Source organism: uncultured Brevundimonas sp. (genome assembly GCF_937863155.1).
Lineage (GTDB): Bacteria > Pseudomonadota > Alphaproteobacteria > Caulobacterales > Caulobacteraceae > Brevundimonas.
In genome coordinates this window covers 1-47,068 of sequence record NZ_CALMFB010000067.1, presented here as the reverse complement: position 1 = coordinate 47,068, position 47,068 = coordinate 1, and the positions used below count along the sequence as shown (strand labels likewise).

At 69.5% G+C, this 47,068-nt stretch carries 49 protein-coding genes; 21 read left to right on the top strand and 28 right to left on the bottom strand.

Going from position 1 to position 47,068, the window contains the following annotated elements:
* The 10 genes from Q0581_RS10800 to folK all read right to left on the bottom strand — a co-directional run.
* Positions 1-326 (bottom strand): GTPase (locus tag Q0581_RS10800; RefSeq protein WP_298700157.1); only part of this gene is annotated, 326 nt, incomplete at its 3' end.
* The gene (gene rnc / locus Q0581_RS10795; RefSeq protein WP_298700154.1) at positions 323-1,033 is read right to left on the bottom strand and encodes a ribonuclease III; all 711 of its coding nucleotides are present in this window, start codon (positions 1,031-1,033) and stop codon (positions 323-325) included. The genes Q0581_RS10800 and rnc, both read right to left, overlap by 4 nt.
* Entirely contained in the window at positions 1,033-1,875 is an 843-nt protein-coding gene (lepB, locus tag Q0581_RS10790) for a signal peptidase I (RefSeq protein WP_298700160.1), read from the bottom strand. The genes rnc and lepB overlap by 1 nt, the downstream gene beginning before the upstream one ends.
* Positions 1,876-2,376: 501 nt before the next feature.
* Positions 2,377-2,778, bottom strand: a complete 402-nt coding sequence (acpS, locus tag Q0581_RS10785) for a holo-ACP synthase (RefSeq protein ID WP_298700151.1) — start codon at positions 2,776-2,778, stop codon at positions 2,377-2,379.
* Entirely contained in the window at positions 2,775-3,515 is a 741-nt protein-coding gene (locus Q0581_RS10780) for a pyridoxine 5'-phosphate synthase (RefSeq protein ID WP_298700148.1), read from the bottom strand. The genes acpS and Q0581_RS10780 overlap by 4 nt, the downstream gene beginning before the upstream one ends.
* Positions 3,512-4,099 carry an orotate phosphoribosyltransferase gene (pyrE, locus tag Q0581_RS10775; RefSeq protein WP_298700145.1) on the bottom strand — a complete coding sequence of 196 codons (588 nt, stop codon included), beginning with the start codon at positions 4,097-4,099 and terminating at the stop codon, positions 3,512-3,514. The genes Q0581_RS10780 and pyrE overlap by 4 nt, the downstream gene beginning before the upstream one ends.
* A 40-nt stretch (positions 4,100-4,139) precedes the next feature.
* On the bottom strand, positions 4,140-4,913 hold the full coding sequence (locus tag Q0581_RS10770; protein WP_298700143.1) for a TIGR00730 family Rossman fold protein: 774 nt from the start codon (positions 4,911-4,913) through the stop codon (positions 4,140-4,142).
* Positions 4,910-7,036 carry a bifunctional (p)ppGpp synthetase/guanosine-3',5'-bis(diphosphate) 3'-pyrophosphohydrolase gene (locus tag Q0581_RS10765; protein WP_298700140.1) on the bottom strand — a complete coding sequence of 709 codons (2,127 nt, stop codon included), beginning with the start codon at positions 7,034-7,036 and terminating at the stop codon, positions 4,910-4,912. Before Q0581_RS10765 ends, Q0581_RS10770 begins: the two co-directional genes overlap by 4 nt.
* A 173-nt stretch (positions 7,037-7,209) precedes the next feature.
* A complete protein-coding gene (gene rpoZ, locus Q0581_RS10760; protein ID WP_292258677.1) occupies positions 7,210-7,569 on the bottom strand; it encodes a DNA-directed RNA polymerase subunit omega in 360 nt (119 codons plus the stop codon).
* Positions 7,570-7,657: 88 nt separating this feature from the next.
* Positions 7,658-8,191, bottom strand: coding sequence for a 2-amino-4-hydroxy-6-hydroxymethyldihydropteridine diphosphokinase (gene folK, locus Q0581_RS10755; RefSeq protein ID WP_298700135.1), 534 nt, complete (start codon positions 8,189-8,191; stop codon positions 7,658-7,660).
* Here folK and Q0581_RS10750 point away from each other — a divergent pair.
* Entirely contained in the window at positions 8,190-8,738 is a 549-nt protein-coding gene (locus Q0581_RS10750; RefSeq protein ID WP_298700132.1) for an NYN domain-containing protein, read from the top strand. The two genes, folK and Q0581_RS10750, sit on opposite strands and share 2 nt — an antisense overlap.
* Before the next feature lie 125 nt (positions 8,739-8,863).
* On the top strand, positions 8,864-9,058 hold the full coding sequence (locus tag Q0581_RS10745) for a hypothetical protein (protein WP_298700130.1): 195 nt from the start codon (positions 8,864-8,866) through the stop codon (positions 9,056-9,058).
* A gap of 207 nt (positions 9,059-9,265) precedes the next feature.
* Here the strand turns inward: Q0581_RS10745 and smpB are convergent, their stop codons facing one another.
* Positions 9,266-9,736 (bottom strand): SsrA-binding protein SmpB, encoded by a 471-nt coding sequence (smpB, locus tag Q0581_RS10740; protein WP_298700127.1) that lies wholly within the window; start codon positions 9,734-9,736, stop codon positions 9,266-9,268.
* Positions 9,736-10,620 (bottom strand): 4-hydroxy-tetrahydrodipicolinate synthase, encoded by an 885-nt coding sequence (gene dapA / locus Q0581_RS10735; RefSeq protein ID WP_298700125.1) that lies wholly within the window; start codon positions 10,618-10,620, stop codon positions 9,736-9,738. The genes smpB and dapA overlap by 1 nt, the downstream gene beginning before the upstream one ends.
* Before the next feature lie 103 nt (positions 10,621-10,723).
* Here dapA and Q0581_RS10730 point away from each other — a divergent pair, with 103 nt between their 5' ends.
* Positions 10,724-12,787, top strand: a complete 2,064-nt coding sequence (locus Q0581_RS10730) for a transglycosylase SLT domain-containing protein (RefSeq protein ID WP_298700123.1) — start codon at positions 10,724-10,726, stop codon at positions 12,785-12,787.
* Between the two features lie 10 nt (positions 12,788-12,797).
* Here Q0581_RS10730 and Q0581_RS10725 read toward each other — a convergent pair whose 3' ends face one another.
* The 4 genes from Q0581_RS10725 to Q0581_RS10710 are packed head-to-tail and all read right to left on the bottom strand — an operon-like array spanning position 12,798 to position 15,953.
* Positions 12,798-13,556, bottom strand: coding sequence for an ABC transporter ATP-binding protein (locus Q0581_RS10725; protein ID WP_298700121.1), 759 nt, complete (start codon positions 13,554-13,556; stop codon positions 12,798-12,800).
* Positions 13,553-14,539 carry an iron ABC transporter permease gene (locus tag Q0581_RS10720; protein ID WP_298700120.1) on the bottom strand — a complete coding sequence of 329 codons (987 nt, stop codon included), beginning with the start codon at positions 14,537-14,539 and terminating at the stop codon, positions 13,553-13,555. The genes Q0581_RS10725 and Q0581_RS10720 overlap by 4 nt, the downstream gene beginning before the upstream one ends.
* The gene (locus Q0581_RS10715; RefSeq protein WP_298700119.1) at positions 14,536-15,330 is read right to left on the bottom strand and encodes an ABC transporter substrate-binding protein; all 795 of its coding nucleotides are present in this window, start codon (positions 15,328-15,330) and stop codon (positions 14,536-14,538) included. The genes Q0581_RS10720 and Q0581_RS10715 overlap by 4 nt, the downstream gene beginning before the upstream one ends.
* Complete coding sequence (locus tag Q0581_RS10710) at positions 15,327-15,953, bottom strand: TetR/AcrR family transcriptional regulator (RefSeq protein ID WP_298700118.1); 627 nt, start codon at positions 15,951-15,953, stop codon at positions 15,327-15,329. The genes Q0581_RS10715 and Q0581_RS10710 overlap by 4 nt, the downstream gene beginning before the upstream one ends.
* A gap of 96 nt (positions 15,954-16,049) precedes the next feature.
* Between Q0581_RS10710 and Q0581_RS10705 the strand changes: the two genes are divergently transcribed.
* Genes Q0581_RS10705 through Q0581_RS10695 form a run of 3 tightly spaced genes read left to right on the top strand, consistent with a single transcriptional unit; the run spans position 16,050 to position 19,171 of the window.
* Positions 16,050-17,474, top strand: a complete 1,425-nt coding sequence (locus tag Q0581_RS10705) for a glycosyltransferase family 2 protein (RefSeq protein WP_298700116.1) — start codon at positions 16,050-16,052, stop codon at positions 17,472-17,474.
* A gap of 18 nt (positions 17,475-17,492) precedes the next feature.
* The gene (locus Q0581_RS10700) at positions 17,493-18,383 is read left to right on the top strand and encodes a class I SAM-dependent methyltransferase (RefSeq protein ID WP_298700114.1); all 891 of its coding nucleotides are present in this window, start codon (positions 17,493-17,495) and stop codon (positions 18,381-18,383) included.
* Complete coding sequence (locus Q0581_RS10695) at positions 18,383-19,171, top strand: RNA methyltransferase (RefSeq protein WP_298700113.1); 789 nt, start codon at positions 18,383-18,385, stop codon at positions 19,169-19,171. The genes Q0581_RS10700 and Q0581_RS10695 overlap by 1 nt, the downstream gene beginning before the upstream one ends.
* A gap of 4 nt (positions 19,172-19,175) precedes the next feature.
* On the opposite strand, the gene Q0581_RS10690 is transcribed toward Q0581_RS10695, so the two are convergent.
* The gene (locus Q0581_RS10690) at positions 19,176-19,823 is read right to left on the bottom strand and encodes a hypothetical protein (RefSeq protein WP_298700112.1); all 648 of its coding nucleotides are present in this window, start codon (positions 19,821-19,823) and stop codon (positions 19,176-19,178) included.
* 60 nt (positions 19,824-19,883) lie between these two features.
* Here Q0581_RS10690 and Q0581_RS10685 point away from each other — a divergent pair, with 60 nt between their 5' ends.
* Positions 19,884-20,432: a cytochrome b/b6 domain-containing protein gene (locus tag Q0581_RS10685; protein ID WP_298700110.1), complete on the top strand. Its 549-nt coding sequence runs from the start codon at positions 19,884-19,886 to the stop codon at positions 20,430-20,432.
* A 10-nt stretch (positions 20,433-20,442) separates the two neighbouring features.
* Here the strand turns inward: Q0581_RS10685 and hrpB are convergent, their stop codons facing one another.
* Positions 20,443-22,893 (bottom strand): ATP-dependent helicase HrpB, encoded by a 2,451-nt coding sequence (gene hrpB, locus Q0581_RS10680; protein WP_298700107.1) that lies wholly within the window; start codon positions 22,891-22,893, stop codon positions 20,443-20,445.
* Between the two features lie 149 nt (positions 22,894-23,042).
* Here hrpB and Q0581_RS10675 point away from each other — a divergent pair, with 149 nt between their 5' ends.
* The gene (locus Q0581_RS10675; protein ID WP_298700104.1) at positions 23,043-24,650 is read left to right on the top strand and encodes an amino acid permease; all 1,608 of its coding nucleotides are present in this window, start codon (positions 23,043-23,045) and stop codon (positions 24,648-24,650) included.
* A 60-nt stretch (positions 24,651-24,710) separates the two neighbouring features.
* On the opposite strand, the gene Q0581_RS10670 is transcribed toward Q0581_RS10675, so the two are convergent.
* Complete coding sequence (locus tag Q0581_RS10670; protein ID WP_298700102.1) at positions 24,711-25,001, bottom strand: hypothetical protein; 291 nt, start codon at positions 24,999-25,001, stop codon at positions 24,711-24,713.
* A gap of 126 nt (positions 25,002-25,127) precedes the next feature.
* On the opposite strand from Q0581_RS10670, the gene Q0581_RS10665 reads away from it, so the two are divergent.
* Positions 25,128-25,292, top strand: a complete 165-nt coding sequence (locus Q0581_RS10665) for a hypothetical protein (RefSeq protein WP_298700101.1) — start codon at positions 25,128-25,130, stop codon at positions 25,290-25,292.
* Between the two features lie 115 nt (positions 25,293-25,407).
* Positions 25,408-25,656, top strand: coding sequence for a general stress protein (locus Q0581_RS10660; RefSeq protein ID WP_298700098.1), 249 nt, complete (start codon positions 25,408-25,410; stop codon positions 25,654-25,656).
* Positions 25,657-25,713: 57 nt separating this feature from the next.
* On the opposite strand, the gene Q0581_RS10655 is transcribed toward Q0581_RS10660, so the two are convergent.
* The 3 genes from Q0581_RS10655 to Q0581_RS10645 form a co-directional block, all read right to left on the bottom strand.
* Positions 25,714-26,925, bottom strand: a complete 1,212-nt coding sequence (locus Q0581_RS10655) for an acyl-CoA dehydrogenase family protein (protein WP_298700096.1) — start codon at positions 26,923-26,925, stop codon at positions 25,714-25,716.
* Positions 26,926-27,016: 91 nt separating this feature from the next.
* Positions 27,017-27,322, bottom strand: a complete 306-nt coding sequence (locus Q0581_RS10650; protein WP_298700094.1) for an SCP2 sterol-binding domain-containing protein — start codon at positions 27,320-27,322, stop codon at positions 27,017-27,019.
* Positions 27,323-27,403: 81 nt separating this feature from the next.
* A complete protein-coding gene (locus Q0581_RS10645; RefSeq protein ID WP_298700092.1) occupies positions 27,404-28,036 on the bottom strand; it encodes a hypothetical protein in 633 nt (210 codons plus the stop codon).
* 93 nt (positions 28,037-28,129) lie between these two features.
* On the opposite strand from Q0581_RS10645, the gene Q0581_RS10640 reads away from it, so the two are divergent.
* The gene (locus Q0581_RS10640) at positions 28,130-29,734 is read left to right on the top strand and encodes a M20/M25/M40 family metallo-hydrolase (RefSeq protein WP_298700091.1); all 1,605 of its coding nucleotides are present in this window, start codon (positions 28,130-28,132) and stop codon (positions 29,732-29,734) included.
* A gap of 33 nt (positions 29,735-29,767) precedes the next feature.
* On the opposite strand, the gene Q0581_RS10635 is transcribed toward Q0581_RS10640, so the two are convergent.
* A complete protein-coding gene (locus Q0581_RS10635; RefSeq protein WP_298700090.1) occupies positions 29,768-30,334 on the bottom strand; it encodes a TetR/AcrR family transcriptional regulator in 567 nt (188 codons plus the stop codon).
* A gap of 154 nt (positions 30,335-30,488) precedes the next feature.
* On the opposite strand from Q0581_RS10635, the gene Q0581_RS10630 reads away from it, so the two are divergent.
* The 3 genes from Q0581_RS10630 to Q0581_RS10620 are packed head-to-tail and all read left to right on the top strand — an operon-like array spanning position 30,489 to position 36,383.
* Positions 30,489-31,688 carry an efflux RND transporter periplasmic adaptor subunit gene (locus Q0581_RS10630; RefSeq protein ID WP_298700088.1) on the top strand — a complete coding sequence of 400 codons (1,200 nt, stop codon included), beginning with the start codon at positions 30,489-30,491 and terminating at the stop codon, positions 31,686-31,688.
* Between the two features lie 7 nt (positions 31,689-31,695).
* Complete coding sequence (locus tag Q0581_RS10625; protein WP_298700086.1) at positions 31,696-34,953, top strand: multidrug efflux RND transporter permease subunit; 3,258 nt, start codon at positions 31,696-31,698, stop codon at positions 34,951-34,953.
* Entirely contained in the window at positions 34,953-36,383 is a 1,431-nt protein-coding gene (locus tag Q0581_RS10620; RefSeq protein ID WP_298700083.1) for an efflux transporter outer membrane subunit, read from the top strand. Before Q0581_RS10625 ends, Q0581_RS10620 begins: the two co-directional genes overlap by 1 nt.
* A 38-nt stretch (positions 36,384-36,421) precedes the next feature.
* On the opposite strand, the gene rnd is transcribed toward Q0581_RS10620, so the two are convergent.
* On the bottom strand, positions 36,422-37,573 hold the full coding sequence (rnd, locus tag Q0581_RS10615) for a ribonuclease D (RefSeq protein ID WP_298700082.1): 1,152 nt from the start codon (positions 37,571-37,573) through the stop codon (positions 36,422-36,424).
* Between the two features lie 80 nt (positions 37,574-37,653).
* Complete coding sequence (locus Q0581_RS10610) at positions 37,654-38,337, bottom strand: IPTL-CTERM sorting domain-containing protein (RefSeq protein WP_298700081.1); 684 nt, start codon at positions 38,335-38,337, stop codon at positions 37,654-37,656.
* Positions 38,338-38,524: 187 nt separating this feature from the next.
* On the opposite strand from Q0581_RS10610, the gene purM reads away from it, so the two are divergent.
* Together purM and purN are read left to right on the top strand one after the other, a co-directional pair.
* Entirely contained in the window at positions 38,525-39,565 is a 1,041-nt protein-coding gene (gene purM / locus Q0581_RS10605) for a phosphoribosylformylglycinamidine cyclo-ligase (protein WP_298700079.1), read from the top strand.
* Between the two features lie 3 nt (positions 39,566-39,568).
* Entirely contained in the window at positions 39,569-40,147 is a 579-nt protein-coding gene (gene purN, locus Q0581_RS10600; RefSeq protein ID WP_298700078.1) for a phosphoribosylglycinamide formyltransferase, read from the top strand.
* Positions 40,148-40,391: 244 nt separating this feature from the next.
* On the opposite strand, the gene Q0581_RS10595 is transcribed toward purN, so the two are convergent.
* The 3 genes from Q0581_RS10595 to ndk form a co-directional block, all read right to left on the bottom strand.
* Positions 40,392-40,601, bottom strand: a complete 210-nt coding sequence (locus tag Q0581_RS10595) for a hypothetical protein (protein ID WP_298700076.1) — start codon at positions 40,599-40,601, stop codon at positions 40,392-40,394.
* 2 nt (positions 40,602-40,603) lie between these two features.
* On the bottom strand, positions 40,604-41,290 hold the full coding sequence (locus Q0581_RS10590) for a YoaK family protein (RefSeq protein ID WP_298700075.1): 687 nt from the start codon (positions 41,288-41,290) through the stop codon (positions 40,604-40,606).
* A gap of 94 nt (positions 41,291-41,384) precedes the next feature.
* A complete protein-coding gene (ndk, locus tag Q0581_RS10585; protein WP_298700073.1) occupies positions 41,385-41,804 on the bottom strand; it encodes a nucleoside-diphosphate kinase in 420 nt (139 codons plus the stop codon).
* A gap of 137 nt (positions 41,805-41,941) precedes the next feature.
* Here ndk and Q0581_RS10580 point away from each other — a divergent pair, with 137 nt between their 5' ends.
* The 5 genes from Q0581_RS10580 to Q0581_RS10560 all read left to right on the top strand — a co-directional run.
* On the top strand, positions 41,942-43,867 hold the full coding sequence (locus Q0581_RS10580) for an ATP-binding cassette domain-containing protein (RefSeq protein ID WP_298700071.1): 1,926 nt from the start codon (positions 41,942-41,944) through the stop codon (positions 43,865-43,867).
* On the top strand, positions 43,864-44,109 hold the full coding sequence (locus Q0581_RS10575) for a DUF2164 domain-containing protein (protein ID WP_298700070.1): 246 nt from the start codon (positions 43,864-43,866) through the stop codon (positions 44,107-44,109). The genes Q0581_RS10580 and Q0581_RS10575 overlap by 4 nt, the downstream gene beginning before the upstream one ends.
* 55 nt (positions 44,110-44,164) lie before the next feature.
* A complete protein-coding gene (locus Q0581_RS10570) occupies positions 44,165-45,538 on the top strand; it encodes a class II 3-deoxy-7-phosphoheptulonate synthase (protein ID WP_298700069.1) in 1,374 nt (457 codons plus the stop codon).
* Positions 45,535-46,128 (top strand): prephenate dehydratase domain-containing protein, encoded by a 594-nt coding sequence (locus tag Q0581_RS10565; protein ID WP_298700068.1) that lies wholly within the window; start codon positions 45,535-45,537, stop codon positions 46,126-46,128. Before Q0581_RS10570 ends, Q0581_RS10565 begins: the two co-directional genes overlap by 4 nt.
* Before the next feature lie 261 nt (positions 46,129-46,389).
* The coding region (locus Q0581_RS10560) for a chorismate mutase (RefSeq protein WP_298700066.1) at positions 46,390-47,068 on the top strand (679 nt) is incomplete at its 3' end.

Sequence of the window (47,068 nt, the reverse complement as noted above, 5' to 3'; positions counted from 1 at the left end):
TCGCGGCCCTCGGCGCCCAGTTCGGCCTGGGCGTCGATCAGATGGACCACGGCGTCCGCGTCCTGCGCCCCGGCCCAGGCCGAGGCGACCATGGCCCGGTCCAGACGCCGACGCGGGGTGAAGACGCCGGGCGTATCGACCAGCACCAGCTGCGCCTCGCCCGCCATGGCGATGCCGCGCACGGGGAAGCGGGTTGTCTGGACCTTCTGGGTCACGATCGAGACCTTGGACCCCGTCAGCCGGTTCACCAGGGTGGACTTGCCGGCGTTGGGCGCGCCGATCACGGCGACGAAGCCGGCGCGGGTGCTGGGGTTGGTCTCGGTCAAATGACGCCTTCTCGTTTCAACAGGGCCGTGGCGGCCGCCTTCTCCGCCTCCTGACGCGAACGCCCCTGAGCGGTCAAGGGTTCGACGCCATCGACGCGGACCTCGACCGTGAAGGTCGGGGCATGGTCCGAGCCGGTGCGATGGGTGACGGCATAGGTCGGCAGAGGGCGGCCGCGCCCTTGCGCCCACTCCTGCAAGGCCGATTTCGGGTTGTTGACGGCCGCCGGGGCCGGAGTAGCCAGCTCGTACGCCCAGGCGCGGTCGAACACGGCGCGCGCCGCCTCGATGCCGCCGTCCAGCCAGACCGCCGCCAGCAGCGCCTCGACCGCATCGGCGATCAGACCCGCCTTGCGCCGCCCGCCCGACTTGGTTTCGCCCGGCGACAGGCGCAGCGCCTCGCCTACGCCCAGCCGTTCGCCCACGCGCGCGCAGGCGGCCTTGTCCACCAGTCCATGCAGGGCCGACGACAGCCGGCCTTCGTCCGCCAGCGGATAATCGCGACACAGCCGGTCGGCGACCAGCAGGCCCAGCACCCGGTCGCCCAGGAACTCAAGCCGCTCGTTGTCCATCGGCCCGTGCGGTCCGGGCGGCGCGCCCTCGGCCACGCTGGCGTGGGTCAGGGCGCGCTCCAGCAGCTTGCGGTCGCGGAACGCGTGGCCCATCGCCTGGGCCAGGGCGGTGACCGCCTCGGCCCGACGGTCAGCCATCAATCCAGAACGGTGAAGAAGCGGCTGGGCCGGATGTTGGCGAACCAGGTCACCGGGTTCAGCAACGACGCGCCCGGCGTCCACGAGAACAGGATGATCTCGGCCTTGCCCACCAGATTCTCGGCCGGCACCAGGCCGACGCCGCTGTTGATGTCGTACCGGCTGTCGACCGAGTTGTCGCGGTTGTCGCCCATCATGAAATACATGCCGGCCGGGACCGAATAGACCTGGGTGTCGTCCACCGCCTGGCCGGGACCGAAGTCCTGGATGGTGAAGCTGCGGCCGCCCGGCAGGGTTTCGCGCAGGCGCGTCACCGGCTGGGGCCCGAACATGGTTTCGATCTGGGCCTGGCTGACGACCACGTCATCGACCGGCTGGTTGTTGATGTACAGGCGGTTGGCCCGCATCTGCACCGTGTCGCCCGGCATGCCGATCACACGCTTGATGTAGTCGGTCTTGTTGTCGCGCGGCAGCTTGAACACCGCGATGTCGCCGCGCTGGGGCGCGCGGTCCAGGATGCGGCCCTGGAACAGGTTCGGGCTGAACGGGATCGAGTGTTTGGAGTAGCCGTAGCTCCATTTGGACACGACGATATAGTCGCCCTCATAGAGGTTCGGCTCCATCGAGGCCGACGGAATGGTGAAGGGCTGGAACAGGAAGACGCGCAGCACCAGCGCGATCAGCAAGGCGAAGACGATGGTCTTGAAGATCTCGACCGTCTCATTGGCCGAACCGCCCGACGATTTGCCCTTCTTGCCCTTCTTGCGGGCCTTGCGGTCATAGATGGGCGCGGCGGCGGCGGGCGTGTCATCGAACGGCGCATCGCCGCTGTCGCTCCAGATCGGGCGACGATCCGAGGCCGCGGCCCCGACGGCGGCGGCGGTCGCTACCGCTGCGGCGGCCGCTGCGGCGCCGGCATGGCCGTCATCGTGGCCGTCGCTCACGGCTTCGACCGGCGAAGAGTCCTGGTGATCCGCGGCCGGTTCGGCGTCGTGGCCGTGATCGTCATGACCGGCGTGGTCCGAAGACGCATGGCCGTCGCTGACCGCCTCTACGGCCGACGGGACGTGGGCCGTGACGTCGGAGTGATCGTCATGCGCCGTTTCGGCATGGCCGTGATCGGCGTCGTGCGCGGGCTCATGCGCATGATCGTCATGCGGCGCGGCCTCGTGGCCGTCGCTGACGGCCTGGACCGCCTCGGGCGCGTGGGCAGGTTCGGGCGCCTGGTCGTCATGGCCGGCGTGATCGTGGCCGTGATCGTCGTGCGGCTTGTGCTCGTCGCTCATGTCTTGGTCCCCCGGCCGCTGCGCGCGGTCTTTCGGCGCGAAATCGGTATAGCGTGATTATGTCGCGGGCAAGACTTCGATCACCACGAAGGCGAGCGCATAGGGGTGTTCGTCGCTCAGCGTCAGATGGATTTCCGCCCGATGGTCCGGCGGGGTCAGCCGCGCCAGATGCTCGGCCGCAGGACCGGTCAGGGCCAGGGTCGGCTGGCCCGAGGGCCGGTTCACCACCCCGATGTCCCGCCAATAGACGTCGCGCCGCATGCCGGTGCCCAGGGCCTTGGCGCAGGCCTCCTTGGCCGCGAACCGTTTGGCGTAACTCCAGGCCGCATCAGGCTTTCTTTCCGAACGCGCTATCTCCAGCGGCGTGAAGCAGCGGTTGCGGAACCGGTCGCCGAACCGGTCCAGAGAACCCTGGATACGGCGGATGTCGCACAGGTCGGCCCCGACCCCGACGATCACGCCGTCGCCTCGTCCATCGTGTCGCGCATGGCCCAGATGACGGCGCCCAGACCGATGAACAGGGCCTCTCCGATCAGGAAATGGCCGATGTTCAGCTCCACGATCTCCGGGATGGCCAGAATCTCGCGCGCGGTGTCGTAGTTCAGCCCATGGCCCGCATGGACCTCCAGCCCCAGCGCCTGGGCCTGTTTGGCGGCCGCCGCGATGCGGGCGAACTCGGCGTCGCGCCCGCCGAACGGCAGGTGGCAATAGCGGCCGGTGTGAAACTCGACCACCTGGGCTCCCACGGCGGCGGCGGCGGCGACCTGTTCCGGCGACGGTTCGATGAACAGGCTGACGCGGCTTCCACCCTGGACCAGGGCCTGCACCACCGGGCCGATCCGCGCCTCGTGGCCCGCGACGGCCAGGCCGCCCTCGGTCGTCACCTCCTCGCGCCGCTCGGGCACCAGACAGGCGGCGTGGGGCCGGTGACGCAGGGCGATGGCCAGCATCTCGTCCGTGACCGCCATCTCCAGGTTCAGCGGCCGGTCGAACCGGCGGCACAGGTCCGTCAGGGCGGTGATGTCGGCGTCGGTGATGTGGCGGCGGTCTTCGCGCAGATGGGCGGTGATGCCGTCGGCCCCTGCCCCGATCGCCTCTTCGGCCGCCCGCACCGGATCGGGATGCCCCCCGCCGCGCGCATTCCGCACCGTGGCGACATGGTCGATATTGACCCCCAGGCGGACGCGGCGGGTCATCCCTTGGCCAACCTGCGGCTGCCCGGATCCTCGACCGGCAGGGCCGCCAGTTCGGGCGGCAGGGCGTCGGCCGTATAGGCGGGCACGTCCAGCGTCGCCAGCGCCACCAGCGGTACGCCCACATCGGCCCGGCCGCCCGAGCGGTCGACGATGCAGGCGGCGGCGACCACATCACCCCCCGCCTGGCGGATGGCGCCGATGCATTCGCGCGACGACAGGCCGGTGGTCACGATGTCCTCGACCATCACCACCTTCTGGCCCGGCTCGACATGAAAGCCGCGACGCAGTTTGAATTCTCCGCCCTCGCGCTCGACGTACATCGACGGAACGCCCAGGTGGCGCGCGGTCTCATAGCCGGGGATGATGCCGCCCACGGCGGGCGAAATCGCCACGTCCACCGGCCCGACCGCCGCGGTGATCTTGTCGGCCAGCGCCTGGCACAGCCGCGCGCACCGCGCCGCGTCCATGAACACCAGGTTCTTCTGCAGGAAGACCGGACTGTGCAGGCCCGAAGACAGCACGAAATGGCCTTCGCGCAGAGCGCCGGCGGCGCGGAACTCGTTCAGAACGTCATCGCTGGTCATGGCTTCCCATAGCCCCAGGGACCGGCGGAAGGAAAGCCGCCTATTCGATCGACTGGTGCGGCTTCAGCCCGCCGTCCAGCAGGCAGGACCAGACCTCCTCGGCGTCCTCGGCGAAGCGGAACAGGTCCAGGTCGCCCGGCGCGATCATGCCGTGCGCGATCAGTTCGTCGAAGCTGACCACCGAACGCCAGTACGCCTGGTCGAACAGGACGATGGGGATCGGCGGCGCCTTGTCCGTCTGGCGCAGGGTCAGGATCTCGAACAGTTCGTCAAAGGTGCCAAACCCGCCCGGAAACACCACCAGGGCGTTGGCCCGCATGGCCAGGTGCATCTTGCGCATGGCGAAATAGTGGAACCGGAACGTCAGCGCCGGCGTGGACCAGGGGTTCGGCTCCTGCTCGTGCGGCAGGGTGATGTTGAAGCCGATGGACGGCGCCCCGGCTTCGTGCGCGCCGCGATTGGCCGCGCCCATGATCCCCGGCCCGCCGCCGGTGGCGATGACATTGTCGCGCGGCTGGCCCGGCTGGCCGACCCGGGCGCCGCCGCGTTCCGAGGCGATGCGGCCGAACGCGCGGGCTTCTTCATACCAGCGGGCGTGGCGTTCGCCGCCCTCGGGCCCGATGCGGGCGCTGCCGAACACCACGATGGTGGACCGAACGCCCCAGGCGCGCAGGGCCTCTTCGGCCTTGGCGTATTCCATCAGGAAGCGCACGCCGCGCATGGAATCGCCCAGCAGGAAATCCTGATCCAGCGCCGCCAGTCGGTAGGACGGCGAGGCCATGTTGTCGGCGTTGGTCGGCGTGTCGCCGCTCATCCCTTCACCCGCTCGACCGTATCGACCGCAGGATTGGCGCGCAGGGCGGCGATGATGCTGGTGGCGTGTTTGGCGTCTTCCACCTCGACATCAATGTCCATGTCGAAGAAGTCCTGCTGACGGCGCGTCATGCCCAGGTTCAGGATGTTGCCGCCCGCCTCGCCGATCACGGTCGCCACCTGACCCAGCACGCCAGGCGCGTTTTGCATGGTGGCGCGGATGCGGACCGAACCCACCGCCGACTGTTCGGCCTGGGGCGTCCATTGCAGATCCTGCCAGACGCTGTCGTCGTCGGCGAATTCCGCCAGGCGGCCACAGTCGATGGTGTGGACCGTCAGCCCGATCTCGGGTTCCAGAATGCCGACGATGCGGTCGCCGGGCACCGGGGTGCAGCATTGGCCGAAATGCATGCTGACGCCGGGGGTCAGGCCGCCGCCGCGCACGAACAGCCGGGCCTTGTCCTCGCCGATGCGGCGCCGCTCCGGCCCTGCCTTCAACCGCCCTTTCAGCGCCGGGAACAGGGTCTCGGCCGCCCTGGACGGCGCCAGTTGCCCGCGCCCGATGGCCTCGAACAGATCGTCTTCCGACGCCGCCGCCAGGGTTTCCAGCACCGGCTTCAGCGACACCTCGGCCAGCGATTTCTCGGCCCGCGTCAGCGTCTGTTCCAGCGCCGCGCGGCCCAGTTTGATCAGCTCCTCGCGCTCCGACACGCGGATATGGCGCCGGATGGCCGAGCGCGCCCGGCCGGTGACGGTCAGATTGCGCCAGTCGGCGGGGATGTCGCGTTTCGGCCCGCGCACGATCTCGACCACGTCGCCGTTCTGAAGCTGGGTGCGCAGGGGCTTCAGTTCGCCGTTGATCTTGGCGCCCACGGCGGTGTCGCCGACCTCGGTGTGGACCGCATAGGCGAAGTCCAGCGGCATGCCGCCGCGCGGCAGGGTGATCAGGGCGCCCTTGGGCGTGAAGACAAAGACCTGATCCAGGTACATCTCCAGCTTGGCGTGTTCGACCCAGTCCTCGCCGCCCTCGCCGTGCTCGATCACCTGAACCAGATGGCGCAGGTTCTGCAACGGATCGCGCCCGCCGTCCTGCTCCATGGCCTCCTTGTCGAAGCCATAGGATTTGTTCTTGTAACGCCAGTGGGCCGCCACGCCGTCCTCGGCCACCCGGTCCATGACCTCGGTGCGGATCTGCATCTCGATGCGCAGACCCGACGGCCCGACCACGGTGGTGTGCAGGCTGCGATAGTTGTTCGACTTCGGCGTCGAGATGAAGTCCTTGAACCGCTCCGGCACCATCGGCCAGGCACGGTGGATGACGCCCAGGGCGCGATAGCAGTCATCCTCGGCCTCCACGATCACTCGGAAACCGTAGATGTCGGACAGGCTGGAGAAGCCCACCGACTTGCGTTGCAGCTTTCTCCAGATCGAATAGGGCGTCTTCTCGCGGCCGAAGACCTCGGCCTTCATGCCCGCCTCGACCAGGACACGCTGGACCTCGGCGGACACCCCGTCGATGGCGCGGCCATGCTCCAGCTTCAGCGCCTCCAGCCGCCGCTCGATGGCGGTCTTGGCCGTGGGGTTCAGATAGGTGAAGGCCAGTTCTTCCAGCTCGGACGCGATCGAATGGATGCCGATCGACCGGCCCAGCGGCGCATAGACTTCCAGCGTCTCGCGGCTGATGCGTTCGCGCTTTTCGGGCTTCACATATTGAAGCGTGCGCATGTTGTGCAGGCGGTCGGCCAGCTTGACCAGCAGCACCCGCACATCCTTGGAGATGGCCAGGATGAATTTGCGCAGGTTCTCGGCCTGGCGCGTGTGCTCGGCCTGAAGCTCCAGCCGCGACAGCTTGGTCACGCCTTCCACCAGCACGGCGATCTCTTCGCCGAACATCGAGGCGATGTCGTCGCGCGTGGCCGAGGTGTCCTCGACCACGTCATGCAGCAGGGCGGTGACGATGGCGGCGGTGTCCAGCCGATAGTCGGTCAGGATGCCCGCCACCTGGATCGGATGGGCGAAATAGGGATCGCCCGAGGCCCGCAACTGCGAGCCGTGCATCTTCATCGCATAGACATAGGCCCGGTTCAGCAGGTCCTCGTCGGCGGTGGGATCATAGGCGCGCACCGCCTCGACCAGCTCGAACTGACGCAGGACCTGGGTGCGCTTGGCGCCGGATACGACATCGCCGCCGACGGCGGGCGTCGACGGCGGATCGTTGCGGTTCGCAGCGGTCGGTTTCGGCGAAGCCTCTTCGGGCCGCGCCGGCAGAATGGTGACGCCTGTGCCGGCTTCGGCCGTCAGTAGCGCTCCTCCTGGCCGCCGTCGCGGTCGCTCTGCAGGGCGCGGATCAGCTCCTGCTCGGCCATGTTCATATGCTGGGGCTCGGCCAGCAGGGCCACGGTCTCGGCCTCGTCCTCGGCCTCGGTGCGCTCATCGACCCGTTGCAGGGTGGTGATGATGTTCTCGCGCAGTTCGTCGGGGACCACGGCGTCCTCGGCCAGTTCGCGCAGGGCCACGACCGGGTTCTTGTCGTTGTCGCGATCCAGGTTCAGCGGCGCGCCATTGGCGATATTGCGGGCGCGGTGACCGGCCAGCAGGACCAGGCCGAACCGGTTCGGCACCTTTTCGATGCAGTCTTCGACAGTGACGCGAGCCATGAAATCCTCGGGTGGCGCGGGGAGTGAACCCGGTAAAATATAGAGCGAAGACGCATTGTGCAATGCGGTGACGGCGGGATTTGGGCGATCAGATCGGCCGGGCGTCACGCCCCACGGTCGCCGCCTGCGCCAGAACCGTCGCCGTCCCACCCGTCGGATGCGGCCACTCCGGCGCGATCTGCGCCAGCGGCCCCATGACGAACAGCCGGTCCGCCGCGCGCGGATGCGGCAGGATCAGGCCGGCGAAATCGCCGTTCAGCCGGCCATAGGCGATCAGGTCCAGGTCCAGGGTGCGCGGGGCGTTGGGGCGGTCCCGCTGGCGGCCGAACGCCTGTTCGATCCGGCTCAGGGCGGCCATCAGGGCATGGGGATCATGCTGGGTCCGCACCTGCACCACGCCGTTCAGGAACGGCGGGTCGGCCGGATCGGGCCAGGCGGCTGAGCGCCACCACGACGACCGCGCAATTACATCGATCCCCTCGGCGCGGAAGCGGGCCAGGGCGGCCTCCAGCGCCTGTTCGCAATCGCGCCAGACCCCCTTGTCATTGCAGCCGAGGGCGACGAAGACGGCGTCATTCAATGCGCCGTCGCCTTCATATTCGCTGTCTACGGAACCGTTCATGACCTTCCATAACACCGACCGGCTGGCCCTGTTTATCGACGGGGCCAATCTTTACTCGTCCGCCAAGGCGCTGAACCTGGACATGGACTTCCGCAAGCTGCTGGACGCCTTCGCAGCCAAGGGGCAGCTGCTGCGGGCCTATTACTACACCGCCGTGATCGAGGGGGACGAGTTCAGCCCGGTCAAGCCGCTGGTCGACTGGCTGGACTACAACGGCTTCACCGTGGTGACCAAGCCGGTCAAACGTTACACCGACGCGCAGGGCCACAGCCGCACCAAGGGCAATATGGATGTCGAGATCGCCGTCGACATGATGGAGCTGGCGCCGCGGCTGGACCACGCGGTGCTGTTCTCGGGCGATGGGGATTTCCGCCGTCTGGTCCAGGCGCTTCAGGCCAGGGGCGTGCGGGTGACGGTGGTGTCCTCGACCAAGAGCCAGCCGCCCCAGATCGCCGACGAACTGCGCCGTCAGGCCGACGCCTTCATCGACCTGGCCGACCTGGCCGCCGACGTCGGCCGCCCGCGCGCGCCGCGCGACGACCGCTGATCGGAACGGCCACGCTGGCCCACTGTGGCTCGCCGGACACGCGAATCAGGTGGCGTATCGTCCCGCATGAATCTGGCGGAACAGTCCCTGCGACCCGACGTTTTTCGGCGGACAGGAGGTTGGGGATGTCCAGCAAGTCGAATTCGGTTTTCAGCCGCTCCGAGCGCCGCGCCGCGCTGTGGGCCGTGGTGCTGGCGGTGGCCATCGCCGTCTGCGGGATGATGGTCCAGAACAGCTGGGGCAGCCCGTCCCTGGGCGCCTATGCCGCCACGGCCCCGTCGGCCCTGCCCGGCGTCTTGGACGCGCGCCCGATCACTTAAGGCCTTATGCTGACTGAGTGCTGACCGTGCTCATCCCTCTCCCGCGAGCGGGAGAGGTGGCCCGTCGATCAGCGAAGCTGATCCAGGGTCGGAGAGGGGAGTCTTCGCAGGGGAGCAGACTTCCCCCATCGTCATGCGTCTCGCTGGCGCTCGACGACATGACACTTCCCCCGCAAGCGGGAGAAGGATTCATACTCAAGGCCGCTTTCAGCCCTTGTCGCGCATCAGCCGGGCCTTGTCGCGCTGCCAGTCGCGGGCGGCCTCGGTCTCGCGCTTGTCGTGGATCTTCTTGCCCTTGGCCAGGGCGATCTCGACCTTGGCCTTGCCGGCCTCGTTCAAATAGAGCTTCAGCGGAATGATGGTCTGGCCGTCGCGCTGGACCGCCCCGATCAGCTTGTCGATCTGACGCCGGTGCAACAGCAGCTTTCTCGGCCGGCGCGGCTCGTGGTTGAAGCGGTTGGCCTGTTTGTAGGGCGGGATGTCGGCGTTGATCAGCACGATCTCGCGCCCCTCGGGCGAGACATAGGATTCGGCGATATTGGCCCGTCCGTCGCGCAGGGCCTTGATCTCGGTGCCCAGCAGCTGAATCCCGGCCTCGAGATTGTCTTCCAGGAAATAGTCGAAGCGCGCGCGCCGGTTCTCGGCGATCAGCTTGGTCTTGGGCTTTTCGGCGGCCATCAGGCGACGCCGGCTTCGGCCATGGCGCGGTCGATGGCCGGGCGCACCTCGGCGCGGGCCGGAACCAGCGGCAGGCGAAGCTCCTCGGTGCACAGGCCCAGTCGAGACAGGGCGTATTTCGCCGGCGCCGGCGAAGCGTCCAGGAACAGCGCCTTGTGAAGGCCGATCAGTCGATCCTGCCACAGGCGCGCCGCCTCCAGATCGCCGGCCTGGACCGCGTCGTACAGGGCGACCATCCCCTCGGGCGCGACGTTCGAGGTGACCGAGATCACCCCGTGCCCGCCCGCCGCCTGATAGCCCAGCCAGCTGGGGTCGTCGCCCGAGATCAGGGCGAACCCCTCGGCGATATTGGCGCGCATCCAGCCGATCCGACCCAGGTCGCCCGTCGCATCCTTGATGCCCACGATGTTCGGGTGCGCCGCCAGGGCCGCGACCGTCTCGCTCGCCAGATCCACCCCGGTGCGGCCCGGCACATTGTACAGCAGCACCGGCAGTTGCACCGCCTCGGCGATGGCCTCGAAATGGGCCTGCAGCCCGGCCTGCGACGGGCGGTTGTAATAGGGGGTGACCACCAGGGCGCCGTCGGCCCCCACGGTCTTGGCGTGACGCACCAGTTCGATGGCCTTGTCCGTGGCCGACGCCCCCGCCCCGGCGATGACGCGGATGCGCCCGGCCGCGACCCGAACCGCCAGTTCGACGACGCGCTGATGCTCATCCGCATGCAGGCTGGCGCTCTCGCCCGTCGTTCCCATGGGCACGACGCCGTGCACGCCGGCGGCGATCTGACGCTCCAGCAGGGCGGTGAAAGCCGCCTCGTCCACGTTTCCGTCACGAAGAGGTGTGATCAGGGCGGTGATCACGCCCTTGAACAGGGGAGCGGTCATTGGAACAAATACAGCCTGTGTGGGTGGGCGCGACGCGCATTCGCCGGTACGCAGGAGGTTTAGGTCGGCGCCGCGCGCGCCGCAACCGATCAGAATGGGGATGATGCGCTTCATGATCGCGACGGCTCTGGCCACGGTTCTGGCGGCGACTGCGCCCCTGCCCCAATCGCTCAACAGCCAACCGACGGCCTATGTCGCCGCCCCGGCCTATCAGGGTCGCGTGCTGAGCGAGGCCGACACGGCCGCCTTCCGCCAGGGTCTGGCCGCCGCGCGCGCCCGCGATGTCGGCGGCGCCCGCATGGCCATGTCCCAGATCGGCGACCCCACGGCGCGCAAGCTGGTGGAGTGGGCGCTGCTGGACACCTCGGCCAACCAGCTGTCGCATTCCGAATTGGCCCAGGCGGCCCAGGCCATGGCCCGCTGGCCGCGCGGCGACGGGCGGCGCACGGCGCTGGAGGCCTCGCTGGACCTGGCCAATCCGGGGCCGGACGCCGTGCTGGCCCTGTTCGCCCAGACCCCGCCCAACAGCGTTCAGGGCGCCATCGCCCTGGCCGACGCCCTGGACCAGCGCGGCCGCCGGGCAGAGGCGCAGAGCCTTATCCGAGACTGGTGGCGCACCCGCTCGTTCGACGACGCCCAGCAGTCGCGCATCCTGAACCGCTGGTCCGGCGCCCTGACGACCGACGACCACGACGCCCGCCTGTCGATGCTGCTGCTGGGGCCGCACGGCCCGGCGACGCGCGCCATGGCGGCCATGGCCTCGCCCGAGATGCGGGGCGTCGCCCAAGCGGCCATGACCCTGCGCACCGCCTATTCGCCCGAAGGCGTGGTGGCGAATCTGAGCCCGGCCCAGGCGCGGCACCCGGCCGTGGTGCTGGAGCGGGTGCGCATCCTGCGCGCCGCCAACCGCCAGAGCGAGGCCTTCGCCCTGTTGTCGGCCCTGCCCGCCGCCCCCTCTCACAAGGAAGGGCAAGACACCCTGTGGCGCGAGCGGCGCAACTATTTCCTGGACGCCCTGCGCCTGGGCGATCCGCGCGCCGCCTATGACGCCATGGCCGGCCACGGCTTCCCGTCGGGCGACCGCAAGGTGGATGGCGAGTTCTTCGCCGGCTGGGCGGCCCTGACGCGACTGAACGATCCGGTCACGGCGGCGCGGCACTTCCAGGCCCTGCGCGAAATGTCATCGACGCCGATCACCCAAGGCCGGGCGCTGTACTGGCTGGGCCGGGCGGCCGAGGCGCGCGGCGACCGCGCCGCGGCCCAGGCCTATTACGCCGAGGGCGGGCGGCACATTCAGTCCTTCTATGGCCAGCTGGCGGCCGAAAAGGCCGGGGTCGCCACCCTGGTCCTGCCCGCCGATCCGCAACCCACGGCATCCGACGTCGCCCGCTTCGAGGCCGACGAAATGGTGCGCGCCCTGCGCATCCTGGGCGAGACGGGCGAGACCAGCCTGTATCGCGTCTTCGCCTATGCGCTGGACGACCAGCTGACCGAGCCGGCCGACTACGCCCAGCTGATGGACATGACGCGCGGCTATGGCGAGACCTTCGCCGCCATGATGATCGGCCGCGCCGCCAGCCAGCGCGGCGTTCTGATGCCCGAGCGCCAGTATCCGGTGCGAATGCCGCCGACCGTTGCCGGGGCCGCGCCCCTCCCCTTCTCACTGGCCATCACGCGCCAGGAATCCAGCTTCGACCCCCGCGCGACCTCGGGCGCCAATGCGCGCGGCATGATGCAGTTCCTGCCCGCCACGGCGGCGGCCGTGGCCCGGCGCCTGGGCATGCCCTATTCGGTCGAGCGTCTGTACGACCCCGACTACAATATGACGCTGGGGACCTATCACCTGGGCGAGACGCTCAGCGGCAGCGGCGGCTCCTATCTGCTGTCGGCGGTGGCGCACAATGCGGGCGCCGGGCGGATCAACATGTTCGTGTCGCGCTGCGGCGACCCGCGCGGCGGCCAGACCGCGCCCGAAGACTTCATCGAATGCGTGCCGTTCAGCGAGACGCGCGACTACATGATGCGGGTGCTGGAGAATATGGCCATCTACAAGGCGCGGCTGAACGGCGGTTCGGCGCCGCTGACGCCCTCGGCCGACCTGCGCGCGGGCGCGGCCGCCGGACCCCGCCCCTATGTGGCCGAAGCCGCCTCGGTCGAGGGGAACTAACCGCCCGCGATTAGTTTCGGCGCGCCGACAGCAGGGGTCCGTCCGGCCCCTGCACCCACTCGGCCGTCAGACCGAAGGCGCGGTCCAGATGCCAGGGCGAAAGGGCCTCCATCGGCGGCCCGTCGAACAGCACGTCGCCGTCCAGCATCAGCAGAACACGATCCGCATAGCGCGCGGCCAGGGTCAGGTCATGCAGGCTGACCATAACCCCGCGCCCGGCCTGCGCCTCCTGCCTCAGCCGGTCCATGACCAGCAGCTGGGCGTCCGGGTCCAGGCCGGCCACCGGCTCGTCGACCAGTAGCGCTCGGCCTGGCGCGACCAGGGCGCGCGCAAGCAGAACCCGCGCCCGTTCGCCGCCCGACATCTCGGCCACGCCCCGGTCGGCCAGGCCGCCGACGCCCAGATCGTCCAGCACCACGCGGGCGCGATCCACCGCCTGGGCCGGCGCCAGGAAGGGCGCGCCCAGGGCCGCCACCTCGACCGCCGGCATGTTCCAGGCCAGGCCGCGATCCTGGGGCAGATAGGCGGCGCGCTCGGCCCGCTGGCGAGGGTTCAGCGCGGCGACGTCATCGCCGCCCAACCGCGCGATCGCCCCCGGCCCGCCGATCGGCAACAGGCCCAGCATGGCGCGCAGCAGGCTGGTCTTGCCTGATCCGTTCGGTCCGCAGACGGCGACCACTTCTCCGGCCTGGATGCAGGCGTCGGCTTCGCGCAGAACGGTGCGGCCATTCAGAACCGCCGTCGCCTCCCACATCTCGGCCAGGATCACAGCCGCCACTCCCGCGCCGCGCGCCAGGCGATCAGGGCGAACAGCGGCGCCCCGACCAGGGCGGTGAACACCCCCAGCTTCAGCTCCTGATCCGTCGGCGTCATCCGCGCCAGCAGGTCGGCCGCCACCAGCATCAGCCCGCCCGCCAGGGCCGAGGGCAGCAGGATGCGCCCCGGATCACCCCTCACCAACGCCCGCACCAGATGCGGCGCCGCCAACCCGACAAAGCCGATCACTCCGGCCACCGCCACCGCCGCGCCCGTGGCCAAGGCCGCGCCGATCAGGGCCAGCAGCCGCAGCCGCGTCATCGACAGGCCGGACGTCGCGGCCGCCTCTTCGCCCAGGCTCAACATCCGCAGGCCCGGCGCCGCCAGGCTCGCGAGGATGGCCGACAGGGCCAGGGGCGGCGCGATCCACAGCACATCGTGCCAGCTGCGGTTCTGGACCGAGCCTAAGAGCCAGCTCATCACCTCGGCCGTGGCGATGGGTGATGGCGACAGGTTGAACACCAGGGCGGTCAGGGCGCCCGCGAAACTGGACAGGGCCACGCCGAACAGGATCAGGGCTTCGGGCTGGCGCACCCGCGCGGCGAACAGCACCAGCGCCCCGCCGCCGAGCGCCGACCCGCCCAGGGCCGCCATCTCGACCGCGCCGGGCGCCGCCGCCGCGCCCGCGACAATGGCCAGGGCCGCCCCCAGGGCCGCCGTCGCCGACACCCCCAGCACGCCCGGATCGGCCAGCGGGTTCCTCAGCAGCCCCTGCATCACCGCCCCGGCCAGACCCAGCGCCGCCCCGACCAGCAGGGCGCAGATCACGCGCGGCGCCCGCACGGCCCACAGCACCTCGCCCGGCCCAGACGCCGGATCGCGCATCGCCTCGGCCCACTGGGCGGGCGTCAGCAGGGTCTCGCCCATCAGCACGGCCAGCACGGCCGCAACGGCGATGCCCAGCCCCAGGCCGGCGATCAGCCCCGGCCGCCTCATGTCGCCTGGTCCGCCAGCATGGACGCCGCATCGGCCGCGAACCAGGCGGGGCAGGCCGTGACGGCGCCGGGCAGGCGCGCCGCCGTCCGCCCCTTGGCCGCGCGCATGACGACCGGATGGCGTCCCGCCCCGCGCCAGTCGGCCCGCGCCTGTTCGAAGAAGGCCAGGATGAAGCGCGTCGGCGGCTCCAGCGCGATCCGCTCCACGCTGACGGCGCCGAAACCGGGCGCGGGCGCCGCATTCTGATACCCCGCGGCCCTCAGTATGGCGTCGATCAGCACCCCCGGCCCGGCCGTGAAGCCGCCGGTGGTCAGATACAGCGCCCGGCCGCGCGGCCGTTCCGGTTTCGCGTCCTGCAGGCGGGCGTCCATCCGCGCGATCAGGGCCTCGCCCCGCGCCGTCTGGTCCAATGCGACGGCGACAGCGCGCACATTGGCCCGCACCCCATCGAAGTCCGTCGCGTCATTGATCGTGGTCACCCGCGCGCCGCGCCGATCCAGCGCGGCCAGCAGGCGCAGCTCCCCGCCCCAATAGCGGACCACCACATCGGGCCGGAACCCCACCGCCGCCTCCAGCGTCGGTCGCATCTGGCGCCGCCCGCGCGCCTGATCGCGCAGCCAGGAATCCGGGTCGTCGGCGCGGGGCGACAGGGCCAGTTCGGCGTCGGGCGCCAGGGCCATCACATATTGATCCGCGCACGGGTCCAGAGACAGCACCCGCAATGGTCGCGCCTGAACCGGCAGGGCGGCGGTCACCGCCACGGCCGCCAACGCCCAAACCCCTGTCCTCACGGCGTCAGCAGGCCGTCGAACAGGGCGTCCAGCAGGGTGCGCGTCAGCTGTTCGCGGTCCACCCAGTCGAAATAGGGTTTGGTGATCATCAGCGATACCACCCCATGACCGCCCGCCCACAGGGCCTGGGCCGCCGCCCGCGGCTCGGCCCGCAGGCGACCGGCGGCGGCGGTTTCGTCCACCACCTGCTGGAAGGCGGCGAACAGACTCAGGCCCACTTCCTGCGCCGCCGTCTGGGCGTCGCGCGCCTCCAGCGGGCGGGTCATATAGACCAGGCGATAGGCGTTGGGATTTTCGAAGCCGAACCGGACATAGCCTTCGATCATCGACCGCAGCCGCTGTTCCGGCGGAGCCTGGTCGGCCACGATGTGCCCCGTCGCCTCGGTCAGGGTCTCGAACGCCCCGCGACAGATCTCCTGCAGGATCTCGCCCTTGTCGGCGAAATGCATATACAGCGCCGTCGACGACAGGCCGACCTCGTCCGCGATCTTGCGGATCGTCGCGCCTTCATAGCCGTGCTCGACGAAGATGCGTTCGGCCGCGGCCAGGATCTCGGCGCGGCGCGAATGGCCTTCGCCCTTGGGCTTGCGTGTACGGACGGAACTGGCGGCGGTGTCGGTCAAATCAGGCTCCGGGCCTTGCGCGGCCTTCCATAGCGGCATTCGCCCCCCCGCGCCAACCGCTTGCCGGGCGCATCGCGGCGCCTTAGCCGTTGTCGGATGGGGGACGGGACGGATCAGGATGCGGGGGCGGCCCGGCTGGGACCGCCGTTCGAGGACAGCGCCGCGCGACTGGGCGCCACGACCGGTCAGGTGATGACATGGTCGGCGCTGGGCCTGCTTCTGATCACGGCCCTAGTCGCGGCGCCCGGCGGGACACTGGCCTGTCTGGTCGTGGGGATACAGGGGCTGTTCCTGCTGGCGGCCCTGTGGCGCGGCCTGCTGATCCTGGTCAGCCGGCGACCGCCGCCGCACCGCGAACGACCCGGCACCTGGCCGCGCTACACCATACTGGCGGCCCTGCACGACGAGGCCGAGGTTCTGCCGCAACTGGTCGAGCGCCTGTCCGAGATCGACTATCCGCCCGAGCGGCTGGAGTGTTTCCTGGTGCTGGAGGCCGACGACGACGCCACCATCGCCGCCGCCCGCGCCACGCCCCGGCCCCAGTGGATGCGGCTGCTGATCGCGCCGCCGGGCTATCCCCGCACCAAGCCCCGCGCCCTGAACCATGCGCTGGGCGTTTCGACCGGCGAGTTCCTGACCATCTATGACGCCGAGGACGACCCCGACCCCCTGCAAATGCGCGAGGCGGCGTCGCGGTTCGCCGACGATCCGGGGATCGGCTGCCTGCAGGCGCCATTGCGCATCCGGCGCAAGTTCAAGACAGCGGAACCCTCGCCCTTCGTGGACCGACAGTTCGCGGCCGAATATGCGGGCCTGTTCGAGGTCACCCTGCCCGGCATGGCGCGGCTGGGCCTGCCGTTTCCGCTGGGCGGCACATCGAACCACCTGCGGGTTTCGGCCCTGCGCGATGTCGGCGGCTGGGACAGCCACAATGTCACCGAAGACGCAGACCTGGGCTTTCGCCTGTGGCGGGCGGGCTGGCGCTCGGGCGTGATCCGCCGCCCGACCTATGAGACACCGCCGGGAACCCTGCGGGCCTGGCTGCCGCAACGGACGCGCTGGCTGAAGGGGTTCATGCAGACCTGGGGCGTGCATACGCGACGGCCGTCATTACTGGGCTGGCGCGGCATGGCGTCACTGTCGGTGACCCTGGGCGTTTCGATCCTGTCGGCCATAGCGCATGGGCCGGCCCTGGCCTGGCTGGTGTCGGCCCTGTTCCTGTCGGCGGTCGCGGGAGTGACGCCGCCGACCCCGGCGCTGGCGGTCGGGGTGCTGTTCGTCGGCGCGGCCATGGCCTGGATCACCACCTGGATCGGCGCACGCCGCGCGGGGGCGCCCTATGGCCTGGGCGACATGATCTCGGCCCCGGCCTATTGGTCGATGCTCAGCCTGGCCTTTGTTCACGCCGCCTGGCGGCTGGCGACCCAGCCGCATGCCTGGGACAAGACCCCGCACCTGCCCGACCGGCCGCTGGTGATCGAAGAGGCGCCGCAGGCCGCCTCTGGACGCCGGGCCGCCTGAGCGCCTATCCAGCCGCCCATGGCCCCCACCCTGTCGCCCAGCCCCGAAACCCTGATCACCCGCGCATGGCCCGACTACGCCCTGCTGGACAGCGGCGACGGGCGCAAGCTGGAGCGCTATGGCCCCTTCACCGTCGTGCGGCCCGAGCCCCAGTGTTTCTGGACCCCGCGCGACCCGGCCGCCTTCGACAGCGCCGACGCGGTGTTCGATCCGACCGGCGAGGACGACGACGGCCGTTGGCGCTTTTCGGGTCAGGCCATCGACGCCTTTCCCCTGGCCTGGAACGATGTGCGGTTCACGGGGCGGTTCACCCCCTTCCGGCACCTGGCCTTCTTTCCCGAACAGGCGGCCAACTGGGCCTGGATGGACGCCCGCGTTCGCCGGCTGGAGCGGCCGCGCATCCTGAACCTGTTCGGCTATACCGGCGTGGCCAGCCTGGCCCTGGCGGCGGTGGGGGCTGAGGTCACCCACGTCGATGCGTCCAAGAAATCCGTCACCTACGCCCGCGAGAACGCGGCCCAGTCAGGGCTTCAGGACGCCCCCATCCGCTGGATCGTCGAGGACGCCCGCAAATATGTGGCGCGCGAGGTGCGGCGCGGCTCGAAATACCACGGCGTCGTGCTGGACCCGCCCAAATACGGGCGCGGGCCGACCGGCGAGGTGTGGCGGCTGTTCGAGGATCTGCCGGGCCTGCTGAAGGATTGCGCCGCCCTGTTGGCCGATGATGCGGACTTCCTGCTGCTGAACGCCTATGCGGCGCGCATCTCGGGCCTGTCGCTGGCGCATCTGATGGCCGAGGCCCTGCCGGATCGCGGCGGGCGGATCGACTGGGGCGAACTGGCGCTGTCGGAAGACGGGCCGGACGCGCGGGCCATCGGCTTGTCCTTCTTCGCGCGGTGGAGCGCCTGATGGACGCGGTCATCACCTCCCTGACCAACGACACGGTCAAGTCGGTGCGCGCCCTGCACGCCAAGAAGGAGCGCGAGGCCACCGGCCTGTTCCTGGCCGAAGGGCTTAAGTTCATCGGCGAAGCCCTTGATCTGAAACACGCGCCCCAGATGTTGCTGGTGGGCCAGGACGCGCGGCCGCACCCGCTGCTGGACCGGGCGAAGGCGGGAACCCGCGCCGCCGGCGGCCGGGTCGTCACCGTCACCCACGCCATCCTGGAAAAGATCAGCCGCCGCGATAACCCCCAGACCGTGCTGGGCGTGTTCCGCCAGACCTATACGCCGCTGGACGCCATCAACCCGGCCGCCGCCCCCTGCTGGATCGCACTGGAGCAGGTGCGCGATCCGGGCAATCTGGGCACCATCATCCGCACCGCCGACGCGGCCGGATGCGGCGGGGTGATCCTGATCGACGACTGCGTGGACCCGTTTTCGGTCGAGGCGGTGCGCGCCACCATGGGCTCGGTCTTCGCCGTCACCATCAGCCGCGCCTCGTCCGACGAATTCCTGGCCTGGCGCGCCCGCTGGCCCGGCAGCGTGATCGGCACCCGGCTGGACGCCACGGCCGGCTATCGCGACGGCGCCGTGACCCGCCCCGCCCTGCTCTTGATGGGCAATGAGCAGGCCGGCCTGACAGACCGCCTGGCCGCCGCCTGCGACATCAATGTGAAGATCCCCATGCGCGGCCGCGCCGACAGCCTGAACCTGGCTATCGCCACGGGGATCATGGCCTACGCCCTGACGGAATAGCCCGTCAGGCCGGATGCGGCTCCAGCCGGATGTTCCGCACCGCGCGCCAGCCCGAGACGGCGTCGCCCTGCAGCCGGACGATGCCCGAGCCGCCCCGCAGCTCCTGCGCCGCGCGATAGGCGGCGTCGACGCGGAACTCTGCGTCGAACACCGCATCGTCGATATAGTAGGGCCGCCGCCCCGGCTCCTGAACGAACAGATGCACATGCGCGGGCATGGTCATGTCGGGATAAGGGGCGGGTTTGATGGTCTCGAAGCGATAGTCGCCCTCGGCGTTGGTCCGAACCCAACCGCGCAGCCGCCCATGACGGCGGCTCCATTCCGTTTCGTTCGAACCGTTGGCGTACAGTCCCTGGGCGTTGGTGTGATGGGCGTAGATCACCACGTCCGGCGCCGGCGTCACTCCATCGGCTGCATGGACACGACCTGAAAGGACCATCCGTTCGCCGGGTTCATCCGGTCCGGCCAGGGCCAACGACCACGGCAGACCCCGCGCATCGCGCTCGCCCGTCGCCTCGCACCCTTCGCAGAGATACAGGTTCGGGCGCACGCCGGGCGCATCCGCCGTCTGCGACCGCGAACAGGCGGCCGTCGCCGCAAAGGCGCCCGACAGGCCTGCGACGCAGAAGAGCCTTCTGTGCAGATCGCTCATGTCGCATCCTCCGCGAAAATCGTCAAAATCCTATCGGTTTTTGAACGCGAGAAAAAGCAGATGACACAGGCCGCAACGCCGCATGTCTGGAACCGTACGGCCAGGTTTCTTCACTGGGTCGTGGCGGTCCTGATCGTGGCCCAGTTCATCACCGGCTGGTCCAGCGAGAACGCCGAGACGCGCCAGGCGGAGCTCCTGTTCGGCCGCACCCATTTCCAGTTCGGCGTGCTGCTGGGCGGACTGATCCTGTTGCGGCTGCTGTGGCGTCTGTCGCACGTCGCACCGCCGCCGGCGCCGGGCGAACCGGTCTGGCGACGCAGAACGGCAGCTTGGGTGCATGGGCTGATCTATCTGGCCCTGCTGATCCTGCCGGTCACCGGCTATATCGTCTGGGTGCATATGAAGGAGGCCATGGACCTGTTCGGCCTGGTCACGGTTCCGGCGGTCTTCACGCCGACGCCAGACGACGAACGGCTGTGGGCCGGCGCCTGGTATGTGCATTTCTTCGCCGGCTGGATGCTGCTGGGCCTCGTCGCCCTGCATGTCGGCGCGGCGCTTTATCACCAGTTCGTGCTCAAGGACGGCCTGATCCGGCGGATGGGACGCTGATGTCCGCCGTCTAGGTTCCGCGCGGCTTGGCGCGGGTAGTCGGGTCGGCGTTGGCGGGGTCTTCGGGCCAGGGGTGGCGCGGATAGCGGCCGCGCATCTCGGATCGCACCGCCGCCCACGACCCGGCCCAGAAGCCCGGCAGATCCTTCGTCACCTGCACCGGTCGCCGCGCGGGCGACAGCAGGGCCAGGGTCAGGGGAACCCGCCCGCCGCCGACCATGGGATGCGTCTTCACCCCGAACAGTTCCTGCACCCGGATATCGACGCGCGGCCCGCCCTCGGCGCCATAGTCGATGGCCGCGCTGCCCAAGGGCGTCTCCAGCCGCGACGGCGCCAGCGTCTCCAGCGTCCGCTGCAAATCCCACGGGATCAGCGCGCGCAGTCCCTGCTCCAGCGCCGCATCGCTCAGGGCCGACAGGGCGTTCACCGCATCCAGCAGCGGATGCAGCCAGGTCTCGGCGGCCTGCGTCAGCCCGGCGTCCGACACATCGGGCCAGGCTGGGTCCAGGCCGTGCAGGAAGCTCAGCCGCGCCCTTAGCGCGCCCGAGCGCTCGCCCCATTTCAGCGCCCCTGGTCCCTTGTCCGCGAACTCGGCCGCCAGGGCTGCGGTCACCGCCGCCCGATCCGGCGCGCCGATGATCTTTTCCGACAGGGTCAAAGCGCCGATCCGGCGCAGGCGGCGCAGGGTCAGGCGGCCCGAAGGCTCGCGCGCCACCCGGTCCTCCTCGACCACCAGAGGCGCCAGTTCGGTTTCCAGCAATGTCTCGTCCAGCCGGGCGGCCAGGCGGATGCGGTCGCTGGCCTCGCCGCCGCCCAGTTCGCCGACCGCCAGCCAGGGCTCCCGCGCCAGCGGATCGTGCGGGTCCAGATGCGCCCCGCGCCCGGAGGCCAGCAGCACTTCGCCCGCCTTGCCGCGCGCCCGTGCGATCCGTTCGGGGAAGGCCACGGCCAGCAGGGCGCCGGGATCGACATGTCCGCCCGTCCCGCCGCCCGCCGCCCGCGCCCAGCGGTCGATCAGCGCCCCCGCATCGCGCGCGCGCGGCGACCGATCGCGCTCCAGCCCCCTCAACCGCTCCACCAGATCCGTGTCGTTTCCGCCCAGCCCCGGTTCCGACAGCACCGCCGCGATGCGCGCCCCCAGTCTGGCGTCGCCTGCATCCGAAGCCGTGGCGACCAGATGCGCCAGTCGCGGCGACAGCGGTATGCGCCCCAGCCGGCGCCCGTGCGGCGTCAGGGCGCCCGCACCGTCCAGGGCGCCCAGCCGCCCCAGCACCTTGCGCGCCTCGGCGAAGGCGCCGGCGGGCGGCGGGTCCAGCAGGGCCAGGCCATCGGCCGACATCGCCCCCCACCGCGCCAGGTCCAGCGCAAGACCGGTCAGGTCGGCCTCCAGCATCTCGGGCCGCTGGCGCGGGACCAGGCCCCGGCTCTGTTCCTCATCCCACAGGCGATAGCAGACGCCGGGTTCGACGCGCCCCGCCCGGCCCCGCCTCTGCTCGGCCGAGGACCGGCTGACCCGCACCGTGGCCAGGCGCGTCAGGCCGCTGGCCGGATCGAAACGCGGCACGCGCGACAGGCCCGAATCGATCACCACCCGCACGCCTTCGATGGTCAGGCTGGTTTCGGCGACCGAGGTGGCCAGAACCACCTTGCGCCGCCCCGGCGCCGCCGGCTCGATGGCGCGATCCTGCTCGGCCTTGTCCAGAGCGCCATACAGGGCGACCACATCGACGGCGGGGTCGCGCAACCGCTCCATCAACCGTTGACGAACACGGTTAATCTCGCCCTGCCCCGGCAGGAAGGCCAGAATGGAGCCGGTCTCCTCGGCCAGGGCGGTCAGGCAGGCCCGCGCGGCCGCATCCTCGATCCGCACCGCCGGATCGCGGCCCAGATATCGCGTCTGAACCGGAAAGGCCCGGCCCTGGGCCTCGATCACCGGCGCCGCCTCGCCGTCCGGCCCGGCCAGCAGCCGCGAGACGCCGGCGATGTCCAGCGTCGCGGACATGACGATGATCTTCAGATCGTCGCGCAGCACCGCCTGGCTTTCGCGCGCCAGGGCCAAACCCAGGTCGGCGTCCAGGCTGCGCTCATGGAACTCGTCGAACAGCACCGCCGCCACGCCTTCCAGACCCGGATCGTCCAGGATCATGCGGGTGAAGACGCCCTCGGTGATCACCTCGATCCGCGTCTGAGGCCCGATGCGGCTTTGCAGGCGCGTGCGGTATCCGACCGTTTCGCCGGTCGCCTGTCCCAGAGTGCGGGCCATCCGCTCGGCCGCCGCGCGCGCGGCCAGTCGTCGCGGCTCCAGCAGCAGGATCCGCCCCTCGCCGCGCCAGGGCTGGTCCAGCAAGGCCAAGGGAACCACGGTCGTCTTGCCCGCCCCCGGCGGCGCGGCCAGCACCACCGCCGCGTGGTCCGCGACGGCGCGTTTCAACTCATCCAGGACGGCGTGGATCGGCAGCATCGCCCTGCGCTCTAGCCGCAACGGGGCCGTTCACGAAAGCGTCGTCTGAGGTTCACCAAATGGAAACCGCGTTGCGCGCGGGCCTTTGCGCCGCTAGCGTCGCGCCCGAAGCGGCAGAGGCCGCTGTTTTTTATCGGGAGGGGAACCCCATGTGGCGCGTTAAGTCGCTAGACGCGATCCTGGCCACGGCTGAGAAAAAGTCGCTCCATCGCTCGCTAGGCCCTGTGCAGCTGACGCTGCTGGGCGTCGGCGCGATCATCGGCACCGGCATCTTCGTTCTGACCGCCGCGGCGGCCCAGAAGGCCGGTCCGGGCATGATGTGGAGCTTCGTCATCGCCGGCGCCGTCTGCGCCGTCGCGGCGCTCTGCTATTCGGAACTGGCCTCGATGGCGCCGGTGTCCGGCTCGGCCTACACCTATACCTACGCCGTGATGGGCGAACTGCTGGCCTGGACGGTCGGCTGGGCGCTGATCCTGGAATACGCCGTGGCGGCCTCGGCCGTGTCGGTGGGCTGGTCCGGCTATGTGCTGGGGCTGATCGAGAACGCCCTGGGCTTCGACTGGCCAGACATGCTTCAGGCCGGTCCGACGTGGAGCATGAACGGCTTCATCCCGTCGCCTGACTTCTCGGCCGGCATCATCAATGTGCCCGCGATCATCGTGGCCCTGTCGGTGACGCTGCTGCTGATGATCGGCACGACGGAATCGGCCCGCCTGAACGCCATCCTGGTGGCGATCAAGGTCGCCGCCCTGACCGCCTTCATCGTGTTGACGCTGCCGGTGCTGCAAGCCGACAACTTCACGCCCTTCGCGCCCAACGGCCTGTTCGGCACCTCCTCGGGCATGGGCATCGTCGGGGCCGCGGCCTCGATCTTCTTCGCCTATGTCGGCTTCGACGCCGTTTCGACGGCGGCGGAAGAGACCAAGAACCCGCAGCGCAACGTGCCCATCGGCCTGATCGGTTCGCTGGCCATCTGCACCATCTTCTATCTGTTCGTCGCCGTCGGCGCGATCGGCGCCATCGGCGCCCAGCCGGTGCTGGGCCTGGATGGTTCGGCGGTCCAGCCGGGCTCGCCGGGCTTCGTCGCCGCCTGCGCCCTGGCCGAAAACGCGAACCAGCTGGTCTGCTCGAACGAGGCCCTGGCTCACGTCCTGCGCGAGATCAACTATCCGGCCGTCGGCAACGCCCTGGGCACCGCCGCCATGCTGGCCCTGCCGTCGGTCATCCTGATGATGATCTTCGGCCAGACGCGCATCTTCTTCGTGATGGCGCGCGACGGCCTGCTGCCGGCCAGCTTCGCCAAGGTGCACCCCAAGTGGAAGACGCCCTACATCGTGACCCTGTTCACCGGTATCGCGGTGGCCATCGCCGGGGCGCTGTTCCCGGTCGGCCAACTGGCGGACATCTCGAACTCGGGCACCCTGTTCGCCTTCTTCATGGTGTCGATCGCGGTGCTGATGCTGCGGATCAAGGACCCGAACCGTCGTCGTCCGTTCAAGACGCCGCTGGTGTGGATTCTGGCCCCGCTGTCGGCGTTCGGCTGCGCCTTCCTGTTCTGGAACCTGCCGCATGACGCCAAGATGGTGCTGCCGATCTGGGGCGGCATCGGCCTGGTGGTCTATCTGCTGTACGGCATCCGCAAGAGCCACGTCGGCCGCGGCATCGTGGATGTGCCGGAACTGGATCCGAATGCGCCCCAGCAGCCGGTGCCGCCCATGCCGGGCGCCCCCACGCCGGGCAGCAAGGACGAGAACTGATCCCTCGTCCCTGATCCTGAACCAAGGCCCCGGAGAGCGATCTCCGGGGCCTTTTTCCATTCAGCGGCGCATCAGCAGGCCGAGCAGCAGACCCGCGCCCAGGGCGTAGAGGCCCGCCCGCACCGGTTCCGTCTGGATGGCCGTACGGGTCCGCTGGACCCTGCGCGCGGCCCACAGGCGGCTGCGGGCGACATCCTGGCGCACGGCGGCGCGCAGGCGTTGCGCCGGCGCACGGGCCTGACCTTCCAGCAGGATACGGTCGGCCGCGCGTTCCAGAACGCGGCTGGGGCGGTCGAAGCCGTCGTCGATGATGTCGTCGGCTACGGGCGCGGAAGCATAGGTCTGGGGCATGGGTCTGTCCTGGATTGAGAGGGCGCACCGACAACCCATGCGGCCGCGAGCCGGTTCCGCGACCAACGGCCTCAGGCCCGGATCGGCCGGCGCTGCGCAGCGTTCTTTCCGTTCAGGAGAAACGCCATGACCTATATCGAGCCCACCCCGCCCGGCGCGCCCCAGCCCGAGGTCGATCCGACCCCGTCGCCGGTTCCAGAGATCACCCCCGACGAAACGCCTCATGAAGTGCCGCCGCTACAGCCCGGCGGCGGCGGCCCGGGCGATTCCCGACCGCACGACCACGGCTGAGTCGCTGAAAAGTCAAACCGTTCGCCGGACGGGGAAATGCCATTTCGTCCGGAACCTGAAGCATTGCACGGGGTTCAGAACAGCAACCGACGCCCCGTAACCAAAGGAGCCTCCGATGGCCGAAGGACAGACCACCCGCGCTTCCGGCGTGTCCAAGCGCGGTTTCGCCTCGATGGACCCGGAACGCCAGCGCGAGATCGCCCGCAAGGGCGGCGCCAGCGTCCCCAGCGAGAAACGCAGCTTCTCGCAGGACCGCACCCTGGCCGCCCAGGCCGGCCGCAAGGGCGGCGAGGCCTCGCATGGCTCGCGCACCCGTGCGCCCAATGAGGATCAGGCCGAGACGCCGCCCCGACCGGGCATGTGATCCGATCCGAAAGTCAGAAGGGCGGCCGGTCCGCACCGGCCGCCCTTTCTCATGGCCTCAGCGCACCGGGCGCCCGCCGTGCTTCGCATACTCCAGACGGGCGATGGCGCGGTTGTGCACCTCGTCCGGGCCGTCGGCGATGCGCAGGGTGCGGGCCATGGCGTACATTTCCGCCAGCGGCGTATCGCCAGAGACGCCCGCCCCGCCGAACGCCTGGATGGCGTCGTCGATGACCTGAAGCGCCATGCGCGGGGCCGCCACCTTGATCTGGGCGATCTCGGAGCGGGCGTTCTTGGCCCCGGCATGGTCCATCATCCAGGCGGCCTTCAGCACCAGCAGGCGGCACATTTCGATGTTGGTGCGCGCCTCGGCCACGCGCTGCTCCCATACCGAATGTTCGGCCAGCGCCTTCCTGAAGGCGGTGCGGGTCAGAAGCCGCTGGCACATCAGCTCCAGCGCCCGCTCGGCCATGCCGATCACCCGCATGCAGTGGTGGATGCGGCCCGGCCCCAGGCGTCCCTGCGCGATCTCGAAGCCCCGCCCCTCGCCCGCGATCAGGTTCGCCGCCGGCACGCGCACATTGTCCAGCACCACCTCGGCATGGCCGATCGGCCGCTCGTCATAGCCGAACACCGACAGCATCCGCTCGATGCGGAAACCGGGCGTGTCGACCGGCACGATGATCTGCGACTGCTGGGCGTGGACGGCACCGTCGGGGTCGGTCTTGCCCATGACGATGGTCACCGCGACGTTCGGATGGCCCATGTTGGTCGACCACCATTTGCGGCCGTTGATGACATAGTGGTCGCCGTCGCGTTCGATGCGGGTTTCGATATTGGTGGCGTCCGAACTGGCCACCGCCGGCTCGGTCATCAGGAAGGCCGAGCGGATGTCCCCGGCCATCAGCGGCGTCAGCCAGCGCGCCTGCTGCTCGGCGTTTCCATACAGGTGCAGCACCTCCATGTTGCCGGTGTCCGGGGCGTTGCAGTTGAACACCTCGGCCGTCCACAGATGCCGCCCCATCATCTCGGCCAGGGGCGCATACTCCATGTTCGTCAGGCCCGCGCCATGTTCGCCCGGCAGGAACATGTTCCACAGACCCGCCTGACGCGCCTCGGACTTCAGCGCCTCCATCACCGGCGGCTGGCGCGTATGATCCCGGTGCACCTGGGCCCAGTATTCGGCCTCACGCAGCAGAACCCGCTCGTCCAGAAAGCGCCGGACGCGATCCTGCCAGGCCAGGGCCTTGTCGCTGTGCTGGAAATCCATGGGGCGCTCCTGTGGGGTCGGGTCAAAAAGAAAACGGCGCGGTCACCGTGAGGCGCCGCGCCGTTCAAGGCCTTGAGTCAGATCAAGCGCATCAGCGCTTCAGCAGCGGCGCCAGCTTCTGGGCGATCATCATGTCGCCGGCGATCTTCAGCTTGCCCTGCATGAAGGCCATCATCGGGTCCAGCTGACCCTGCGACAGGGCCAGGAAGTCGTCCCACGAGATCGAGACGGTGGCGTCGGCCGGCTTGTCTTCATTGGTCACCGAGTTCGGCGTCGAGGCGCCGTCGATGAAAATCTTGCCGATGTCGCCGAGGTCCAGCTTGACGGTCTTGCCTAGGCCGGCGTCGTCGCCCACGGCGGCGCGGATTTTTTCAGTCACTTGAGCCAGATCGACCATGGACGTTTCTCCTGGAAAAAGGGGTCTGGATGAGGACGTAGCCCCCCGCCCGCCCGGCGCCAAGATCACGTCGCGGAAACCTCAGTGCGACGATGCGTCCGAGGGGGCCTGATCCCGATCGTCCGTCATGCGCTGACGCATCTCGCGGTCGCGGCGTTCGGCCTCGACCCGTTCGCGCCACGCACGGCGGGCGTCACGTTCCGCCTCCCAGTCAGGGCGCGGGGCGTCAAAGCCATAGCCGCGGTCTTCACGCCGGATCTCCGGCGGGGCCGGTTTCTCGTGACGCGGCGCGGACGAACCGAAGATGCGGGTGAACCGCCTCAGCAACGGGGTCGATTCCTTCGGCGTGTCGGCCGGTTCGACCTCTTCGTCGCTGACGGCCGGCGTCGCCGGCGGCAAATCGCCGGGCTGGAAGGCGTCGACCAGGGTTCCGACCTCCATCACCGGGCCGGCGATCAGTTCCGGCTCGACCGGCTGGACCACTTCGATGCGGATTCTCTGGTCGGTCGGAATATCGGCCACGGCGTCACCGCCCGTCGCCCGCATCAGGCCCAGAACGCCCAAGCCCAGAACACCAAGACCCAGCAGAACGACCGCCCCCGCCGCGGCGCCAAGCCGCCAGTCCAGCCGCAGGCGGGACACACGGTCGCGCACGATGTCCACGATGCGGGTCAGGGCCTGACGATCCATGCCGACACAAAGCCGATAATCCATGTCCGCATCAAGACCGGCCTTTACAGCGTTGCGGCGCGCGCCCGGATGGCGTCATATCCGCCCCGTTCAGTTTCCAGAGGGGTTTTCGCGTCCATGTCACGTCTGCTCGCCGCCGTCTCCGCCCTGTGCCTGCTCACGGCCTCTGCTCCCGCCCTGGCTCAGGACGTGGATCGCGTCGCCATCAACCGCATCATCGACCAGGGCCAGAATCACAGCGAGGTGATGCGCACCGCCGCCCACCTGACCGACCGGATCGGCGGGCGCCTGACCAATTCGCCCCAGATGCGCGAGGCCGAACGCTGGGCCCAGCAGCAGTTCCGCGACTGGGGTCTGTCGAACGTGCGGGCCGAGGGGTTCGAGTTCGGCCGCGGCTGGTCGATCGTCAGCTATGAGGCGCGCATGACCGCGCCGCGTCCGCTGCAGCTGCGGGTCATCCCGGTGGCCTGGACGCCCTCGACCGACGGACTGGTCGACGCCCCGATCATCGTCGCGCCCATGGCCAACGCCGGCGATTTCGAGAAGTGGCGCGGCAAGCTGGCGGGCAAGATCGTGCTGATCTCGCGTCCGACGCCGGCGACCGACCCGACCCAGCCCGCCTTCCGCCGCCTGACCGACGACGACCTGCGCGGGCCGGGCAATTATCCGCAGCCCAACTATTCCCCCGCCGCCATCGAGCGCCAGCTGCGCGACGGCGATTTCGCCGAACGCCTGGACGCCTTCCTGGCCGAAGAGGGCGTGCCGGCCTGGGTGCGGATGTCCTATCGCGACGGCGGCCTGGTGCATGGCGCCGGCTATTCCTACCGCGTCGGCGCCACGCCGCGCGTGCCCGGCTTCGAGATGGCGGCCGAGGACTATCGCCGCCTGACCCGCCTGGCCATCGCCGAGACGGCCCCCGCCCTGCAACTGCGCAGCGAGGTCCGCTATCACGACGAAGACGTCAACGCCTACAACATCTTCGCCGAGATTCCGGGCACGGATCGTTCGGGCCAGTATGTCATGGCCGGCGCCCATATGGACAGCTGGGTCGCCGCCGACGGGGCCCAGGACAACGCCGCCGGCACCGCCGTGGTGATGGAGGCGGCCCGCATCCTGCGCAGCCTGGGCGTGCGGCCCAAGCGCACCATCCGCTTCGCCCTGTGGAACGGCGAGGAACAGGGCATCCTGGGATCGCTGGCCTATGTCGACCGGCATCTGGCCACGCGTGCGCCGTCCCAGGACGAGCGTTGGGCCGCCCTGCCCGCCAACCGCACCTGGCGTCACCGCTGGCCGATCCAGCCGCGCCCCGGCTATGCCGACCTGACGGCCTATTTCAACCTGGACAACGGCTCGGGCCGCATCCGGGGCATCAACGCCGAAGGCAATGTCGCGGTGGCCCCGATCTTCCAGGACTGGCTGGCCCCGTTCGCCAGCATGGGCGCCACGGGCGTGTCGCTGCGCAACTCGGGCGGCACCGACCACGTCTATATGCAGGCCGTGGGCGTGCCGGGGTATCAGTTCATCCAGGACCCGGTGGATTACAGCAGCCGCATCCACCACAGCAGCATCGACAGCTATGACCACCTGCAGGCCGAAGACCTGCGTCAGGCGGCGATCATCATGGCGACCTTCCTGCTGAACGCGGCCAACCGCGACGAGCCGCTGCCGCGCATGCCGCTGCCGACCCAGCCGACCCAGACCGACCCGTTCGAGGCGCCCTGATCCCTGCGGCTGGCGCCCGCAGCGACGCGGGCGTCAGCCGTCGATCATCTCTTGCAGATAGACGGCCATCTTGGCGGCCATGCGCCGGCATTGGGCGTCGTCCATGCCATAGCCGCCGGTGACCTCGCGGCCGATGGCCATGCCCATGATGAAGCCCGCCGCCAGTCGCGCCTTGACGGCGGCGTCGTCGCCCCCGACCCATTCGGCGAACGGGCCATGGATGCGCGTATTGGCGCCGCGCTGGACGATCTCCATGCCCTTGGCCGACGAGATCGAGCGCAACAGGATCATCAGCGCCTTCAGCTTGTCCTCGTTCTTGGGCTGGAAGATCACCTCATTGGCGATGTGTTCCCCAAAGTTCTCTCGCGGCACCGACAGCATCAGCTGGCTGTTGTCGCAACTGTCCAGAACCGCCTCGAACAGGTCTTCCTTGGATCCGAAATAGCGGGACACCAGGGCCGCATCGACACCGACGTCGCGCGCCACGTCGCGCATGCCGACCTCGTCATAGCTCTGGACCGCGAAACGCTCGCGCGCCGCGTTCAGGATGGCGGCGCGCGTCGCCTCGGCATTGCGCGGTCGGGGGGCGGGACAGAACAATTCAGGCGGACTCCGAAATAACCACAGTTGCAATATGGCTATGTCAACAGGCGTTGACAAGCGGAGCAACGCTCTCCATTAAGTCACCACACGTTGACTAGCGGCGCCCTCCCCATTGGCGGCCGGTCGGCGACAAGAAGGGATTTCTCCTCACATGCGCACCGCCAAAGTCGTGGTCGCGTCCGCCCTGATGGCGGTCGCGCTCCAATCCTGCACCCAACCCAGCGAGGCCCAGGCGCCCCCCGCGCCGGCCGTGACCGTGGCCACGCCGCTGGTTCGCCAGGTCCAGGACTGGGATGAATTCACCGGCCGGTTCGAGGCGACCCAGAGCGTCGACGTGCGCGCCCGCGTGGGCGGCTACATCTCTGGCGTTCACTTCCGCGACGGCGACTATGTGCGGCGCGGCCAGCTGCTGTTCACCCTGGACGCCCGCCCGGCCCAGGCGGCCCTGGCGTCGGCGCGCGCGTCCCTGGCCCAGGCCGAGGCCCAACTGACCCTGGCCCGCGCCAATCTGGCCCGTTCGGAAAGCCTGCTGGCCGCCCAGGCGGTGTCCCAGGCCGAGGCCGACGCCAATCGCGGCGCCGTGGCCCAGGCCGAGGCCGCCGTGGCCGCCGCCAACGCCGCCATCCGCGCACGCCAGCTGGATGTCGAGTTCACCCGCGTGACGGCCCCGATCTCGGGCCGCATCTCGGACCGCCGGGTCGATCCGGGCAATCTGGTCGGCGGCGGATCGTCGGCGGCCGACATCCTGACGACCATCGTGTCCAGCGCGCCGATCTATTTCGTCTTCGAAGGCTCCGAAGCCCTGCTGCTGAAGTACCAGCGCCAGGCCCGTCAGGGCGCCGCCCCGATCGAGGTGCGCCTGCAGGATGAAAGCGATTACAGCCGCACCGGCCAGCTGACCTTCACCGACAATGCGGTGGACGCCGCCTCGGGCGTGATCCGCCTGCGCGCCTCCATCCCCAACGCCGACGGCTTCCTGAAACCCGGCATGTTCGGCCAGGCCCGCCTGGCGGGTTCGGGAACCTATCAGGCCATGCTGGTGCCCGATGCGGCCATCGCCACCGACCAGGCCCGCCGCGTGGTGCAGGTGGTCGCCGCCGACGGCTCGGTCTCGGCCCGCCCGGTCCAGACCGGCCCGCTGGTCGATGGCCTGCGCGTCATCCGCTCGGGTCTGGAAGCCACCGACCGCGTCATCATCGCCGGCGGCCAGCGCATCCAGGCGCCGGGCATGAAGGTCCAGGCCAAGGCCGGGCAAATCCGCCCGACCGCCCAGCGCTCCGCCGCCCCGGTGACCACCCCGGCCCCGGCGTCCAGCGCCACCTTCGCCAACAGCCTGTCGTCGGGCGACTGAGACCCAGATGAACATTTCCCGCTTCTTCATCGACCGGCCGATCTTCGCGGCCGTGATCGCGGTGTTCATCACCCTGATGGGGGTGTTCGCCTATCCGCTGCTGCCGCTGTCGCAGTACCCGGAGATCGCGCCGCCGACGATCACCATCAACACCGCCTATCCCGGCGCCTCCGCCGAGACGGTGGCCGAGACCGTGGCCGCCCCCATCGAGCAGGAGGTGAACGGCGTCGAGGGCATGCTGTATCTGTCGTCGTCATCGACGTCGGACGGCGGCGTGTCCATCACCGTCACCTTCCAGCCGGGGGTCGATCTGGATGACGCCCAGGTTCTGGTCCAGAACCGCGTCGCCCTGGCCGAACCGCGCCTGCCCGAACAGGTCCGCCAGATCGGCGTGACCGTCAACAAGGCCGAAAGCGGCTTCCTGATGATCGTCGGCCTGACCTCGCCGGGCGAGGTGCTGGACAACGACTACATCGGCAATTTCGCCAACTCCCAGCTGCGCGACCGCCTGCTGCGGATCGAAGGCGTGGGCAACGTCCAGGTCTTCGGCGGCGGCAACTATTCGATGCGGGTCTGGATCGACCCGGGCAAGGCCGCCGCGCGCAATCTGACGGCCCAGGAAATCGTCGGCGCCCTGCGGGCCCAGAACGTCCAGGCCGCGGCCGGCGCCATCGGCCAGCCGCCCTTCGCCACCAACGCCGCCGCCTTCCAGCTGCCGGTCCAGGTGCAGGGCCGCCTCAGCGACCCGGACCAGTTCTCGGACATCGTGCTGAAGACCGACGCCGAAGGCCGCGTGACCCGCGTGCGCGACGTGGCGCGTGTCGAACTGGGCGCCCAGGATTACGGCATCAAGGGCTTCTTCGACGGCCAGCGCGGCGTCGGCATCGCCATCGTCCAGCAGCCGGGCGCCAACGCCCTGGCCACCGCCGAGCGGGTGCTGCATGAGGTCGAGACCCTGCGCGCCGAACTGCCCCAGGGCATGAATGTCTCCATACCCTACAACCCGACCGAATTCGTCGCCGCCTCGGTGGAGTCGGTTCAGCACACCCTGATCGAAGCCATCTTCCTGGTCGTGCTGGTGGTCGTGGTCTTCCTGCAGACCTGGCGCGCCGCCATCATTCCGATCGTGGCCATTCCGGTGGCCCTGGTGGCGACCTTCGCGGTCCAGCTGATGCTGGGGTATTCGATCAACTCGCTCAGCCTGTTCGCCCTGGTTCTGGCGGTCGGCATCGTGGTCGATGACGCCATCGTCGTGGTCGAGAACGTCGAACGCTACATCCGCGAGGGCCTGACCCCGCGCGAGGCGGCCTATCGGTCGATGCAGGAAGTGTCCGGCGCCCTGATCGCCATCGGCCTGGTGCTGGTGTCGGTGTTCGTGCCGACCATGTTCGTGCCCGGCATCCCCGGCATCTTCTATCGCGAGTTCGCCATCGTCATCTCGACGGCGGCGGTGGTGTCGCTGCTGGTGTCTCTGACCCTGTCGCCGGCCATGGCCGCCCTGCTGCTGAAGCCGCACAACCACGAGGCGCCGCGTCGGCGTCCGGGCGTTCTGGGAACCCTCCTCTACTATCTGGGCGAGGCCGGACGGCGCTTCAACGCCGGTTTCGACTGGCTGTCCGACCGCTATGGCCGTCTGACGGCGCGCCTGGTGCGGATGGTCGCCATGATGCTGGCCATCTATGTCGGGCTTCTGGCCCTGACCGGCTGGCGCCTGATCGACACGCCCTCGGGCTTCATTCCCGAACAGGATCAGGGCTTCCTGATCGGCGTGGTGCAGCTGCCGCCCGGATCGTCGCTGGAACGCACCGAAGCGGTGATGATGCGCGCCAACGAGATCATCTCGTCCACCGAAGGCGTCGATGGCGCCGTGGCCTTCGCCGGCCTGGACGGGTCCAGCTTCTCGTTCGGCTCCAACGCCGCGACCCTGTTCATCCGTCTGGACGACTTCAAGGAACGCAAGACGCGTGAATCCGCCGCGGCCGCCCTGGCCGGCGCCATCACCGGCGCCACCGCGGGCATCGAGGAAGCCAACATCTTCGTCATCGCCCCGCCCGCCGTTCAGGGCCTGGGCAACGGCAACGGCTTCCAGCTGATGGTTCAGGACCGCTCGGGCCAGGGCTATCGCGCCCTGGAAGGCGCCACCTTCGCCATGATGGGCGGCGCGGCCCAGATGCCCGACCAGGTGCAGCAGGTCTTCTCGACCTACAACACCGGTTCGCCCCGCATCGCGGCCGACATCGACCGCGACCGCGCCCTGATGATGGGGGTCCAGCCGTCGTCGGTGTTCGACACCCTGGGCATCTATCTGGGTTCGTCCTACGTCAACGACTTCAACTATCTGGGCCGCACCTTCCGCGTCACCGCCCAGGCCGAGCCGTCGGCGCGCGACGACATCGCCGACATCGCCAATCTGAAAACCCGTTCGGCCACCGGCGCCATGGTGCCGATCGGATCGGTCGCCACCCTGCGTGAAGACTCAGGCCCGGCCCGCGTCGTGCGCTACAACCTGTTCCCGGCGTCCGAACTTCAGGGACAGCCCGCGCCCGGCGTTTCGTCCGGCCAGGCGCTGGGGGCCATGGAAGGCTTGGCGGCCAACGCCCTGCCCGAAGGCTTCTCGTACGAATGGACCGGCCTGGCCCTGCAGGAGAAGCAGGCGTCCGGCGGCGCAGCCATGGTCTTCGTGCTGGCGGTGGTGTTCGTCTTCCTGGTGCTGGCCGCGCAATACGAGGCCTTCACCCTGCCGCTGGCGGTCGTTCTGATCGTGCCCATGTGCATTCTGGCGGCGATGATCGGCGTCAATCTGCGCGGACTGGACAACAACATCCTGGTCCAGGTCGGGCTGGTGGTTCTGATCGCCCTGGCGGCCAAGAACGCCATTCTGATCGTCGAGTTCGCCAAACAGGCCGAGGAAGAAGGCCTGAACCGCTGGGACGCCGCCGTGCGCGCCGCCCAGACGCGCCTGCGTCCGATCCTGATGACCTCGTTCGCCTTCATCTTCGGCGTCGTGCCGCTGATGCTGGCGACCGGGCCGGGGGCCGAGATGCGTCAGTCGCTGGGCACAGCCGTCTTCTCGGGGATGCTGGGCGTGACCTTCTTCGGCCTGATCTTCACCCCGGTCTTCTATGTGATCTGTCGCTGGATCGCGTCGAAGATGCCGCATGCGCCCGACCGCGAGCGCACCATTCCGACGACCGAGGGCTTCCCTCCGCACGACGGTCCCGAACCCGAGACCGCGCCGGCCGCCCCGCGTCTGGGAGACGCCTGATGACCACCCCTCGTTCCTACCGCTTCCTGACCGCCAGCGCCGTCGCCGCCCTTCTGACGTCGGCGTGCGCGGTCGGGCCGAAGGCGCCCGACGCCACCCTACCCCCCGCCGCGTCGGGCGCCTTCATGGGGGCCTCGACCCCCGCCGTATCGGCCGCCCAGGCCCGCGACGACTGGTGGCGGCTGTACGCCGACCCGGTGCTGGACGGTCTGATCGAACAGGCCCTGGCCGAGAACAACGACCTGGAGGCCGCCGACGCCAATCTGCGCCGGGTCCGCGCCGCCCTGGGCGAGGCGCGCAGCGGCCGCCTGCCCTCGACCACGGTCAACGCCGCCGCCAACCGCAGCCGCGCCTCGGCCGCCACCGTGCCCGGCCTGCCTGCGGGCCAGAAGGCGCCCGAGGTCGAAACCTATGACGTCGGCCTGGACGTGGCGTACGAGATCGACCTGTTCGGCAGGGTCGGATCGTCGATCCGCGCCGCCCGCGCCGATGCGGACGCCGCCGCCGCCGCGCGAGACGTGGTGCGCGTCACCGTCGCGGCCGAGACGGCCCGCGCCTATGCCGACGCCTGTTCGGCCAACGCCCAGATCGCGGCGGTCGAGCGCACGCTGCAGCTTCAGACCGAAACCGCCGGCCTGACCCAGCGTCTGCTGGATGCCGGAACCGGCAACGGCCTGGACGTCGCCCGCGCCCGCGCCGTTCTGGACCAGACCCGCGCCGGTCTGCCGCCGCTGCGGGCCCAGCGCGACGGCGCCCTGTTCCGACTGGCGGTCCTGACCGGCCGTCCGCCCGCCGAGGCGTCCCAGGCGGCCCGCGCCTGTGCTGCGCCGCCGCGCCTGAACCAGCCGATCCCGGTGGGCGACGGCGCCGCGCTTCTGGCCCGCCGACCCGATGTGCGCCAGGCCGAACGCGCCCTGGCCGCCGCCGGCGCGCGCGTCAATGTGGCCACCGCCGACCTGTTTCCCAGCATCCGCCTGGGCGGCGGCTTCGGCGCCACGGCTCTGGACAGCAACGGCCTGGGCGACAGCGAGAATTTCCGCTTCAGCGTCGGCCCGCTGATCAGCTGGTCCTTCCCCAACATCCTGGCTGCTCGCGCGCGGATCAAACAGGCGGGGGCCGCTTCGGACGCTGCTCTGGCCACCTTCGACCAGACGGTGCTGACCGCGCTGCAGGAAACCGAGACGGCTCTGGCCAACTACGCCAGCGAACTGGACCGCAACGCCGCCCTGAAGGCCGCACGCGATCAGGCCGCCACCGCCGCGCGCCTGTCGCGCCTGCGTTTCGACGCGGGGGCCGACAGCTTCCTGACGGTGCTGGACGCCGAACGCACCCTGGCGGGCGCCGACGCGCAGCTGGCGTCGTCCGACGCCCTGATCACCACCTACCAGATCGCGGTGTTCAAGGCCCTGGCCGGCGGCTGGGGCGAGTAAACGGCGCCTGAGAGACCGCCCGCCCTCGCGCGGGCGGGTCAGCCCTCGATCTCGACCACCTCGACCCGGGCGCCGTTCAGCACCAGGGCGATTTCGCCGCGTTTCAGCTTCAGCGCATCCTCGCCGAACAGCTGACGGCGCCAGCCGCTCATGGCCTCGACCGGCGCATTGTCGTCCAGGGCGATCTTCTCCAGGTCGGCGACATTGGCGATCAGCTTGGTGGCCACGCCGGCATTGTCGCTCTTGGCCTTCAGCAGCACCTTCAGCAGTTCGACCACCGACGGCGGCGCCGGCTGGCCGTGGGCCGGCCGTTCCAGCTTGGGCGCATGGGCTTCGGGGTCGGCCAGAACGCGCGCCAGCTCGGCCGTCAGCTCCTGGCCCAGGCGCGAGCCGCCGAATCCCTTGGGCACGGACCGCAGGCGGTTGAACGCCTCAGCGTCGGTCGGCGCCTGGGTGGCGATCTCGTCGATGGCCTCGTCCTTCAGGATGCGTCCGCGCGGCTGGTCGCGCTCCTGGGCCGCGCGTTCACGCCACACCGCCGTGGCCTTGAACGCCGCCAGATATTTGGCCGCATATTTCTTGGGTTTCAGCCGCTTCCAGGCGTTTTCGGGATCGGTGTCATAGACGGCCGGATCGGTCAGATCCTCCATCTCGGCCGTCACCCAGGCCAGCCGCCCGTCCCGGGCCAGCCGGTCGCGCAGCTTGGGATAAAGGGCCGCCAGATGGGTCACATCGCCCAGGGCATAGGTCAGTTGCGCATCCGACAGCGGGCGGCGGGCCCAGTCGGTGAAGCGGCTGCCCTTGTCCACCTCCTGGCGCAGCATCTGGCGCACCAGGGATTCATAGCTGACCTGATCGCCGAAGCCGGCGGCCATGGCGGCCACCTGGGTGTCGAACATCGGCGTGGGCATGGCCCCCAGGCGCACGAAGATCTCCACGTCCTGCCGGGCGGCATGGAAGACCTTCAGGATGTCGGGGTTGCGCAGCAGGTCCAGGAAGGGCGTCAGGTCCAGCCCCTCGGCCAGCGGGTCGATATTGCCCGCATCGGTCGCCGAGGCCGCCTGGATCAGGCACAGCTTGGGCCAGTATGTCGTCTCGCGCATGAACTCGGTGTCCACGGCGATGAAGGGCGCGCCCGCCAGTCGCTCGCAGAAGGCGATCAGGGCGTCATTGGTGGTGATCGGCGTCATTCGGATGCTATAGCCCCGACGCCGCCCCCTGTGACAAGTGCGCGCATCACATTTCGCGGCGATTTAGGCGCTTCGGGCGTTCAGACCAGCTGGCGCCTCTGAACCAGCCATGCCGATCCGCCGGCCAGAATCAGACCGAACAGGATCATTCCCCATTCGGACAGCGTCGGAACGGTGTTGACCGCCAGAAGGCTGACATTGTCATAGTTGGTCTGGGCGCCGCCGACATTGCTCAGGCGCACCGTAAGCGGCTGTCCGATCAAGGGGCTGCCGACGGGCGCGACCCAGGTGACCGTGCCCATGGTGAAGACGCCGGCCGTCGTGGCCACCGCCTGGGAAGCGACCAGGGTTCCACCGATCACATCACCATCCACAACCGTCCCGCCGGCCCAAAGCTCCAGCGTCGGGCTGTTGGCCGGGTTGTCCGTCCGCTGGCCGAACGCCGCCGATGCGGTGTAGGCCTCTTGGGCGACGACGGTTTTCGCGGTCTGCTGGGCGATCGCCGCAGTACCGCCGTTGGTATAGCCCCATTGATCCCCGTACGGCGTCGGAAGCTGGCCGATCTCGTAGGATACGCCATAGCCGCAGCACCCGACCGTCAAACCGGACCATCCGGGTATGGTGTTCAGGGTCGCATTGCCCGGGGCCAGCGCCGGATCCTCAAAACTGGGGTTGGCGATATGATTCTGCGCCACGGCGGGTCCGGCCACCAGCACAAGAGCGAGCGCCGCCGCGATTGCGGACCATGGCGACAGCATTTTCATTTTGTGTTCCCCACACGGCGGTCGCTAAACATCCCTGAGGGACTCCAACCGCTTATCGATCACCGTCATGGCACAACGCTTCTTTTAGAGGAACCGAAAGTTTAGAGCCTATAGCGGCCCCGCCTCTGGCCTCGTGGCCCTACTCCGTGCCAATAGCCCGCCATACGTCCGCAAATCAGGTTCCGCCATGACCCTCCCGTCCGACGATGCGCTGAAGAACGGTCTGACCTATGCCGACGCGGGGGTCGATATCGACGCGGGCGAGATGCTGGTGGACGCCATCAAGCCGCTGGCCAAGTCGACCCGGCGGCCGGGCGCCGAGGCGTCGCTGGGCGGGTTTGGGGCGCTGTTCGACCTGAAGGCCGCAGGCTTCACCGATCCTCTGATCGTCACCACGACCGACGGCGTGGGCACCAAGCTGAAGATCGCCATCGAGACGGGCCGTCACGACGGCGTGGGCGTCGATCTGGTCGCCATGTGCGTCAACGACCTCTTGGCCCAGGGCGCCGAGCCGCTGATGTTCCTGGATTATTACGCCACGGGCAAACTGGACGTGGACGCGGCGCGCCGCGTCGTGGCCGGCATCGCCGAGGGCTGTCGCCAGGCCGGCTGCGCCCTGGTGGGCGGCGAAACGGCCGAAATGCCCGGCATGTATGCGGGCGGCGACTATGACCTGGCCGGCTTCTCGGTCGGGGCGGTCGAGCGGGGGCATGTCCTGCCCTATCTGGATCGTCAGTCGGCGGGCGACATCATCATCGGCCTGGCCTCGTCCGGCCCGCACTCGAACGGCTATTCGCTGGTGCGCAAGATCGTCGAGGCCTCGGGCCTGACCTGGGGCGACGATGCCCCCTTCGCCAAGGACCGCACTTTGGCCCAGGCGCTGATGGAGCCGACGCGAATCTATGTGAAGCCAGTGCTGCCGCTGATGAAGGCGGGCCTGATCAAGGGCGCGGCCCACATCACCGGCGGCGGCCTGATCGAAAACCCGCCGCGCTGCATCGCCGAGGGGCTGAACGCCGCCTTCGACTGGGACGCCTGGCCCCTGCCCCACGTCTTTCAGTGGCTTCAGGAGACCGGCGGCGTGGCGGACCACGAGATGCGCCGCACCTTCAACTGCGGCGTCGGCTTCATCCTGATCGTCAGCCCGGAGAACGCCGAGCCGGTGCTGGCCGCCCTGCTGAACGCGGGCGAGGCCGCCTTCGTCTGCGGTCAACTGACGGCCGCCTGATCCGTGCCGACGCGCGTCGCCGTCCTGATTTCCGGCGCCGGGTCGAACATGGCGGCTCTGATCGAGGCGTCACAGGCCCCCGATGCGCCATTCCGCATCGCCGTGGTGGTGTCGAACCGCCCGGATGCGGCCGGCCTGGCCCTGGCGGCGGATCGAGGCGTCCCGGCCGTCGCCATTGATCATCGCGCGTACGGTCAAGACCGTGAGGCGCATGAGCGGGCGGTGGATACGGTTCTGGCGGACCATGACGTCCAGGTGGTGGCCCTGGCGGGCTATATGCGCCTGCTGACGCCCTGGCTGGTCGGGCGCTGGGCCGGGCGGATGCTGAACATCCATCCCAGTCTGCTGCCGAAATATCCGGGTCTGGACACCCACGCGCGCGCCCTGGCGGCCGGCGACACCCAGGCCGGCTGCACCATCCATCTGGTGACCGAAGGCGTGGACGAAGGCCCGATCCTGGCCCAAGCGACCGTGCCGACCGAACCGGACGACACGCCCGAAAGCCTGGCCCGGCGGGTGCAGACGGCGGAACACGCCCTCTATCCGCAGGCCCTGGCCGACTTCTGCCGCCAGCGGACATGACAACGGCCCCGCGGTCACCCGCGAGGCCGTTTCGTGTCTAGGGCGCCGACTCAATTAAAGCCTAATGAAATCAGTGACACGCTAACCTCCGCTCATCCCCGCGAAAGCGGAGATCCAGTTCTTTGCCGCGCAGGAGGTCTGGGATCGTCATTCGTGGGCCGACGGCAGAGCGTATCGCCCAAATCACTGGGTCCCCGCTTTCGCGGGGATGAGCGGTATTGAGTACAGACCCTAGTCGGATCGTTTAGCGCGGACGGTCCGGCGTCGTCGCGGCGCCCGCCACGGCGCCCACGGCCGCCCCGGCCACGGTCGCGCCCGTATTGCCGCCGATGGCCTGACCCGCCAGGGCCCCGCCGATGGCGCCGGTGGCGGCGCGTTGCTCCATGGTCGTGCCGCAGGCCGAAAGCGCCAGCGCGGCGGCGGCGATCGGAGCCAGTTTGAAAATCGTCTTCATGGTCAATCTCCCTGTCGGTCCGACACAGGAACGTGCCCGCCCACACGCCGTTCCCGCATCTCGACCCGCCAGACGGCGAGCATCAGACACACGACCACGCCCGCCGCCGCCCACAGCGCCAGCCCGCCGAACCGGACGAAGGCGGCCGCCCCCAGCGCGCCCCCGGCGCACAGGCCCGCCCACAGCGCCAGATAGGGCCACCAGTCCCAGCGCGGGCCGCCGTGCAGGGCGGTGGCGATCCGCTGGCCCGCCTTGACCAGGGCGCCGGTCATATAGGTCAGGCCGACGCCGACATCGCCGTCACGCTGGAACACCGCATTCTCGACCCCCATGGCCAGGGTCACGGCGATCATGGCCGCCTCGCGATGACCGGCCGTGAAGACCGCCGCCGCCATCAACAGCAGCGCCGCCTCGACTGCCAGAACCAAGGCCCGGCGCCCCTCGCCCGCCCGGCGCGCCACCGTGGCGCCCACGATCACCCCGACCACGAACAGGACGATCAGCCCCAGCGCCGTCAACGCCGCCGCCCCGCCGCCGCCCGCGATGGCGACGCCCAGCCGGGTCGTATTGCCGCTCATGAAGGAGACGAAGAAGCCGCCCAGCGTCAGAAATCCGACGGCGTCGACATAGCCCGCCAGCGCCGACAGCGACGCCGCCAGCATCACCCCCTTGCGCCCATACTGCTTCATGCGGCCTGTCTCACCCGTCCGGCGCCGGGCCGGAATACGAAAACGGCCGGATCATCGCTGATCCGGCCGTTCCGATGCAATGATCGGGGATCGATCAGCCGACGATCTGGTCGTCGGTGAAGAACTGGGCGATCTCGATGCCGGCGTTCTCCAGGCTGTCCGAGCCGTGGACCGAGTTTTCACCGATCGACAGGGCGAATTGCTTGCGGATGGTGCCTTCGGCGGCCTGTTCCGGGTTGGTGGCGCCCATGACTTCGCGATAGGCGGCCACGGCGTTGTCGCCTTCCAGAACCTGGACCACCACCGGCTCGGCGGTCATCTGGCCGACCAGTTCGCCGTAGAAGGGGCGTTCGGCGTGGACTTCGTAGAATTTCTTGGCCTGGGCCTCGGTCAGCTTGACGCGGCGCTGGGCCACGATGCGCAGGCCGGCGCCTTCGATGACGGCGTTGATGGCGCCGGTCAGGTTGCGACGGGTGGCGTCGGGCTTGATGATCGAGAAGGTGCGTTCGGTCATGGGAGCGACTTCTTGTTGGGAGATTGAGGGTCGCGGGCTTATAGCGACGGCCTTCGTCATTTCCAAGGCGTCCCTAACGCTCGCGGCGCGGCCGCTCGCTGCTTGAGGGACGACAACAAAGCGCAGCTCCGTTCGCCATGCTTAAGATCACCAACCTGACCCTCAACGCCTGGGGCCGCCAGTTCCTTGAGAACGCCTCCGTCAGCCTGCCGCCGGGCGCCAAGGTCGGGCTGGTGGGCCGCAACGGCATCGGCAAGTCGACCCTGTTCAAGGTGATCCTGGGCGAACTGGTCGCCGGGGGTGACGAGGTCAGCCTGCCCAAGACCGCCCGCATCGGCTCGGTGGATCAGGAGCACCCCGCCACGCCCGTCAGCGTGCTGGAGACCATTCTGGAGGCCGATGCCGAACGGCACGACCTGATGACCCGGCTGGAGACCGCCGAGCCGGAGGAGATGGGCGAGATCTGGGCCCGGCTGATCGAGATCGACGCCGACGCCGCCCCGGCCCGCGCGGCCGAAATCCTGGTCGGTCTGGGGTTCAGCCAGGAGGACATCCATCGCCCGATGGCCCATTTCTCTGGCGGGTGGCGCATGCGCGTGGCCCTGGCGGCGGCCCTGTTCGCCCAGCCGGACATGCTGCTGCTGGACGAACCGACCAACTATCTGGACCTGGAAGGCGCCCTGTGGCTTGAAGCCCGGCTCAAGAAATATCCGGCGACGGCCCTTATCATCTCGCACGACCGCGAGATGCTGAACGAGGTCTGCACCCACATCCTGCACCTGTCGAACCGCAGGCTGGAGCTTTACACCGGCAACTACGACACCTTCGAAAAGACCCGCGCCGAGAAGCTGCGCCTGATGGAGGCCAACAAGGCCAAGCAGGACGCCGAGCGCGCCCACCTTCAGAAATTCGTGGATCGCTTCAAGGCCAAGGCGTCCAAGGCCACCCAGGCCCAGTCGCGGGTCAAGAAGCTGGAGAAGATGCAGCGGATCGAGCTGCCGCCTGAAGAACGCGTGGCGCCCTTCGTTCTGCCGTCGCCCGAACGCCCCCTGCCCCCGCCCCTGATCCGGCTGGAGAAGGCATCGGTGGGCTATGAACCCGGCAAGGCGGTGCTGAAGCATCTGAACCTGCGCATGGACCTGGACGACCGCATCGGCCTTCTGGGCGTCAACGGCGCCGGCAAGTCGACCTTCGCCAAGCTGATCGCCAAGGCGCTGGACATCCAGGCGGGCGAGTTCCACCGCGACGGCAAGATGCGGGTAGGCTGGTTCCACCAGCACCAGATCGAGGCCATGGACCCGACCGACACCCCGCTGGAGATCATCCGCCGGGCCATGCCGGACGCCTCCGAAAACAGCCGCCGCAGCCGCCTGGCCCAGTTCGGCCTGCCGTTCGAAAAGCAGGAGACCAAGGTCGACAGCCTGTCGGGCGGCGAACGCGCGCGCCTGCTGCTGAACCTGGTGGCCATGGATGCGCCGCACATCCTGATCCTGGACGAACCGACCAACCACCTGGACATTGACAGCCGCCGCGCCCTGCTGGATGCGCTGAACGAATATACGGGCGCGGTCATCCTGATCACCCACGACCGGTCGCTGATGGAGCTGGTGGCCGACCGGCTGTGGCTGGCGGCGGACGGCACGGTCAAGCCGTTCGAGGGCGACATGGACGACTATGCGAAATTCGTCCTGGACCGCGCCAAACAGGCCGGCGTCGTCCGCCCGGCCCAGCTCAAGCCCGACGAGCCTGAACCCGCCGCTCAAACCGCGAGCGATAGGGGCGCCCCTCAAGCAGCGAACGCCCGCGGCGCGAGCGATAGGGGCAAGAAAGCCACCGGCCCCTCGCCCTCGACCCTGCGCCATGCGGCCAGGAAGGCCGAAGAGACCATGGCCCGGCTGGCGGCCGAGGTGGCGCGCATCGACGACGACCTGGCCCAGGCCGCCGTGTCCGACCCCAAGGCGCTGGAGGGTCTGACCCGCGCCCGCGCCAAGACCCAGGCCGATCTGGACGCCGCCGAGGCCGCCTGGATGCAGGCCGAAGAAGCCCTGGCCGACGCCCTGTGACCCGCCCCATCACCTTCAGCCGTGAAGAGATCGCCGCCCTGACGCTCCGGCTGCAGGCCTGGTTCCGCGATGAATATGAGGTCGAACTGGGCGCCCTGGCGGCGCAGATGCTGATCGACTTCCTGGCGCGCGAGATGGGACCGGCCTTCTACAATCGCGGACTTTATGACGCCCAGGCCGTGCTGGCGGGCCGGCTGGACGAGATCAACGAGGCGATCCTGTCGCTGGAGCGACGCGGTTAGACCCAGGCGTTTCGCCCGCATTGTTCCCGCACCGTCAACGGCCTATCTTGATCGCATGAGTATGCGTTGGAACCCGGACAGCTGGCGGAACAAACCCGTGGTGCAGATGCCCACGGACTATCCGGATGCGCGCGCCCTGGCGGCGGTCGAGGATGAACTCAGCGCCATGCCGCCCCTGGTCTTCGCGGGGGAGGCGCGCAAGCTGACCGAACGCCTGGCCCAGGTCGAGGCGGGCGAGGCCTTCCTGCTTCAGGGCGGCGACTGCGCCGAAAGCTTCAAGGAATTCTCGACCGACAACATCCGCGACGCCTTCCGCCTGATCCTGCAGATGGCGGTGGTCCTGACCTTTGCGGGGCGCAAGCCGGTGGTGAAGGTCGGCCGCATCGCCGGCCAGTTCGCCAAGCCGCGCTCGTCCGGGCTGGAGACCATCGGCGATGTCACCCTGCCCAGCTATCGCGGCGACATCATCAATGGCATGGCCTTCACGGCCGAGGACCGCCTGCCCGATCCGCAGCGGCTCTTGAAGGCCTATCACCAGTCGGCGGCGACGCTGAACCTGCTGCGCGGCTACGCCAGCGGGGGGTATGCCGACCTGTACAACATCCATCGCTGGACCCTGGGGTTCGCGGGCGACAATGCCTATGGCGCCCGTTATCGCGACCTGGCCGACAAGATCGGCGAGGCCCTGGCCTTCATGGAGGCGGTGGGCGTGACCCCCGCCACCCACCCCGACCTGGCGCGGGTCGAGGTCTTCACCAGCCATGAGGCCCTGCTGCTGAATGTCGAAAGCGCCCTGACCCGGCTGGACGGATCGACCGGCGAATGGTTCGACACCTCGGCGCACATGCTGTGGATCGGCGAGCGGACGCGCCAGCTGGACGGCGCCCATGTCGAGTTCATGCGCGGCATCCGCAATCCCATCGGCGTCAAATGCGGCCCGACGCTGGAGCCGGACGAACTGCTGCGCCTGATCGACGCCCTGAACCCCGACAACACCCCCGGCCGCCTGACCCTGATCGGCCGGTTCGGCGCCGACAAGGTGGGCGACCGCCTGCCCGGCCTGATGGCGGCGGCAAAGGCGCACGGCAAGCGCGTCGTCTGGTCGATCGACCCGATGCACGGCAATACGCTGAAGGCGGCCAACGGTTACAAGACCCGCCCCTTCGACCGCATCCTGGCCGAGGTGCGCAGCTTCATCGACGTGGCAGAGGCCGAGGGCGTGCACCCTGGCGGCGTCCATCTGGAGATGACCGGCCAGAACGTCACCGAATGTCTGGGCGGCGCCCAGGCGGTGACCGAGGACGACCTGTCCAGCCGTTACCACACCCATTGCGACCCGCGGCTGAACGCCGATCAGGCGCTGGAGCTGGCTTTCCTGGTGGCCGAACGTCTGAAGGCGGGGCGCCAAGCGCGCTCGGCCGCCGCATGACCCACGTCGAAGGCGCGCCCGAAGACACCGCGCCGCCCACGGTGCGGGGCCGTGTCGCCTATCAGGGCGCGCCCGGCGCCTTCAGCCACGAAGCCTGCCTGCGCCTGCGCCCCTGGGACACGCCGGTCGGGTTCGCCACCTTCGAGGACGCCATTCAGGCCATGCTGTCCGGCGACTGCGGCTGCGCACTGATCCCGGTCGAGAACGCCATCATCGGCCGGGTCGAACCGGCGGCCAGCCTGGTCGAGGCCCTGGATATGGAGCCGATCGCCGAGGTGTGGCGCCCGATCCGCCTGGCCCTGATGGCGCCGTCCGGCGCACGCCTGGCCGACATCCGCACGGCCGAAAGCCACCCCGCCGCCCTGGGCCAGTGCGTGCACACCCTGGCCGCCATGGGGCTGACCGCCGTCGAGGCGTTCGACACCGCCGGTGCGGCCCAGGCCGTGGCCCAGGCGGGCGACCGCACCCGCGCCGCCATCGCCCCGCTGGGCGCGGCCGAAGCCTATGGCCTGTCGATTCTGCGCAACGATCTTCAGGATTCGGCCGACAACCGAACGCGATTTGTCCTGTTGAGCGCCGAGGCGGGTTGACGCGGCACGATCCATGCGCGATCCGGGATGCAGGATCGCCGAACGATCCCAACGGAACCGGACCCATGTCCACGCTGCGCGCCACCGTCGAACTGAACACCCGCTCGCGCGCGACCGCCCTGTATTTCGGCTTTTACGGCTTTCGATACGCCGGCTGAGGCGTCCGGGCGCGAACGCTCCTGACAGTCTCGCCGGCGACCGCTTCGACCGAAGCGGCTCCCCGCCCTGCATCGAATTCCGTCTTCCGAAAGTCCGCTTCCCATGTCTTCCCCCGCCCGTATTCAGCAGGTCTGGCCCCAGGCCGCCGACATCACGCCCGAGCAGATGGCCCTGGCGGCCCTGCGGCACGAGATCGATCTGGTCGACGACCAGCTTCTGGCCCTGTTCGAGCAGCGCCTGCGCCTGGCCGAGCGTGTCGGCCGCGCCAAGGACGCGCCCGCCGGCCCGCACACCAAGCTGCGCCCTGACCGCGAACAGGCGGTGATGGCCCGCATGCTGGATCGCTGCGCACCCGACAACGCCGAGGCGGTGGGCCAGCTGTGGCGCGAGATCGTCGGCTGGGGCCTGGCGCGCCAGGGCGTGCAGAAGGTCCAGGTCTGGGCCCCGGTCGATCCGGCCCGCGCCTTCGACGGCGCCCGTCGGCGGTTCGGCGCGGCGGCCGACATCCGCACCGCCCACACGCCCGAGGCCGCCCTGGCCTTCGCCGCGTCGGAAGGCGGCGTCGCCGTCCTGGCCGTCAATTCAGGTGATCCCTGGTGGATCGGCCTGCGCCGGGAATGGGACAGTCTGACGGTCTTCGACGGCTTCGGCGGCGAAACCCCGACCGCCCTGGCCGTGGCCAAGATCGACCCCGCCGCCCTGCCCGCCGGCCGCCGCGTGGTGGTCAGCGCGGGCGGCGACGCCGGCGACGGCGCGGGCGCCCGCCGCTGGGGCCTGGCCA

Bases quoted from the DNA above. Each gene is read 5' to 3' on its own strand.
- rnc (WP_298700154.1), bottom strand. From the start codon at position 1,033: ATGGCTGACCGTCGGGCCGAGGCGGTCACCGCCCTGGCCCAGGCGATG.
- Q0581_RS10780 (WP_298700148.1), bottom strand. From the start codon at position 3,515: ATGACCCGCCGCGTCCGCCTGGGGGTCAATATCGACCATGTCGCCACG.
- pyrE (WP_298700145.1), bottom strand. From the start codon at position 4,099: ATGACCAGCGATGACGTTCTGAACGAGTTCCGCGCCGCCGGCGCTCTG.
- Q0581_RS10770 (WP_298700143.1), bottom strand. From the start codon at position 4,913: ATGAGCGGCGACACGCCGACCAACGCCGACAACATGGCCTCGCCGTCC.
- rpoZ (WP_292258677.1), bottom strand. From the start codon at position 7,569: ATGGCTCGCGTCACTGTCGAAGACTGCATCGAAAAGGTGCCGAACCGG.
- Q0581_RS10750 (WP_298700132.1), top strand. From the start codon at position 8,190: ATGACCTTCCATAACACCGACCGGCTGGCCCTGTTTATCGACGGGGCC.
- folK (WP_298700135.1), bottom strand. From the start codon at position 8,191: ATGAACGGTTCCGTAGACAGCGAATATGAAGGCGACGGCGCATTGAAT.
- Q0581_RS10745 (WP_298700130.1), top strand. From the start codon at position 8,864: ATGTCCAGCAAGTCGAATTCGGTTTTCAGCCGCTCCGAGCGCCGCGCC.
- smpB (WP_298700127.1), bottom strand. From the start codon at position 9,736: ATGGCCGCCGAAAAGCCCAAGACCAAGCTGATCGCCGAGAACCGGCGC.
- dapA (WP_298700125.1), bottom strand. From the start codon at position 10,620: ATGACCGCTCCCCTGTTCAAGGGCGTGATCACCGCCCTGATCACACCT.
- Q0581_RS10730 (WP_298700123.1), top strand. From the start codon at position 10,724: ATGCGCTTCATGATCGCGACGGCTCTGGCCACGGTTCTGGCGGCGACT.
- Q0581_RS10720 (WP_298700120.1), bottom strand. From the start codon at position 14,539: ATGAGGCGGCCGGGGCTGATCGCCGGCCTGGGGCTGGGCATCGCCGTT.
- Q0581_RS10705 (WP_298700116.1), top strand. From the start codon at position 16,050: ATGGGGGACGGGACGGATCAGGATGCGGGGGCGGCCCGGCTGGGACCG.
- Q0581_RS10700 (WP_298700114.1), top strand. From the start codon at position 17,493: ATGGCCCCCACCCTGTCGCCCAGCCCCGAAACCCTGATCACCCGCGCA.
- Q0581_RS10695 (WP_298700113.1), top strand. From the start codon at position 18,383: ATGGACGCGGTCATCACCTCCCTGACCAACGACACGGTCAAGTCGGTG.
- Q0581_RS10690 (WP_298700112.1), bottom strand. From the start codon at position 19,823: ATGAGCGATCTGCACAGAAGGCTCTTCTGCGTCGCAGGCCTGTCGGGC.
- Q0581_RS10685 (WP_298700110.1), top strand. From the start codon at position 19,884: ATGACACAGGCCGCAACGCCGCATGTCTGGAACCGTACGGCCAGGTTT.
- hrpB (WP_298700107.1), bottom strand. From the start codon at position 22,893: ATGCTGCCGATCCACGCCGTCCTGGATGAGTTGAAACGCGCCGTCGCG.
- Q0581_RS10675 (WP_298700104.1), top strand. From the start codon at position 23,043: ATGTGGCGCGTTAAGTCGCTAGACGCGATCCTGGCCACGGCTGAGAAA.
- Q0581_RS10670 (WP_298700102.1), bottom strand. From the start codon at position 25,001: ATGCCCCAGACCTATGCTTCCGCGCCCGTAGCCGACGACATCATCGAC.
- Q0581_RS10665 (WP_298700101.1), top strand. From the start codon at position 25,128: ATGACCTATATCGAGCCCACCCCGCCCGGCGCGCCCCAGCCCGAGGTC.
- Q0581_RS10660 (WP_298700098.1), top strand. From the start codon at position 25,408: ATGGCCGAAGGACAGACCACCCGCGCTTCCGGCGTGTCCAAGCGCGGT.
- Q0581_RS10655 (WP_298700096.1), bottom strand. From the start codon at position 26,925: ATGGATTTCCAGCACAGCGACAAGGCCCTGGCCTGGCAGGATCGCGTC.
- Q0581_RS10650 (WP_298700094.1), bottom strand. From the start codon at position 27,322: ATGGTCGATCTGGCTCAAGTGACTGAAAAAATCCGCGCCGCCGTGGGC.
- Q0581_RS10645 (WP_298700092.1), bottom strand. From the start codon at position 28,036: ATGGATTATCGGCTTTGTGTCGGCATGGATCGTCAGGCCCTGACCCGC.
- Q0581_RS10640 (WP_298700091.1), top strand. From the start codon at position 28,130: ATGTCACGTCTGCTCGCCGCCGTCTCCGCCCTGTGCCTGCTCACGGCC.
- Q0581_RS10630 (WP_298700088.1), top strand. From the start codon at position 30,489: ATGCGCACCGCCAAAGTCGTGGTCGCGTCCGCCCTGATGGCGGTCGCG.
- Q0581_RS10625 (WP_298700086.1), top strand. From the start codon at position 31,696: ATGAACATTTCCCGCTTCTTCATCGACCGGCCGATCTTCGCGGCCGTG.
- Q0581_RS10620 (WP_298700083.1), top strand. From the start codon at position 34,953: ATGACCACCCCTCGTTCCTACCGCTTCCTGACCGCCAGCGCCGTCGCC.
- rnd (WP_298700082.1), bottom strand. From the start codon at position 37,573: ATGACGCCGATCACCACCAATGACGCCCTGATCGCCTTCTGCGAGCGA.
- Q0581_RS10610 (WP_298700081.1), bottom strand. From the start codon at position 38,337: ATGAAAATGCTGTCGCCATGGTCCGCAATCGCGGCGGCGCTCGCTCTT.
- purM (WP_298700079.1), top strand. From the start codon at position 38,525: ATGACCCTCCCGTCCGACGATGCGCTGAAGAACGGTCTGACCTATGCC.
- Q0581_RS10595 (WP_298700076.1), bottom strand. From the start codon at position 40,601: ATGAAGACGATTTTCAAACTGGCTCCGATCGCCGCCGCCGCGCTGGCG.
- Q0581_RS10590 (WP_298700075.1), bottom strand. From the start codon at position 41,290: ATGAAGCAGTATGGGCGCAAGGGGGTGATGCTGGCGGCGTCGCTGTCG.
- ndk (WP_298700073.1), bottom strand. From the start codon at position 41,804: ATGACCGAACGCACCTTCTCGATCATCAAGCCCGACGCCACCCGTCGC.
- Q0581_RS10580 (WP_298700071.1), top strand. From the start codon at position 41,942: ATGCTTAAGATCACCAACCTGACCCTCAACGCCTGGGGCCGCCAGTTC.
- Q0581_RS10570 (WP_298700069.1), top strand. From the start codon at position 44,165: ATGAGTATGCGTTGGAACCCGGACAGCTGGCGGAACAAACCCGTGGTG.
- Q0581_RS10565 (WP_298700068.1), top strand. From the start codon at position 45,535: ATGACCCACGTCGAAGGCGCGCCCGAAGACACCGCGCCGCCCACGGTG.